Origin of the sequence: Microbispora bryophytorum, from assembly GCF_006874465.1 — a bacterium.
Classification (GTDB): Bacteria; Actinomycetota; Actinomycetes; order Streptosporangiales; family Streptosporangiaceae; genus Microbispora; species Microbispora bryophytorum.
Genome location: NZ_VIRL01000015.1, coordinates 115,344 through 172,100 on the forward strand (window position 1 = coordinate 115,344; position 56,757 = coordinate 172,100).

The 56,757-nt window shown below is 71.3% G+C and carries 51 protein-coding genes, 2 tRNA genes and 1 pseudogene (1 of these 54 cut by a window edge); 25 read left to right on the forward strand and 29 right to left on the reverse strand.

Translation table 11 applies throughout. The features are described 5' to 3' along the window. Positions 1–10: 10 nt before the first annotated feature. The gene (locus tag FLX07_RS38890; RefSeq protein WP_142573878.1) at positions 11–349 is read left to right on the forward strand and encodes a helix-turn-helix domain-containing protein; all 339 of its coding nucleotides are present in this window, start codon (positions 11–13) and stop codon (positions 347–349) included. Here the strand turns inward: FLX07_RS38890 and lat are convergent. Together lat and FLX07_RS24765 are read right to left on the reverse strand one after the other, a co-directional pair. Next, the gene (gene lat, locus FLX07_RS24760; RefSeq protein ID WP_142573880.1) at positions 245–1,543 is read right to left on the reverse strand and encodes an L-lysine 6-transaminase; all 1,299 of its coding nucleotides are present in this window, start codon (positions 1,541–1,543) and stop codon (positions 245–247) included. The two genes, FLX07_RS38890 and lat, sit on opposite strands and share 105 nt — an antisense overlap. 148 nt (positions 1,544–1,691) lie before the next feature. After that, positions 1,692–3,347: a penicillin-binding transpeptidase domain-containing protein gene (locus FLX07_RS24765; RefSeq protein ID WP_142573882.1), complete on the reverse strand. Its 1,656-nt coding sequence runs from the start codon at positions 3,345–3,347 to the stop codon at positions 1,692–1,694. Positions 3,348–3,379: 32 nt separating this feature from the next. Here FLX07_RS24765 and FLX07_RS24770 point away from each other — a divergent pair, with 32 nt between their 5' ends. Next, positions 3,380–4,222, forward strand: a complete 843-nt coding sequence (locus tag FLX07_RS24770) for a spermidine synthase (RefSeq protein WP_229689714.1) — start codon at positions 3,380–3,382, stop codon at positions 4,220–4,222. 270 nt (positions 4,223–4,492) lie between these two features. On the opposite strand, the gene FLX07_RS24775 is transcribed toward FLX07_RS24770, so the two are convergent. Together FLX07_RS24775 and FLX07_RS24780 are read right to left on the reverse strand one after the other, a co-directional pair. Then, on the reverse strand, positions 4,493–7,402 hold the full coding sequence (locus FLX07_RS24775) for an HNH endonuclease signature motif containing protein (protein WP_142573884.1): 2,910 nt from the start codon (positions 7,400–7,402) through the stop codon (positions 4,493–4,495). A gap of 41 nt (positions 7,403–7,443) precedes the next feature. Beyond that, complete coding sequence (locus tag FLX07_RS24780) at positions 7,444–7,977, reverse strand: MarR family winged helix-turn-helix transcriptional regulator (RefSeq protein ID WP_142573886.1); 534 nt, start codon at positions 7,975–7,977, stop codon at positions 7,444–7,446. A gap of 66 nt (positions 7,978–8,043) precedes the next feature. Here FLX07_RS24780 and FLX07_RS24785 point away from each other — a divergent pair, with 66 nt between their 5' ends. Then, complete coding sequence (locus FLX07_RS24785) at positions 8,044–8,457, forward strand: nitroreductase family deazaflavin-dependent oxidoreductase (RefSeq protein ID WP_142573888.1); 414 nt, start codon at positions 8,044–8,046, stop codon at positions 8,455–8,457. A gap of 114 nt (positions 8,458–8,571) precedes the next feature. On the opposite strand, the gene FLX07_RS24790 is transcribed toward FLX07_RS24785, so the two are convergent. Further along, positions 8,572–8,844, reverse strand: coding sequence for a 4a-hydroxytetrahydrobiopterin dehydratase (locus FLX07_RS24790; RefSeq protein ID WP_142573890.1), 273 nt, complete (start codon positions 8,842–8,844; stop codon positions 8,572–8,574). A 47-nt stretch (positions 8,845–8,891) separates the two neighbouring features. Here FLX07_RS24790 and FLX07_RS24795 point away from each other — a divergent pair, with 47 nt between their 5' ends. Continuing rightward, positions 8,892–9,545, forward strand: coding sequence for a class II aldolase/adducin family protein (locus FLX07_RS24795; protein ID WP_229689713.1), 654 nt, complete (start codon positions 8,892–8,894; stop codon positions 9,543–9,545). Here FLX07_RS24795 and FLX07_RS24800 read toward each other — a convergent pair. After that, a complete protein-coding gene (locus FLX07_RS24800) occupies positions 9,542–11,116 on the reverse strand; it encodes a DUF885 domain-containing protein (RefSeq protein ID WP_142573892.1) in 1,575 nt (524 codons plus the stop codon). The two genes, FLX07_RS24795 and FLX07_RS24800, sit on opposite strands and share 4 nt — an antisense overlap. Before the next feature lie 56 nt (positions 11,117–11,172). On the opposite strand from FLX07_RS24800, the gene FLX07_RS24805 reads away from it, so the two are divergent. Beyond that, entirely contained in the window at positions 11,173–12,399 is a 1,227-nt protein-coding gene (locus FLX07_RS24805; protein ID WP_189104972.1) for a DUF4032 domain-containing protein, read from the forward strand. On the opposite strand, the gene FLX07_RS24810 is transcribed toward FLX07_RS24805, so the two are convergent. Beyond that, positions 12,374–12,916 carry a 2-thiouracil desulfurase family protein gene (locus FLX07_RS24810; RefSeq protein WP_142573893.1) on the reverse strand — a complete coding sequence of 181 codons (543 nt, stop codon included), beginning with the start codon at positions 12,914–12,916 and terminating at the stop codon, positions 12,374–12,376. The two genes, FLX07_RS24805 and FLX07_RS24810, sit on opposite strands and share 26 nt — an antisense overlap. A 205-nt stretch (positions 12,917–13,121) precedes the next feature. Here FLX07_RS24810 and FLX07_RS24815 point away from each other — a divergent pair, with 205 nt between their 5' ends. From FLX07_RS24815 to FLX07_RS24830, 4 genes are read left to right on the forward strand one after another with little or no spacing between them, the layout of a single operon-like run. Beyond that, positions 13,122–13,493, forward strand: a complete 372-nt coding sequence (locus FLX07_RS24815) for a roadblock/LC7 domain-containing protein (protein ID WP_142573895.1) — start codon at positions 13,122–13,124, stop codon at positions 13,491–13,493. Positions 13,494–13,507: 14 nt separating this feature from the next. Continuing rightward, entirely contained in the window at positions 13,508–14,341 is an 834-nt protein-coding gene (locus tag FLX07_RS24820) for a DUF4388 domain-containing protein (RefSeq protein WP_142573896.1), read from the forward strand. Positions 14,342–14,379: 38 nt separating this feature from the next. After that, positions 14,380–14,748 (forward strand): roadblock/LC7 domain-containing protein, encoded by a 369-nt coding sequence (locus tag FLX07_RS24825; RefSeq protein ID WP_142573898.1) that lies wholly within the window; start codon positions 14,380–14,382, stop codon positions 14,746–14,748. 23 nt (positions 14,749–14,771) lie between these two features. Further along, positions 14,772–15,143 carry a hypothetical protein gene (locus tag FLX07_RS24830; RefSeq protein WP_142573901.1) on the forward strand — a complete coding sequence of 124 codons (372 nt, stop codon included), beginning with the start codon at positions 14,772–14,774 and terminating at the stop codon, positions 15,141–15,143. A 25-nt stretch (positions 15,144–15,168) separates the two neighbouring features. Here the strand turns inward: FLX07_RS24830 and FLX07_RS24835 are convergent, their stop codons facing one another. Next, the gene (locus tag FLX07_RS24835; RefSeq protein ID WP_142573903.1) at positions 15,169–16,005 is read right to left on the reverse strand and encodes an alpha/beta fold hydrolase; all 837 of its coding nucleotides are present in this window, start codon (positions 16,003–16,005) and stop codon (positions 15,169–15,171) included. A gap of 81 nt (positions 16,006–16,086) precedes the next feature. On the opposite strand from FLX07_RS24835, the gene FLX07_RS24840 reads away from it, so the two are divergent. Then, complete coding sequence (locus tag FLX07_RS24840) at positions 16,087–17,505, forward strand: MFS transporter (RefSeq protein WP_208762369.1); 1,419 nt, start codon at positions 16,087–16,089, stop codon at positions 17,503–17,505. Here FLX07_RS24840 and modA read toward each other — a convergent pair. Beyond that, on the reverse strand, positions 17,486–18,268 hold the full coding sequence (gene modA, locus FLX07_RS24845; protein ID WP_142573905.1) for a molybdate ABC transporter substrate-binding protein: 783 nt from the start codon (positions 18,266–18,268) through the stop codon (positions 17,486–17,488). The genes FLX07_RS24840 and modA overlap by 20 nt on opposite strands. A gap of 116 nt (positions 18,269–18,384) precedes the next feature. Here modA and FLX07_RS24850 point away from each other — a divergent pair, with 116 nt between their 5' ends. Beyond that, positions 18,385–18,945: a Dps family protein gene (locus tag FLX07_RS24850; RefSeq protein ID WP_142574037.1), complete on the forward strand. Its 561-nt coding sequence runs from the start codon at positions 18,385–18,387 to the stop codon at positions 18,943–18,945. A 21-nt stretch (positions 18,946–18,966) separates the two neighbouring features. Here the strand turns inward: FLX07_RS24850 and FLX07_RS24855 are convergent, their stop codons facing one another. Further along, positions 18,967–20,985, reverse strand: a complete 2,019-nt coding sequence (locus FLX07_RS24855) for a phosphocholine-specific phospholipase C (RefSeq protein ID WP_142573907.1) — start codon at positions 20,983–20,985, stop codon at positions 18,967–18,969. Between the two features lie 148 nt (positions 20,986–21,133). On the opposite strand from FLX07_RS24855, the gene FLX07_RS24860 reads away from it, so the two are divergent. Continuing rightward, positions 21,134–21,574, forward strand: coding sequence for an SRPBCC family protein (locus FLX07_RS24860; protein WP_229689711.1), 441 nt, complete (start codon positions 21,134–21,136; stop codon positions 21,572–21,574). Here the strand turns inward: FLX07_RS24860 and FLX07_RS24865 are convergent. Beyond that, on the reverse strand, positions 21,571–22,212 hold the full coding sequence (locus FLX07_RS24865) for a TenA family protein (RefSeq protein ID WP_142573911.1): 642 nt from the start codon (positions 22,210–22,212) through the stop codon (positions 21,571–21,573). The genes FLX07_RS24860 and FLX07_RS24865 overlap by 4 nt on opposite strands. 267 nt (positions 22,213–22,479) lie before the next feature. On the opposite strand from FLX07_RS24865, the gene FLX07_RS24870 reads away from it, so the two are divergent. Next, positions 22,480–24,015, forward strand: coding sequence for a pectate lyase family protein (locus FLX07_RS24870; RefSeq protein WP_223853870.1), 1,536 nt, complete (start codon positions 22,480–22,482; stop codon positions 24,013–24,015). A 55-nt stretch (positions 24,016–24,070) separates the two neighbouring features. Here the strand turns inward: FLX07_RS24870 and FLX07_RS24875 are convergent, their stop codons facing one another. From FLX07_RS24875 to adh, 4 genes are all read right to left on the reverse strand, one after another. Next, the gene (locus tag FLX07_RS24875) at positions 24,071–24,442 is read right to left on the reverse strand and encodes a type II toxin-antitoxin system PemK/MazF family toxin (protein ID WP_142573915.1); all 372 of its coding nucleotides are present in this window, start codon (positions 24,440–24,442) and stop codon (positions 24,071–24,073) included. Continuing rightward, positions 24,439–25,116: a hypothetical protein gene (locus FLX07_RS24880; RefSeq protein WP_142573917.1), complete on the reverse strand. Its 678-nt coding sequence runs from the start codon at positions 25,114–25,116 to the stop codon at positions 24,439–24,441. Before FLX07_RS24880 ends, FLX07_RS24875 begins: the two co-directional genes overlap by 4 nt. Before the next feature lie 90 nt (positions 25,117–25,206). Further along, entirely contained in the window at positions 25,207–25,578 is a 372-nt protein-coding gene (locus tag FLX07_RS24885) for a DUF779 domain-containing protein (RefSeq protein ID WP_142574040.1), read from the reverse strand. Between the two features lie 8 nt (positions 25,579–25,586). Then, positions 25,587–27,110 (reverse strand): aldehyde dehydrogenase, encoded by a 1,524-nt coding sequence (gene adh / locus FLX07_RS24890; protein ID WP_142573919.1) that lies wholly within the window; start codon positions 27,108–27,110, stop codon positions 25,587–25,589. Between the two features lie 166 nt (positions 27,111–27,276). Between adh and FLX07_RS24895 the strand changes: the two genes are divergently transcribed. Beyond that, positions 27,277–28,542 carry a serine hydrolase domain-containing protein gene (locus tag FLX07_RS24895; protein ID WP_142573921.1) on the forward strand — a complete coding sequence of 422 codons (1,266 nt, stop codon included), beginning with the start codon at positions 27,277–27,279 and terminating at the stop codon, positions 28,540–28,542. A gap of 2 nt (positions 28,543–28,544) precedes the next feature. Further along, positions 28,545–29,699: an NAD(P)/FAD-dependent oxidoreductase gene (locus FLX07_RS24900; protein WP_229689710.1), complete on the forward strand. Its 1,155-nt coding sequence runs from the start codon at positions 28,545–28,547 to the stop codon at positions 29,697–29,699. 6 nt (positions 29,700–29,705) lie between these two features. Here FLX07_RS24900 and FLX07_RS24905 read toward each other — a convergent pair whose 3' ends face one another. The 5 genes from FLX07_RS24905 to FLX07_RS24925 form a co-directional block, all read right to left on the reverse strand. Then, positions 29,706–30,995 (reverse strand): GAF domain-containing protein, encoded by a 1,290-nt coding sequence (locus tag FLX07_RS24905; protein ID WP_142573923.1) that lies wholly within the window; start codon positions 30,993–30,995, stop codon positions 29,706–29,708. Between the two features lie 67 nt (positions 30,996–31,062). Further along, positions 31,063–31,806 carry an FAD-dependent monooxygenase gene (locus FLX07_RS38540; RefSeq protein WP_142573924.1) on the reverse strand — a complete coding sequence of 248 codons (744 nt, stop codon included), beginning with the start codon at positions 31,804–31,806 and terminating at the stop codon, positions 31,063–31,065. A gap of 190 nt (positions 31,807–31,996) precedes the next feature. Beyond that, the gene (locus tag FLX07_RS24915; RefSeq protein ID WP_142573926.1) at positions 31,997–33,292 is read right to left on the reverse strand and encodes a glycosyltransferase; all 1,296 of its coding nucleotides are present in this window, start codon (positions 33,290–33,292) and stop codon (positions 31,997–31,999) included. 5 nt (positions 33,293–33,297) lie between these two features. Then, positions 33,298–35,385 carry an HAD-IIIC family phosphatase gene (locus FLX07_RS24920; RefSeq protein ID WP_142573928.1) on the reverse strand — a complete coding sequence of 696 codons (2,088 nt, stop codon included), beginning with the start codon at positions 35,383–35,385 and terminating at the stop codon, positions 33,298–33,300. A 25-nt stretch (positions 35,386–35,410) separates the two neighbouring features. Beyond that, positions 35,411–36,337 (reverse strand): TauD/TfdA family dioxygenase, encoded by a 927-nt coding sequence (locus tag FLX07_RS24925; protein ID WP_142573931.1) that lies wholly within the window; start codon positions 36,335–36,337, stop codon positions 35,411–35,413. Between the two features lie 677 nt (positions 36,338–37,014). Between FLX07_RS24925 and FLX07_RS24930 the strand changes: the two genes are divergently transcribed. Both FLX07_RS24930 and FLX07_RS24935 read left to right on the forward strand, forming a co-directional pair. Next, entirely contained in the window at positions 37,015–42,375 is a 5,361-nt protein-coding gene (locus tag FLX07_RS24930; protein ID WP_142573933.1) for a non-ribosomal peptide synthetase/MFS transporter, read from the forward strand. A 50-nt stretch (positions 42,376–42,425) separates the two neighbouring features. Next, complete coding sequence (locus FLX07_RS24935; RefSeq protein ID WP_142573935.1) at positions 42,426–42,728, forward strand: hypothetical protein; 303 nt, start codon at positions 42,426–42,428, stop codon at positions 42,726–42,728. Between the two features lie 97 nt (positions 42,729–42,825). On the opposite strand, the gene FLX07_RS24940 is transcribed toward FLX07_RS24935, so the two are convergent. The 6 genes and pseudogenes from FLX07_RS24940 to FLX07_RS24960 all read right to left on the reverse strand — a co-directional run bounded on the left by FLX07_RS24940 (position 42,826) and on the right by FLX07_RS24960 (position 46,320). Next, positions 42,826–43,410: an Rv1733c family protein gene (locus tag FLX07_RS24940; protein WP_142573937.1), complete on the reverse strand. Its 585-nt coding sequence runs from the start codon at positions 43,408–43,410 to the stop codon at positions 42,826–42,828. A 4-nt stretch (positions 43,411–43,414) separates the two neighbouring features. Next, entirely contained in the window at positions 43,415–43,579 is a 165-nt protein-coding gene (locus FLX07_RS36625; protein ID WP_167748380.1) for a hypothetical protein, read from the reverse strand. 90 nt (positions 43,580–43,669) lie between these two features. Further along, positions 43,670–44,182, reverse strand: a pseudogene (locus FLX07_RS24945) (methyltransferase domain-containing protein); the annotation flags it as partial. A gap of 90 nt (positions 44,183–44,272) precedes the next feature. Further along, the gene (locus FLX07_RS24950; RefSeq protein WP_142573941.1) at positions 44,273–45,229 is read right to left on the reverse strand and encodes a DUF2332 domain-containing protein; all 957 of its coding nucleotides are present in this window, start codon (positions 45,227–45,229) and stop codon (positions 44,273–44,275) included. Positions 45,230–45,320: 91 nt separating this feature from the next. After that, entirely contained in the window at positions 45,321–45,773 is a 453-nt protein-coding gene (locus FLX07_RS24955; RefSeq protein ID WP_142573943.1) for a hypothetical protein, read from the reverse strand. Positions 45,774–45,819: 46 nt separating this feature from the next. Next, the gene (locus FLX07_RS24960) at positions 45,820–46,320 is read right to left on the reverse strand and encodes a GNAT family N-acetyltransferase (protein WP_142573945.1); all 501 of its coding nucleotides are present in this window, start codon (positions 46,318–46,320) and stop codon (positions 45,820–45,822) included. A 104-nt stretch (positions 46,321–46,424) separates the two neighbouring features. Between FLX07_RS24960 and FLX07_RS24965 the strand changes: the two genes are divergently transcribed. The 6 genes from FLX07_RS24965 (at position 46,425) to FLX07_RS24990 (ending at position 53,785) form a co-directional block, all read left to right on the forward strand. Next, positions 46,425–47,855, forward strand: coding sequence for a hypothetical protein (locus tag FLX07_RS24965; RefSeq protein ID WP_189104971.1), 1,431 nt, complete (start codon positions 46,425–46,427; stop codon positions 47,853–47,855). 43 nt (positions 47,856–47,898) lie between these two features. Next, a tRNA-Pro gene (locus FLX07_RS24970) sits at positions 47,899–47,970 on the forward strand. 61 nt (positions 47,971–48,031) lie between these two features. Continuing rightward, the gene (locus tag FLX07_RS24975; RefSeq protein WP_142573946.1) at positions 48,032–49,645 is read left to right on the forward strand and encodes an SMI1/KNR4 family protein; all 1,614 of its coding nucleotides are present in this window, start codon (positions 48,032–48,034) and stop codon (positions 49,643–49,645) included. A gap of 246 nt (positions 49,646–49,891) precedes the next feature. Next, positions 49,892–50,314 (forward strand): hypothetical protein, encoded by a 423-nt coding sequence (locus FLX07_RS24980; protein WP_142573948.1) that lies wholly within the window; start codon positions 49,892–49,894, stop codon positions 50,312–50,314. Positions 50,315–50,467: 153 nt separating this feature from the next. Further along, entirely contained in the window at positions 50,468–52,393 is a 1,926-nt protein-coding gene (locus tag FLX07_RS24985; protein ID WP_142573950.1) for a Xaa-Pro dipeptidyl-peptidase, read from the forward strand. 150 nt (positions 52,394–52,543) lie between these two features. Continuing rightward, complete coding sequence (locus FLX07_RS24990; protein WP_142573952.1) at positions 52,544–53,785, forward strand: endonuclease Q family protein; 1,242 nt, start codon at positions 52,544–52,546, stop codon at positions 53,783–53,785. A 21-nt stretch (positions 53,786–53,806) separates the two neighbouring features. Here FLX07_RS24990 and FLX07_RS37960 read toward each other — a convergent pair whose 3' ends face one another. Then, positions 53,807–54,307, reverse strand: a complete 501-nt coding sequence (locus tag FLX07_RS37960; protein ID WP_229689709.1) for a helix-turn-helix domain-containing protein — start codon at positions 54,305–54,307, stop codon at positions 53,807–53,809. A gap of 181 nt (positions 54,308–54,488) precedes the next feature. After that, positions 54,489–55,409, reverse strand: a complete 921-nt coding sequence (locus FLX07_RS25000) for an oxidoreductase (protein ID WP_142573954.1) — start codon at positions 55,407–55,409, stop codon at positions 54,489–54,491. A 101-nt stretch (positions 55,410–55,510) separates the two neighbouring features. Between FLX07_RS25000 and FLX07_RS25005 the strand changes: the two genes are divergently transcribed. Continuing rightward, on the forward strand, positions 55,511–56,440 hold the full coding sequence (locus FLX07_RS25005) for a helix-turn-helix transcriptional regulator (protein WP_142573957.1): 930 nt from the start codon (positions 55,511–55,513) through the stop codon (positions 56,438–56,440). Here FLX07_RS25005 and FLX07_RS25010 read toward each other — a convergent pair. Beyond that, positions 56,403–56,479 (reverse strand) — tRNA-Lys (locus tag FLX07_RS25010). The two genes, FLX07_RS25005 and FLX07_RS25010, sit on opposite strands and share 38 nt — an antisense overlap. 103 nt (positions 56,480–56,582) lie before the next feature. Here FLX07_RS25010 and FLX07_RS25015 point away from each other — a divergent pair. Beyond that, a protein-coding gene (locus tag FLX07_RS25015; protein WP_142573959.1) for an AAA family ATPase crosses the window boundary here: on the forward strand, positions 56,583–56,757 show its beginning. The gene runs 674 nt beyond the window's last position; only the first 175 of its 849 coding nucleotides appear in the window; the start codon lies at positions 56,583–56,585; the stop codon falls past the right edge of the window.

The window sequence follows — 56,757 nt, forward strand, 5'->3', positions numbered from 1 at the left end:
CGGAGGCCGGATGAGAATCGACGACCGCACCACGCCGGGACACGACCTGGGACTGAGTAAGCGGGAAGCCGAGGTCATGGAGCTGATCGCGACCGGTCACTCCAATGGCGAGATCGCGCGCCTGCTGTTCCTCAGCGAGAAGACCGTGAAGAACCACGTCAACCGCATCTACGCCAAGCTGGGCGTGGATTCGAGGATGACGGCCATCTGCCGCTGGCGCGGCGAACCCGCGCCACCGGCGCCGTCAGCCCCCGGCCAGATCCCCGGCCAGATTCCCGGTGAGGACGGCGCGCAGGCCGGCCAGGCCGTACTCAAGCTCGTCCGGCTGGACGGACAGGGCAGGGCGTAGCCGTACGGACCGCTCTCCGCAGCGCAGGACCAGGATCGCCCGTTCCTCCCGGAGCCGGGCGACCAGCCCGGCGGGGTCGGGAACGTCGAAGGCGCACATCAGCCCGCGGCCGCGGGCGTTGGCGACCAGGCCCTCGGCCTCCAGACCCTGGAGGGCGCCGAGCAGCTTCTCGCCCAGGATGGCCGCTCTCGGGATCAGGGCGTCCCGCTCGACGATCTCCAGCATCCGGCGGGAGCGCAGCATGTCGACCAGGCCGCCGCCCCAGGTGGAGTTGATCCTGCCGCTGACCTGGAACACGTTGTCGGGCACGAGGTCCACCCTGCGGCCCGCCATGATGCCCCCCACCTGGACCTTCTTCGCGAAGGCCACGATGTCGGGGGCCAAGCCGAGCTGCTGGTACGCCCAGGGGGTGCCGGTCAGTCCGACGCCGGTCTGCACCTCGTCCATGACGAACAGGGCCTCGTACTCGTGGCAGAGCGCCTGCATCGCCTGGAGGAACTCGGGGCGCATGTGGTTGTCGCCGCCCTCGCCCTGGATCGGTTCGGCGATGAAACAGGCGATGTCGTGGCGGAACCGCTCGAACGCCTCCCTGGCCTGCGCCAGCGCCCGTTCCTCCGCCCTCTCGACGTCCCCGAAGTGGATGGCGGGGACGTCGACGCGCGGCCAGCAGAACCGGGGGAACCGTTCGGTCTTGACGGGGTCGGTGTTGGTGAGCGAAAGCGTGTAGCCGCCGCGGCCGTGGAAGGCCCGGGTGAGGTGGAGGACGCGGGTGCCGAGGCCGGGGTGGCGGCCGTGGGCCTCATTCCAGCGGCTCTTCCAGTCGAAGGCACACTTGAGCGCGTTCTCCACGGCCGCCGACCCGCCCTCGACGAAGAACAGGTGCGGCAGTTCGGGGTCGCCGAGCACCCGCCGGAACGTCTCCACGAACTCGGCGAGGTGGACGGTGTACATGTCGGAGTTGGCCGGCTTGTTGGCGGCCACCCGGCCGAGCAGCGCGACGAACTCCGGGTCGTCGGCGAAGGGGTTCACCCCGAGTGGCGACGACGCGAAGAACGTGTAGAAGTCGAGATACCTCCGGCCGTCCCGGGCGTCGACCAGCCAGGAGCCCGCACTCCTGTCCAGGTCGAGCACGAGACGGTAGCCGTCGACGAGCAGGTGCCGTGCGAGGGCGTCGTGCACGGTGGTGGGGTCCATTTCGCCTCCGCGTCATGCTGGGAAACGAGATGATTCCCTCACATCGGGTCATCTATGTGAAGGGTTTCCGCATAGATAGCACCTCAAGTGGACATTTTTCAGGCCGCAAGGGTAGGTTCGCCGCGGCGTGCGGCCGGCGGGTGAGGGTTCACAGGGCATTCAGGAAGCGGGCGGCGATGGGGACGGCGGCGCCACGGCCGGTGCCGCCGTGCTCGACGAACACGGCGAAGGCGAGGTCACCCTGGTAGCCGATGAACCAGGCGTGGTCCTGCCCGCCCTGCCCGTCCTCGGCGGTGCCGGTCTTGCCCGCGACCCCCTGCGGCAGGTCGGAACCCGCGGCGGTCCCGTCGATCGTGACCGCACTCATCAGCGAGCGCAGTCCCTCCGCCACGTTGGACGGCAGGGGCACGCTCTGCGGCAGTTCCCCCTGCGACGCCTCGTCCGCCAGCGGGCGGGCCGGCCGCCACTCGCCGCTCTCCACCGCGGCGGCGACCAGCGCCATGCACAGCGGGGTCGCCTCGACCGTGCCCTGTCCGAAGGAGTCCTCGGCGAGCGCGTCCTGGTTCTCCGGCCGCCGCATGCTGCCGCACGTGCTCGCGCCGGCGCTCTCCCCCGGCACGCCGAAGCCGAACGCCCTGGCCTGGTCGACCAGGGTGTCACCGTTCAGCCGCTCGATCGTCAGCCTGGCGAACGAGGTGTTGCACGACAGGGCGAACGCCTGCCGCAGGGTGACGGTCCCGTGGTTCTCGTCCTTGTAGTTGTGGATCGGCCGGTTGAAGGGGATCTGGTAGACCGCCGCGCAGTCCACCGTGCTGTCGGGAGACAGCCCGTTGTTGAGCAGCGCCGCCGCCGTGACCGTCTTGAACGTCGAACCGGGGGGGTACTTGCGCTCGAACGCCGCCCGGTCGCCCAACCGGTCGGCGACCGCGAGGATCTCCCCCGTGGACGCCCGTACGGCCACGATGGCGGCCCGCTGCACGCCGTCCAGCGCCCGGGCCGCCGCGGCCTGCACCGCGTAGTCGATCGTGGTCCGTACGCCGACCGGCCGCTTTTCCGGCTTGTAGGACAGGACGGTCTTCGCCGGCATGCCCGGGTTGTCGACCTCCAGCGCCCATCCCACGGCCACACCCGTCGTGGGCGCCACCCCCTGGTTCATCAGGTTGTCGAGGTAGGCGTCGGCGCCCGAGTTCTGCGGGAGCTCCCGCCCCGTCCTCGTCACCGGCCGCAGCGGCCCCGCCTCCGGCTCGGTCCTGACGAGGCTGCCGCCGGGCTGGATCTCCGGATGCAGGACGGACGGCGTCCAGACGACCTTCCACGTGAGGTCGCGCACCGCCAGGCGCAGGCTGGAGTCGAAGCGCCAGGTGCCGGCGTCCTGCTCGTCCCGCTCCTGCGTGAAGGGGATCTCGGCCGTCTCGTCTCCCGTGCGCACGAGGTTGCCGACCGTGATCCGCAGCGACTTGGAGAGGGCGGCGTCCTCGAACTCGCGGTGCTCGTCCGCGAAGTCGTCCGGGGGATCGTCGACCAGATCGCGCATGGCGTCGTAGTCGCTCTTGACCCAGGCCTGGAAGTAGGCGGCGGCCGTCTCGTCCGGAGAGCCTTCCGGGGAACTCACCGGGGACGGTTCCGGAGACGAGCCGGGGCGGAGCTGCAGCGTCTGCGGGCCGCCGGGTGCGGGTGTCCCCCGCGGCGCGGCGACGAAGTCCGCGTCCGACGATTGCCTGCCGGACACAATGAGTCCGGCAACGCCGAAGACGAAGATGGCCGCGGCGACCACGACGAGGGCGAGCAGGGCCCTGTTCCGCATACGGTTCTCATATCACGCGAAAGGAGTCATAGGTGGCAAGGAGCAGAGAACCGTTGCCAGGCCGCTATCCGGTGACCTTCGGCGAGGTGGAGCTCCTGCGCGACCTCGACCGGCCCGACGGGTGGATGGTGATCAGGGACGGCGTTCCCCAGTCGTACGTGGACCTGACCGATCCCACCTATCTCGACTTCTCGTACACGCAGCTCATGGCGAGCGTGATCGACTGCCTGCCCGAAGGCCCGCTCGACGCCGTCCACATCGGCGGCGGAGCATGCACGGTCCCGCGCTACATCTCCGCGCGACGGGCCGGCTCCCGGCACATCGTCGTCGAGCCGGACGCCGGGCTGGTCCAGCTCGTACGCGACCAGCTCAACCTCAAGTCGGTGCCCCGGCTGAAGGTGCGGGTGATGGACGGCCGTGCGGCGACGACGGACCTCAGGGACGACTCGGCCGACCTGTTCGTGCTCGACGCGTTCTCGGGCGCGACGATGCCGGTCGAGCTGGCGACCGTCCAGTACATGACGGAGATCGCCCGCGTCCTGCGCGCCTCCGGCGTGGCGCTGATCAACGTGGCGGACGGAAAGGGCCTGCCCTTCGTGAAGCGGGTCGCCTCCACGGTGAGCCGAGTCTTCCCGCACGCCGCGCTGCTGGCCGAGCCCGGCATCCTGCGCGGGCGCAGGTTCGGCAACGTCGTACTGACGGCCTCGTCCGGTGACCTGCCGATCGAGGCACTCACCAGGAAGGCGGCGGGCGGCCTCACCCAGGCGCGATGCTTGGCGGACGAGGACCTGAGCCGCCTGGTCGCCGGTGCCGCTCCCATCCACGATGGGGACGCCGTCCTCGCCCCCGTCCCTCCGCCAGGACTGTTCGACTAGCTTGATGTTCATGGGCCTTGGCCGGGTCGGTCACTGCGCCGGAAGGAACCTCCGGTCCTCGCGAAGCCCGCTCCGCCGGGCCCTCGCTCCGGTCCTCGCTCCCTCCCGCTCCGTTCCCTCGCCGCCTCCCACTCTGCTCCGTTCCTTCGCTGTCTCGCTCCCTCCCGCTCCGTTCCCTCGCTGCCTCCCACTCCGCTCCTTCGGTCCTTCCGCTCCGGCGGCCCGATGAGCTTTGTGGACAGCGCACCAGCGACCCTCGTGCCCTGGTCGTCATTCCCGTAGCCGGTTGATGCGGGTGGGCTGGTAGGTGAAGGCCCAGCGGTCGGTGCCGGTCTTGTGGCGGGTGTAGCGGTCGGGGTGCTGGTAGCGGTCGCGGTTGTGGAACTGGCAGGCCGGGCCGAGGAGTTTCAGGTCGGTCAGGCCGCCGGTGCTCCAGTTGTCGGCGTGGTCGATCTGGCACATGGTGGCGGGCAGCGGGCAGCCGTCGATCCAGCAGGTGGCGTAGCGGGCGTAAACGGCCCGTCGCTGGGCGGGGGTGGCCAGGCGGACCTTGCGGCCCATGTCCAGCACCTGCCCCTCGGCATCCGTCACCATCCGCACCAGGCTGCTGGTGCGGGCCAGGCGATGCACGCTGGCGAGGGGCAGCATCTGCCCGGTCGCCAGCAACAACCCCGGCGCGGTGCCCAGCAAAGCTCCCGGCCCCGGCTCGCCCGGCGCTGCCCCCGGCAGCGTTCGTGACGCTGTTCCCGATGGCGTCCCCGCTTGTCTCCCCGGCGCTGCTCCCAGTGGCGTTCCCGCTGCCCCCGGCTCCGGCTCGCCCGGCGGTGCTTCCGGCACTGCGCCCGGTGCTGTTCCCGTTGTCCCCGACGTGCAGGAGCACCGGACCTCGCCGCCGCACCCGCACGCCCTCTGGCCATCTGCCGCGTCCTGCTGATCCCGGCCCTGCTCATCACTGCCTGGCTCATCGAAGCCGGGCTCACAACGGCGGTCCGGCTCGTGGCGGCGCTGCTCACAGCGCATGTCGCTCTGGTTCTCAGGCGTGCCCAGCGCATGCCTGCAGTCCCCCGCAGGCCGATGCCCGGCGTGGGCGTGATGCGCAGCGGCGTCCTCAGGGGGAGGGTCCGGCCATTGCGCTGCGCGGGGAGGCGCTGCGCTGGGAGGCGCTGCGTGTGGAGGTGCTGCGTGTGGAGGTGCTGCGTGTGCAGGCGCGCTACCGCCGTAGGCAGGCCATGCTGGTGCAGGCTCGGGGTCTGTTTCAGCTTGGGCTGCGGCATGGTCGCGGTCTGCGGCCTTAGGCGGTGCGGTGTCGTCGCCCTCGGTAGACGCGAGGTCAAGGTCGGTGCTCCCGGCGGCGGCGTCCGCGGCTGCCCCGGCATCGGCATCGGCATCGGATGCCGGACCGGCTGCCGCCTCGGCATCGGCGGTGCCGGGGTCATCTGGCCGGTGGGGGCCCTCACCCTGAGCAGGTGCGGCAGCACCGGTCATGCCCACGTCACCCACATCACCGGGGTCGGCGTCGCCGAGGTTGCGGCGATCGTCGTCGCCGGGGATGGCGTCGTCGACGTCGCCGCCTTCCACCGGGCAGGGCCCGTCAACGCTTCCGGTGTCGCCGGAGAGGCCGGTGTCCTCGCCGTCCCAGCCATCCTCGGCACTGGCCGCGCCCTCGGCTGCATCCTGAGCGTCCTGGCCGTCGCCGGCACCCTCACCGCCCTGCTGCGCGCCCTCGGTGCCCTCGCCGTTCTCGGCGTTCTCGGCGTTCTCGGCGTTCTCGCTGTCCCGGCCGCCCTCGGCGTCCTCGGTGCCCGGCGTGTCCTTAGCGTTCTCGCTCCCCCAGCCATCCTCGGCGTAGTCCACAGCCTGGCCGTCCTCGGTGTCCTCGGTGCCCTGCGTGTCCTTAGCGTTCTCGCCGCCCTTGGTGTCTTCGGCGCTCTGGGCGTCCTGGGTGGCTTCGGTGGTTTCGGGGTGGTCGGGGGCGGGGTCTTCGGGGTGGTCGGGTTGGTCAGGTTCGGGGTCGGTGGGGAGGGATTCGGCGTTGACCAGGACCAGGAGCTCGGCGACGATCTTCTGCTCCATCAACGCGATGAACGCATCCGCCTGGCGGACCCGCAGCGGCCGATCATCGCCCTCCGCACGCGGCTTGGCATAAGCATCCAGCAGCGCCCGCAACCGGGCCGCCGCCTCACGCGGCAGATAGAACTCCCCCTCCAAGCCCCCACCCGCAGTGGGGCGGACCCGCAGAAACCGCCGCCCGTAATCGGCCCGCTCGTCGCGGTCTTCACCGTCGGGGTCCAGCACCGCCCGCAAGTAGCGGCCGGCCTTGGCCACCTCCGCCGGCCCCGCCTTACCCGCCAACTCCAGCAGAATCGGCTCGGCCAGCCCCGCATGCTCATCACTCAACCGCGCGGTGGCCGTGCAAATCGCCTCCACCACCCCCGCCGACAACACCCCGGCGGCGAACTTCTCCCGCACCCTCGGCAGACGCGCCAACTCCACCGCCAAAGTCAGCAGACGGCCCGCCCCCGCCACGCTCATCCCGGCAGCGGTGCGCAACCAACTACGAGTCGAGGCATGCCCATGCTGCTTGGCCTGCCCCGCCCGATGCACCCGCCCCACCCGATCAGCAAGAGCGCACGTGATCCGATCCCGCGCGAACAGCAAATCCTCAGCCTCGGCCACGCAGATGTCCCCATCGCCCGGCAACGCCGCCAGCGCCAACGCCTGCGCCGACTCACGCAACGAACCCACCAAAACCCACGACGACCGGCCCCCAGCAGCACCAGTAGCAGCATCGCGGGCACCGGCACCACGTGCGCTCCCGGCACCGGCACCACCGGTGCTCCCAGCGTCGGCACCACCAGCGCTGTCGGCACTCGAACCATGGGCACTCGAACCATGGGCACCGCCACCGGCGGCGGCAGCAGCGGCAGCGGCAGCGGCGCTCGCAGCACTGGTCGCGTCGTCGCCGGTGTCCTCACCACCCGTGAGCCCACTGCTGGCGCTGCTGTCAGCCTCGGTGCGGCTCGCGTGCCGCGCCGGCTGGGGATCGGCGATCGGGAAGTGCTCGCGGGCGAGCGAACCTTCCGACGACCACAGAGGGGAATCGGCGGTCAGCCGATCCCACCACTCTCCAGAGCTATTCGAACGACGAGAGCGCTCAGGATCGAGGTCGAACAGATCCATCACGCCCTCCTCAAGAAATTCGAAAACCTGTGTGAATTCTTTCACTCTCCGTGAGCATGCGGCAAGCCCGTCAGCCGATAAGCTGGGATCACAGGCGAGACGGGATTCAGACCTGTCACACCGTCACCGGTGACGGCTCGCTCGTACGACCGGAGCGTCTCGACGAACACGCGCCGCTGCTCACTCGTCAGCGGCTCCAGCGCACTGCGCCAGGCACAGGCGCCGCGAGCGAGCCAGGCGTCGACCGCCTCCCGATTGGCCTCGGCGATGCTCACGATCGTGCGGCGGCGGTCCGCCTCGTCCTCGCGCCGGTTCACGACACCCTTGCGGCTGAGGTCGCCCACCATCAGACTCACGGTGGCCGGGGCGACCTCCAGCCGGGCGGCGAGTTCGTTCACCGTGAGTGGACCGTCGAACAGCAGATAGGACAGCAGCGACAGATGCCGTGGCGCCAGGTCGAGCGTCCGGAGCGGCTCAGGGACCGGCATGCGCTTGGCGCGGCCCACCAGACGCGGCATCAGCAGCAGGAGGGTTCGGACCCCCTCATCCAGACTCAGCCCCTCATCCGTTGACATACGTTGATCTCCAAAATACCTTTGCTGCCAAAGCAAATACTTATGAGGCTCGGGAGCCATCGTCGCATGTCCGAATGGAACGACAAGATCATCCAAGAGTTCCGCGCGAACGCCGGCATGGTCGGCGGACCGTTCGAGGGGTCACCTCTGATCCTGCTGACGACCACCGGCGCAAGAACGGGCGCCGCCCGGACGAACCCGGTCGCCTGCCTGCGTGACGGGGACAGAATCCTCGTGTTCGCCTCCTACGCGGGCGCGCCACGCCACCCGGACTGGTATCACAACCTGCTCGCCAATCCCACGGTGACCGTCGAGGCGGGCGACGGCACGGCGATCGAGACGTTCACCGCCACGGCCGTACCGCTGACGGGCGAGGAACGCGACCGCATGTACGCCCGGCAGGCCGAGCTGAGGCCGATCTTCGCCGACTACCAGGCCCGTACCTCCCGCGTGATCCCGGTCGTCGCCCTTTACCGGTAAGACCGCGAACGTGGCCGGGCGATCGGCGACGAGCCGCTGCGGTTCCACGACGGGCTGCGGGCGGAGAACGAGCGGAGCTTCCCCCTGCTGGAGCAGGCCTCCCCCGGGACTGCCCTACGACTGCGGCGATCCGGCCTCGTGGTCCGCCGCGATGGCGTCGATGCGTGCGGCGAGCTTGTAGTCGAGGTCGGTCAGGCCGCCGGCGTCGTGGGTGGTCAGCGCCAGGTGGAGGGTGCGCCATCGGATGTCGATGTCGGGATGATGGTTCAGGGCCTCGGCCTGCTCGGCGATGTCGTTCACGATCGCGATGGCCGTACGGAAATCTCGGGCGACCACGGTCCTGCGGATCGTGTCTCCCTCGCGGCGCCACTCGGAAGCCTCGTACATGGCATCAGGACATCACGAAACACGGCCGATTGTGTAGATTCGCCCGCGTGAACGAGCAGGTGAACGAGCAACCCGGCGAGCAACTGGACGAGCTGCGGCGTGAGCTGTGCGACTACGGCCGGCGGGCGGCGGCCCTCGGCCTGGTGATCGGGACCTCGGGCAACCTGAGCGTCCGGGAGGGCGACCTGGTCGTCGTCACACCCTCGGGCGTGGCCCTCGACCGGCTGCGCCCGGAGGACTGCCCCGTTGTCGACCTCGGAGGACGGGTGGTGGAAGGGGAGCGCACGCCCTCCTCGGAGACGCCGATGCATCTCGCGCTGTACGAGGCGACCGGAGCCCGGGCGGTGGTGCACACCCACTCGGTCTTCGCGACCGTGGTCGCCTCGACCATGACCGAGCTGCCGCCGATCCACTACAACGCCCTGCTGCTCGGCGGCGCCGTCCGCGTGGCCCCGTACGCGACGTACGGCACGCCGGAGCTGGCGCGCAACGTCATCGCCGCGATCGGGGGCAGGCAGGCCGCCCTGATGGCCAGCCACGGCGCGGTGACGATCGGCGCCGGCCTGGAGCAGGCGTTCGAGGCGACCCGCCTGCTGGAGTGGCTGTGCGAGGTCTACGTCCGCGCTCTCGGCGTGGGCCGGCCCGCGGTGCTCACCGAGGACCAGCTCACCGCCGTCATCGAACGCGCCCTCAACGGCTAACCCAGCACGACCTTCCGGGCGAGGCCGAGCGGAAGCCCGCCCGAACCCGCGATCGTGTCGTGGAAGGTCCGCAGATCGCCCGTGTAGTCCGCCCTGATGCGCTCGATCTCCAGCGCGCCGGTGAGGTAGGAGGGCGCCTGCGTGGGCCAGGCGCAGTAGCGGCTGACCTCTCCGGCCGCGGTGCCCGGCGACAGCGACGCCTTCGTGGTCAGGAACTCCTCCGCCTGCTCGATGGTCATGTCGTCGCAGTGCAGCGCGGTGTCCACCACGATCCGGGCGGCCCGCCAGATGCGGCAGTCGAGGTGGGCGAGCTCGGTCTGGGGCGTGTCGAAGTAGCCCTGCTCGTGCATGAGCTTCTCGACGTAGAGCCCCCAGCCCTCCACGAAGTAGGGCGTACGGAAGATCTTGCGGGCGCGGTGCGGGTTGCCGGCCATCCAGGACAGGTGCCAGTGGTGGCCGGGGTACCCCTCGTGCACGCTGATCGAGGGCATCTGCGGGCGCGAGTTGGTCCGCAGCCGCTGCCGCACCTGCTCCTCGGTGAAGCCGTCCGGCGTGTACGGCACGAAGAAGACGCCGTCCCGCGAGGACGACAGCGGCGGCGGGGCGAGGTAGCTGGCCACGGCGATGATGGGCCGCTGGAACTCCGGCGAGGGCTCGACCCGGCACACCTCCCCCTCGGGGAAGGTCACCAGCCCGCGGTCGCGGACGAACTCGCGTGCCCGCAGCGTCTCGGCCTCGTACTCGGCCCGCATGGCCTCCAGGGTCGGCGGGTGGTCGTCCATGAGCGACTCCATCGCCGCCCGCCAGCTGCCGGAGCCGAGGCGCGCGGCGACCTCCGTCATCCGCGTGTCCATCTCGGCCCAGGCCTGACGGCCCTTCTCGTGCAGCTCGGCGGCGCCGTATCCGAGCATCTCCTGCTCGCGCAGCAGCGCGGAATAGAGCTCCTCCCCCATCCGCCAGCTACCACGGGGCTCGAACCCCTCCAGGAAGCGGACCAGCCCGTCGAAGGCGTCGGCGGCGGGCTCCGCGGCCCGCGCCAGCCGCGCCCGCAGGTCCGGGTCGCCGACCAGCGCGGGCAGCGTCTCGGTCAGGAAGCGGCGACCCGTACGGGCCTGGTCGAGGCCGCGCGTGACGAGCAGGTCGGCGGCGAGCTCGGGGTCCAGGTTGGCCTGGCAGGCGGCGAGCACGGCGGGCACCTCGGCCAGCCGCGCGACGGCGGCGTCGACCAGCTCGGCCTCCGGCTTGAGGCGCTGCTGGAACGGCGTGAACATCGATCCGAAGATCACCCCGAGATAGGCGGCCGGTTCGCGCCGCCACTCCGGCCATCGGGCCAGCGCGATCTGCCCGCGCAGATGGGCGGCGACCAGGTCTCTGTCGATCTCGTCTTCCGGGCTTTCAGGTGTCGACTCCGAGAGCTTGCGCAGCCATTCCTCGGCCGCCCGCTCCCGCGCCGTGAAGGCGCTCGCGCTGAGATCGCCCAGCGTTCGGTCGTATCCGTCGGCCCCCAGGAGGGCCGCCCTGACCGGGTTCTCGGCCAGGTACCAGTCGATGAACTCGTCCACCAGCGTCATAGCGCCCGACTCTATCCGCGACACTTGGGTGGAAGCCCCTAGATAAGGAGCGATTGGTGCCCCTGCAGATCACCGGCGCCCCCAGCGACCCCGACCTGATCCGCCTGCCGTGGGACGTGCCCCTCGAAGAGTGGCCCGTCCACCACCTGGTGACGCTGCCGCGCGGCATCTCCCGCCATGTGGTGCGCTTCGCCCGGCTCAGCGGCCGGGTGTACGCGATCAAGGAGATCAGCACCAGGTATGCCAAGCGGGAGTATCAGCTGCTGTGGGACCTGGCGCGGCACGACGCCCCCTCCGTCGAGCCGGTCGCCATCGTCACCGGCAGGACCGCACCGGACGGCTCCGAGCTGGACTCCGCCCTGATCACGCGGCACCTGCAGTTCTCGCTGCCCTACCGCGCCGTGCTGTCGGGCTCGGTGCGGCCCGACACGCTGACCCGCCTGCTCGACGCGCTCGCGGTCCTGCTCGTACGGCTCCACCTGACCGGCTTTTACTGGGGCGACTGCTCGCTGTCGAACACGTTGTTCCGCCGGGACGCCGGGGCCTTCGCGGCCTACCTGGTGGACGCCGAGACCGGCGAGCTCCATCCGGCGATCAGCGAGGGCCAGCGGTCGCACGACATCGACGTGGCACACGTCAACATCTACGGCGAGATGCTCGACCTGGAGGCGGGCGGCCTGCTGCACCCGACCATCGACCCGCTGGCCTTCGCCGAACAGCTCGTCGAGCGCTACCAACGGCTGTGGGACGAGCTGACCGAGGACGAGATCATCGAGGAGGTCGACTGGCACCGTGTGGACCAGCGGGTGCGCCGCCTCAACTCGCTCGGCTTCGACGTCGCGGAGATGATGGTGCGCCGTAAGGCCGGCACCTCCCGCCTGATCGTCCGCCCGAAGGTGGTGGACTCCGGGCACCACCAGCGCCGCCTGCTGCGCCTGACCGGCCTCGACGTGGAGGAGAACCAGGCCAGGCGGCTGCTGAACGACCTCGACTCGTTCCGGGTGTCCATGGGGCTGCGGCACGAGGACGAGGCGATCGTGGCCCACCGCTGGCTGGCCGAGGTGTTCCAGCCCGTGGTGAACGCGATCCCGGCCGACCTGCGGCGCAAGCTGGAGCCGGCCCAGCTCTTCCACGAGGTGCTCGACCACCGCTGGTACATGTCGGAGGCCGCGGACAAGGACGTCGGCCTGGAGGCGGCGGTGCGGTCCTACGTGGACAACGTCCTGGTGCACAAGCCCGACGAGAAGGCCGTCATCGTCACGTCCGATCCTCTGTCTCCGTAGAAGCTGTCTCCGTAGAACCTGTCTCCGTGACGAGGCCCGCCAGGTAGGCCGCGGCGTCCGGGATCCGGTCCTCGCCGAAGACCCGTACGCCGTTCAGCTCCAGCAGCGCCGTCGTCACTCCCTGCCCTGGGGTGGTCCTCCCCCGGTGGCCGCCGTCGTAGATCCGCAGCGACCCGCACGACGGGCTGCCCTCCTTGAGGATCGCGACCCGTACGCCAAGGGACCGGGCGACGGCGAGGGCCCGCCGCGCGCCGGACAGGAACGCGGCGGTCACGTCGTCGCCCTCCGGCGTCAGGATCCGCGCCGCTCCCGCCAGGACGGCCGCGCCGCCCGCGCCGCCCTCGATCTCGGCGGGCGGCCGGGGGACGGGCAGCCCGCCCTCGACCTCGGGGCAGAACCGCACCAGCCGCCCCTCCGCGCGCCAGCGGGCGAGCAGGTCGTCGTCGCTGGTCTTGGCTCCGCCGTCGTACCTCACCCGGCTGCCGAGCAGGCAGGCGCTGACGAGAATCCGCTCCACGCCTCCCATTCTGGCCGCCGTACGTCGGTGCACGCGCCATCCCGATACGAAGAAATTTCATGAAATCGGGATTACCATTCCGGGAGGAACAATTCTTATTCCTCGGGACTAATCCGTTTATCCCCGCCGTTTCCGGCTCGCGTAATCCGTCCACCTGCTCCTCTAGTGTTGGCCGCGCTATACCGGCGAGGCGAGGAGTGACGAGTTGATCGGGATAGAGGACTGCCTCTCCGAGGCCATGTCGATCCCGGGCGCGCTCGGCGCCATTCTCGTGGACCACACCAGCGGCATGGCCGTCGCGGGAAAGGGGATTCCCGATCCCGGAAGGGCCGCCGCGGGTCTCAGCGAGGCGTACCGCGCCACGCTCGACGGGATCGCGATGGCCTCCGAGGAAAGGGGTTTCCGAATCGAAGATGTGATCGTCACCACGGGCTCGGCCTATCACCTGGTGCGGCCCATGGAAATGATGTTCGACGGCCCGCTGCTGCTGTGCGTGCAGTTGGACGTGGAGCGGTCGAACCTCGCCCTGGCGCGGCGGCGGCTGCGCACCATCACAGACGAGCTGGTCGCCTCCTGATGGGAGCCTGACCGATGGCCGCCCCTACTCTCGACGTCGTGCTCACCGGCCTCGCCCACGACGAGGCCACCGGCTCACTGCGGGTGGGCAAGGAGGGCACGGTCTACTTCTCCCGCGGCCGGGTGTCGTACGTGGAGTGCACGGCCACGCCCGGTGTGGAAGGCCTGCTCGGCGCGTCGGGCCGGATCAGCGTGACCGGGGTCCGCCACACGCGGCAGGAGGCCGGGCCCGGCGGCGACGGCGGCGCCCTGCTCGTGGACAGAGGGGTGCTCAGCCGGGGCGAGCTGGAGTTCTGCATGTTGTCCGCCACGCTCGACGCGGCGTTCTTCCTGCTCACGTCGAGAACGGTCCGGACCAGGTTCAGGGAGAACGGCGCCCACTGGCTCGGAATCCACTGGTTCTTCGACGTGCCAGGGCTGCTGCGCGAGTGCGCGAGGCGCCGGGCCCGGCTGGAGCGCGCCTGGCCCTCGGCGGAGCTGGACGCGCGGCCGGTGACGCCCCTGCGGCAGATCCCGGGCACGCGGGCGCTGCTCACCCCGCTGCAGTGGGAGCTGCTGCTCGCCGCGGACTCGGCCGCCACACCGGTCGAGCTGGCCCGCCGCCTCGGGCGTCCGGCCTATTCCACACTGCTGGCCGTACGGGAGCTCGGGGCGGCCGGCCTGGTGGTGACGGGCGAGACGGCGGCGCTGCCCAAGCGCACGCCGAAGGCACCCGCACCGCCGCCCGCACCGCCGCTCGCACCGTCGGGGAAGCCCGGGGCTGCCGGCTCGGGGCCACCGCAGGTGAACGGCGACGCGACCGACGTGAACCTGCTGCTCAGACTGCGTGACGCGCTGGAGGCGCTGTAGTGATCGGGTGGCTCAAGCGGGCCGGAAGGGGTGTCTCGGTGGATCTGCGCCACGACATACATGAGGAACTGGTCGTCCTGCGGCAACGGGCGCCCGAGATCACGGGAGCACTCACCTGCACGATCGACGGCATGCTCGTGACGACGGACCTGGCCGCCGACACCGAGCAGACCGCGGCGCTCACGTCGGCGCTGCTGTCGTTGAGCCGGAAGATGACCGACCTCGCCAGGATCGGGCGGTTGGAGGAGACGCTGATCTCCGGCGCCCAGGGACACACCGCGTGCTACGCCGCGGGCCCCACGCTCGTCCTCACCGTTCTCGCAGGTCAGGGAGCCAATCTCGGCCTGCTCCGGATCGAGGGACGCAGGGCGGCGGACAAGATCGCCGCCATCGTCGAACGCGGATGACAAACCAGAACAGGAGAAGAGACATGGCGAACATGGACGTCTCACTGAAGGAGATGCTCACCATCGACGGCGCGGTCGGCGCTGCGGTGGCCGACTACGGGAGCGGAATGGCGCTGGGCACGCTCGGCGGCTCCAAGGACCTCGACCTCCAGGTGGCCGCCGCGGCCAACACCGAGGTGGTCAAGGCCAAGCTCCGCGCGATCGACGCGCTCAAGCTCAACGACGGGATCGAGGACATCCTCATCACGCTGGGCACGCAGTATCACATCATCCGGCCGCTGACCGGACGCGGCGGCAAGGGCCTGTTCCTCTACCTCGCCCTCGACCGCAACCGGGCCAACCTCGCCATGGCCCGGCACCAGCTCCGCACGATCGAGGACAAGCTCGAAATCTGAACCCCGTCCGATCAGCCCCGTCCGGTCAGCCCCGTCCGGTCAGCTCTGCGATCGCCTCCGCGATGACCGGCCAGAGCGGGCGGGGCAGGTCGTGGCCCATCCCCGGGATGGTCAGCAGCTTCGCGCCGGGGATGGCGTCCGCGGTCGCGGTCCCGCCTTCGAGAGTGACCAGCGGATCGTCCTCACCGTGGATCACCAGCGCGGGCACCGAGAGCCCGCGCAGCCCCTCCGTACGGTCGCCGGAGATCCGGATGGCGGTGAACTGCCGGGCGGTGCCCGCGGGGTCGAACGCCCGGTCGTAGGCCTCCGCGGCCATCCTGGTGACGCGCTCGACGTCCATCTCGTAGCCGGGAGACCCGATGACCCGCGCGGTCGCGACGGCGCGGGCGATCGCCTCGTCGCGGTCCTGCGCGGGGGGCGCCATCAGCACGGTCGCGGCCTCCTCGGTCGCCCGCCCCACGCGGGGCCCGGGTGTGGACATGATCGAGGTCAGCGTACGGACCCGGGCGGGGTGGCGGATGGCGAGGGCCTGGGCGATCATCCCGCCCATCGACGCGCCCACCACGTGGGCGCTCTCCCAGCCCAGCACGTCCATCAGGCCGGCCGTGTCGTCGGCCATGTCGTCCAGCCTGTACGCCGGGGCGGGCGCGAGGCCGTCCGCCGGGGTGAAGTGGGTGGACAGGCCCACGTCCCGGTTGTCGAACCGGACGACCTGGTGGCCGGACTCCACCAGAAACTCGATGAGCCCCTCCGGCCAGCCGATCATCTGTGCTCCGAGCCCCATGATGAGGAGGACCGGACGCCCCCCGGGCTCGCCGAACACCTCGTAGCAGATCTCGATGCCGTTCGCCGTCGCACGCATGCGAGCAGATTTTCATTCGGTTTGCCCTGCCGCAAGCGGCACATGGCCAGATCTGTACGGTTAAGTGGTGTGGTGTCGGAAATGACCCGCCGACGGCGGATACTCGTTCTTCTCATCTGCTGCATGAGCCTGCTGATCGTGTCTCTCGACAACACGATCGTCAACGTCGCCCTGCCGTCGCTCGGACACGACCTGCGCGCGCCGGTCTCCGGCCTCCAGTGGACGGTGGACGCCTACACGCTGACACTCGCGAGCCTGCTGATGCTGGCCGGCTCGACGGCCGACCGGATGGGCCGCCGCCGCACGTTCCAGATCGGCCTGGTGGTCTTCACGGCCGGGTCGCTGCTGTGCAGCCTCGCCCCGAGCCTGGGCTGGCTGGTGGCCGCCCGGATCCTCCAGGCCATAGGCGGATCGATGCTCAACCCGGTGGCCATGTCGATCATCACGAACACGTTCACCGACCGCAGGGAGCGCGCTCAGGCGATCGGCGTGTGGGGCGGCGTGGTCGGCGTCAGCATGGCCCTCGGACCGGTCGTCGGCGGCCTGCTCACCGACACGGTGAACTGGCGGGCCATCTTCTGGATCAACGTGCCCATCGGCCTGCTCGCGCTGTTCCTGACCTGGCGCTTCGTCCCGGAGTCCAAGGCGCCCTCGGCACGCAGGACCGACCCGGTCGGGCAGGTGCTGGTCATCGTCCTGCTCGGCACGCTCACATACGGAATCATCGAGGGACCGGCCGCGGGCGCCGCCGTGAGCGCGGCCTGCTTCGCCGTCGCGGCGGCGGCCCTGGCCGCGCTGGTCGTTTGGGAGCTGCGCAGGCCCCAGCCCCTCATCGACATGCGGTTCTTCCGCAGCGCGCCGTTCTCGGGCGCGGCCGTCATGGCGGTGTCGGGCTTCGGCGGCCTGGGCGCCTTCCTGTTCCTCAACACGCTCTACCTGCAGAGCCACCGCGGGCTGTCCGCCCTCGCCGCGGGGCTGTGCACGCTGCCGGTCGCCTTGATCACGGCGATCGTGGGGCCGCTGTCGGGACGGCTCGTCGGCACCCGCGGCCCCCGTCTGCCGTCCGTCGTCGCGGGCGTGTGCCTGGCCATCGCCGGGGCGCTGATGTCCCAGGTGACGCTCACCACGCCGCTCCCCCTGCTGCTCGGGATCTACGCGGTCTTCGGTGTCGGGTTCGCCATGCTCAACCCTCCGATCACCAACACCGCGGTCTCCGGGATGCCGCTCGCGCAGGCGGGAGTGGCCGCCGCGGTCGCCTCGACCAGCAGGCAGGTCGGCCAGTCCCTCGGCGTGGCCATCGCGGGGTCCGTGGTCTCGGGCGCCGGGGCCGGCGCGGCGTTCGTCCCGGCCGCGCACGCGGCCTACCGCGTCAACGCCCTGTACGGGCTGATCGTGCTGGCGGTCGCCCTCCTGACCACCGGCCGCTGGGCCAGGGCCACCGCCGAGCGTACGGCGGCGCGGCTCGCCGAAAGCCCGCAGGTCACCCTGTCACGGGGGTGAAGCCGGCCGCCGCGAGGACCTTGCGGCCCTCGTTGGACAGGACGAGGTCGACGAACTCCCGGGTCAGGGCGAGGCGCTCGGTCCCGGGGACGGTCGCGATGAGGTAGTCCTCGACCGCGCCGGCCGTCCCGGCGAGATCCACGGCCTCCAGCGCTCCATCCGCCGCTCCCGCCGCTCTGATGTCCGTACGGTAGACCAGCGCCGCGTCCGCCTCGCCGAGCCGCACCTTGGCCAGCGCCTTCGCGCCGTCCCGCTCCCCCCCGTTCTGATCGGGGCCGTTCCGATCGGGGCCGACCGGCGTGACGGTGACTCCGGCCGCGGCGAGTGCCGTGCGGGCGCCCGCCCCGCACGGCGCCGACTCTGCGCACAGGGCCACCCTGACGCCGGGAGCGGTGAGGTCCTTCAGGTTCGTGACGTGGGCCGGGTTGCCCTTCGGCACGGCGATCTGAAGGCTGTCACGCGCGAAGACCCGCGGGCTGGGCGCCCCCGACTCGCGCATGGCCGCCGTGCCGGCCGCGGCGAACAGGTCGGTCGGCGCGCCCCGGACGATCCGCCGCGCCAGCGCGCCGCTGCCGCCGAAGTCGAACCGGACGGCGACGCCGGGGTGGGCGGCCTCGAACGTCTTGCCGAGCGAGCCGAACGTCCCGGTGAGCGAGGCGTCGGCGAACACGGTGAGCGTCTGCGTTCCGCCGCCCCCGCAGCCGATCGCCGCGAGCAGCACCAACGCGAGCGCCACGCAGGCCGGCGGTGTGACATGGTTCACCTTGGGATATATGCCCCAAGAAGGCGTTTAGAGGTCATCTCTGGCGAAAGACTCTCTATTGGACATAAACCGACTGAGCGAGGAGAGACACCTTGAGCGTCAACCCTTCCTCCAGAATGCGTGAGAGCAGCCAGCCCTGGCTCCACCAGAGGGGCACCGAGATACAGGCGTTCGGGACGGTACGGGACTTCCCGGTCGGACTGCCGCGGGACACCCGCGAATACTCCTGTCAGCGGCTCAACCAGATCCTGGCCGACACGCAGATTCTCTACAACCTGTACAAGAAGCACCACTGGCTCATGCGGGGGCCGACCTTCTACCAGCTTCACCTGCTGCTCGACAAGCATGCGAGCGAGCAGCTGCCGATCATCGACGACATCGCCGAACGCATCCAGACCCTCGGCGGCGTCGCGGTCGGCGATCCGCGCCAGGTGGCGGAGATGACCGTGATCCCGCGTCCGCCGGACGGCGTGGAGGAGGTGCCCGCCATGCTCTCCCGGCTCCTGGAGGCGCACGAGATGATCCTGGTCGCGGCGCACGACGCCGCCTCCCGGGCGGACGAGATGGGCGACGACGGCACCAACGACGTGCTCGTCTCCGAGGTCATCCGCACAGGGGAGCTGCAGGCGTGGTTCCTCGCCGAGCACCTCGTGGACACGCCGCTGGTCCGCACCTGACCCGCGTTCACCGCCCGGGCGTCACCCCGTGATGCTCGGGCGGCCGTTTTCGATGTGTCCCATCAGCCGCCTGGCGAAGCCGTCGTGCCCCGCCACGCCGATCATCAGGTCGTACCACCCGGTGGGTGCGTGCCAGTCGACGCGGGCGGTGTCTCCCGGCGCGATCCGGACCGTGCGCGCCGCGCCTCCGTACGCCAGCGGGGTGACCGACACCTCGACGGGGAAGGCGCCCGGGTCGGTGCCCGGGTTGGTGTCCAGGTTGGTCACGGCGATCACGAGGGCGCGGGCGGCGGCGTCGATCGTGCCGGTCACCTCCACCGGGTCGGCCGTCCCGCCGCGGAACTCCCGGCGGAACCCGTTCGGCCCGACGAGCACCAGGTCGTACGACGGGCACGGGAAGTAGACCACCTCCTCCGCCGCACCGAGCACGTCGAAGTGCATCGGCTTGGCGACTTCGCCGAGGTGGCCGTACAGGATGAAGTGGGCGGAGGCCGCGCCGGAGTTGCGCATCGCGATCTCGACGGATCGCCCGCGCACCACCGCCTCGGCGTCCGGCTGGTAGGGCAGGGCGCGGGCGGGCTTGACCCCCGGTTCCTGGACCGGCATCCGCTGCTCGGCCGGCACCTGGGGATACCACCGATCCCCCGCCGGAGACGGCCGGGGGCCGGCGGCGGTCTCCACGGGAGGCGGGGCGGTGGGCATGGCGGTGGGTGTGGTGAAGTCGAACGCAGAGGTGAGGTCGCCCGCCACCCGGCGGCGCCACTCCCCGATGGGCGCCGTGATCCCGAAGCGGCGCTCCAGGAACCGTACGGTCGAGGTGTGATCGAACGTCTCCGAGCAGACGTTGCCGCCCACACTCCACGGCGACACGACGATCATGGGCACGCGGACGCCGAGGCCCATCGGACGCCCGCCGACGAACTCCTCCGGGGTGCCGTCGGGCGGCACCGGCGGCGGCACGTGATCGAAGAATCCATCGTTCTCGTCATAGGTGACGAACAGGGCGGTACGCGCCCAGACCTCGGGGTGGGACCCCAGCGCGTCGAGCAGCTGGTGGACCACCCGTCCGCCCTCCACGGCCGACGACCCCTCGGGGTGCTCGGAGTCGGCGAGCGAGGGCACGACGTACGACACCTCGGGCAGGCGCCCGGCGGCCACGTCGGCGGCGAACCACTCCCCCAGGCCACCCGTGGGAGCACGGCGCAGCGCCCGGTCGTAGAGGTCCCGGTCGGCCGGGTCCAGTGCGGCCACCCGCTCCGCCAGCTCCGCGAGCAACGGCGCGGGGTCATCCGCCGCCCGGACCTTCCCGTAGAACGAGCGCATGCTGCCCAGCCCGATCCGGTCCATCACCGCCGCGAACGGCCGGAAGAACTCCAGGTTGTTGCACTCGTAGTTGTCCCACTCCTGGTACACCTGCCAGGTGTGCCCGGCGCGCGTCAGCAGCTCGGGCACGGTGACCCAGTCGTAGCCCGGATGCCCCTCCGCCCCCTCGGACGCGACGTTGTCCAGCGCGCGCTGCCGGGTGCCCGGCTCGTAGCCCGTGTAACCGGACACGTGGTAGTTGCGGTTGGGGGTCGTCGAGGTCAGCAACGAACAGTGGTAGGCGTCGCAGATCGTGAACGTGTCGGCCAGCTCGTAGTGGAAGGGCAGGTCGCGCCGGTCGTAGTAGGCCATCGAGCCGGGCCCCTTGCCGGGCACCCAGGCGTCGTTCCAGCCCATGGCCCAGGCGTTCTGGGTGCCGAGCCAGGTGTGGTCGTGCGTGTCGAGCAGCATCGGGTCCGCCCCCGCCCGCTCGGCCGCCTCCCGTACGGAGAAGGGCAGCACGCCGTCCTGCTCGAAGATCGGCCGCCAGGCCCGGGTGGACACCGCGTTGCGGTCACCGAACCCCCGCACCCCGCGCATCCGGCCGAAGTAGTGGTCGAACGAGCGGTTCTCCAGCATCACGAAGACGACGTGCTCGACGTCGGCCAGGCTCCCCGGCGGGACCGGCCGGGCCAGCGCCCGGAGCAGGGAAGGCGGCAGCGAGGATCCGGCCGGCATGGACGCCCCTTCAGGAGGAATCAGACGAAACGCCCACAACCTAACAAGGCCTCCGCTGGTTGCGCACAGCCGGCGCCTCGATGCGGCCCGCAGGCGGCCGGGGCCGCCCGCCTGTCGTGAAGGGCCTCGTCTGGGTAGGACCTACGGGGTGGAGACCCTGACGGTCGCGGTGGACGCGCAGGCGAGCCCGGAGCGGGTCTTCGCCGTACTGACCGACTGGCCCCGGCAGCAGGAGTGGATGCTGCTGACCCGCGCCTGGGTGGTGGCCGGTGACGGGCACAGCAGGGGCAGCAGGCTCGCGGCGGCCACCGGGGTCGGCCCGCTGTCGTTCGTGGACACGATGGACGTCACCGGCTGGCGTCCGCCACACGAGGTGGAGGTCCGCCACACCGGCCGTGTCGTACGCGGCGTCGGGCGATTCCACGTGCTGCCCCGTCCGGACGGCGGGAGCAGGATCGTCTGGGAGGAGAACCTCCACGTGCCCCTCGGCCTGGCCGGGCGGATCGGCTGGCGGGTCGCCGGCCCGGTGAGCGCGGTCTTCCTGCGGGTGTCCCTGCGCCGCCTCGCCGCCCTCGCCCTGCGTGCCTAACCGAGCGCCATGTCGAAGAACCGGCGCTCCAGGGTGGTCGCCCGCCGGAAGACGTCGAGCACCCGGGCCCGACCGTCCTCGTCGAGGCCGGGGCCGAGCCGGTCGAGCTCGCCGCGCAGGAAGCCCACCCACGCCTCGAACTCCGGCCCGCTGTGCAGTTCGATCCACTCCCGGTGGACGAAACCCTGAGGCGGCTCGGTGGTCCGCGAGGCCCAGCCGAGGTAGGTCCATTCGGCCACGCACAGCACCGCCAGGATCAGCGGATAGTCCTGGCTGAGGCGCACCTCGTCCATCAGGGCCCGGAACTCGCCCGTCACCGGCTGTGCGGGCGGGGCCGGCTCGCCGCCGAGCTCGGCGAGCGCGCGGTGGAAGTAGCTGTGCTCGGTGTCGGCGACGGTCTGCCCCAGGAAGCGGCCCACGGCCACCCGCGCCTCCAAGGTGTCGGCCGCGGCGACCGCGGCGCCGAGCAGCGCCGTGAAGGCGTCCACGAACTGGAAGTCCTGCTCCAGGTAGCGGCGCATGTCGGCGGTGCCGCTCCCGATCGCCTCCGCGAAGGGGTGTGTGACCACCGACGCCCAGTCGGGCTCGCTCCGCGACCGCAGCCATTCACTGAACGGCGTCCTCGATTCCTCGGTCATCCGGCATCTCTCCCCGTGTCCCGGCGTGAACGTTTCACGATGATCTCAAAGCGCCGCCGTCCGTCTCCACCTGCCCCAGCCGGGGCGGCCGACGGGGCGGGCGGAAACCCGCGCGGGCGAACCGTTGACCGGTGCCGAACACGTCCGTACTTTGATGCGTGTTGTTCCTCCTCATGAATGCTGTTCGCATTCATGAACGCCTCTCTGTGGGACCAGGAGTTCGCCCCCTCGGTCAGGGGTCCTGCACAACCTGCAAGGAGCTCGGCTTTGACAACCAGAACAAGAACCAGAACCGGAGTCGGGGTGATCGGCACCCTTGCCGGGGTCGCCGCCCTGGTCGGCGGCGTCTTCGCCGGCGTCTCCAACGCGGCCCCGAGCTCGGGCGCCTACCGGATCGTGAACGGCGCCAGCGGCCTGTGCCTCACCGTTCCCGGCGGCAGCACCTCCGACGGCGTGCAACTCACGGTTTCCAGCTGCAACGGCGCGAGCAACCAGACCTGGAACCTGTCGGCCCAGGGCAGCGGCTTCCGCCTGGCCGCGGGCAACAGCGGCAAGTGCGCCGGCGTGAAGGACGCCTCCACCTCCGCCGGCAAGGCCGTCCAGCAGGAGCCCTGCACCGGCGCCTCCTCCCAGACCTGGGAGCCGACCGCCTCAGGCTCGAACTACCGCCTCGTCAACGCCAACAGCGACAAGTGCCTCAACACCACGGACAACTCCACCTCCTCCGGCGCGCTCGCGCAGCAGAACTCCTGCGACTCGGTGTCCACCAAGCAATGGTCGCTCCAGCCCGCCGGATCCCAGCCGTCCTCCACCCCCACCGTCACACCGACGAGGAGCCCGTCGCCCACGCCGTCGCCCACGCCCAGCACCACGCCCACGGGCGGCCCGACCACCCCGCCCACCACCGGGCTGATCGGCTGGGCGACCCAGGGCGGCGGCACCACAGGCGGCGCGGGCGGCGGCACGACGACGGTCACCTCCCTGACCGCGCTCACCACCGCCGTGAAGGGCGACGCCGCGAAGGTCGTCCAGGTGAACGGCACCTTCAGCTGCTCGGAGGACGTGCGGGTGGGCAGCAACACCACCATCGTCGGCGTCGGCGCGAACTCCGGACTGACCGGCTGCGGCCTGAACATCCGTGACGTCGGCAACGTCATCGTGCGCAACATGAAGATCTCGAAGGTCCGGGCCGGGAACGGCAACGGCGACGCGATCCACCTCGACAACGCCAAGCGCGTGTGGCTCGACCACAACGACCTGTCGAGCGACACCGGCCACGGCACCGACTACTACGACGGACTGCTGGACATCACGCACGGCTCCGACTACGTCACCGTCTCCTGGAGCATGCTGCACGACCACGTCAAGTGCTCGCTCGTGGGCCACAGCGACAACAACAGCTCCGAGGACACCGGACATCTACGCGTGACGTACCACCACAACGCGTTCCAGACCTGCGCCCAGCGCAACCCGCGGGTGCGCTTCGGCAATCCGGTGCACGTGTTCAACAACTACTACTACAAGGACCCGTCCTTCACCGACTACAGCTACGGCATCGCCTCCACCTGCGGCGCGGGGGTTCTCGTCGAGGGCAACTACTTCGAGAACATCGCCGAGCCCACCCACACCGCCGAAGGCTCCTCGCCGGGCGGGTCGATCGTCGCCCGCAACAACTACTTCGTGAACTCGGGCACGCCGCAGACCTCCGGCAGCGTCGCCTCCATCCCGTACTCGTACACGGTGGACAACCCAAGCGGCGTCAAGGCGAACGTCCTCGCCAACGCCGGCACCGGCAAGATCTGAGTCCAGGAGAAGCCCCAGAGGCCGCGGCACCCCCGCCGCGGCCTCCGTTCGCCTGTCAGTCCACCAGACCGAGGTACGCGAACAGATTGTCCTCGATCAGGGCCACCAACTGCGGTGGAAGTTGCCCCAGGTAGTCGCCGAGTTCTTCCTTGAGAAAGGGCTGCGCGCAGACAGTGCGCACCCAGCATTTGCTGGGCAGATTGGCCGTCCCCTGCGCGAGCTTGACGCAATACTCCGTTTTGAGCGTCGTTGCGGTCGACAAGGGCGCGACGTAGAGCAGATCCCAGTCCAGCTGCTGATTCTTCGCATCGCCGCTCAGGACGACGACCGGTCGCCGGGGGTGAAGATTGCGCTGGTCGTTGGGCGGCATCGTCAGCGATCGGTCGGAGACGTAGTAGACGCCGCCCTTGCGAATGAACGCTTTCACCGATCGTCCAAGGCTTTCGCGTTAGCGCGCCGCAGAGCCTCTCTCGCCTGCAGAAACTCCTGCTTGAGGATCGCACCGACACCGTCGTCGTCGCGCTCGGGAGGCACGGACGCACGCCTCGCCTTCGCTCGCGTGAGCAGCGCCGCGGCCTGCCTGCGCCGCCGTGCCCGGCTGAGGTCGAGCAAAACGCCGGACTCTCCGCCCGCCTGCGCCTCGACCATGGGGACGGTGCCGTCCACCATGCTCCGAAGAACGACTGTGTCCTTTCCGCCATGCAGAGCCACGACAGTACGGACGAAGTTCATGGCCTCTGGGTCGAGAGGATCGTCCACATCCATGGTCAAGGACAGAACTCCCACCTCCGCGTCGGACGACTCGTCGTCGCCGCGCTCCGCGAGTTCGCTGTCCACCACATAGTCCTGGGCCCGCGTGAGGGCGGGGTCGTAGGGGCCGCGGCGCCCGAGGCGCCACGTGGCCCCTGTGATCGGCGGGTGTCCCGCCTCGACGGCGGCGACGTCGGTGAGATAAAGGAGCCCCACCAGGTGGGTCTCGGTCACTGACAGGCTCAGCTCCCGCGCCGCCACGAGTATGGACAGCACGGACCCTGCCAGAGGATTTGGCGTATCGACGGGCATGCTGATGACCGCTCCTCCCCGGATCAGCCGCATGCTCACCGTACCCCTCCCGGTCCGTCCGCCACCGCACACAACCACAGCGGAGACATTACTTACCGTCACATTGTCACGTCAATGAGTAACGACCGTTCAGCCGTCGAGGGCGGCGCGTTCGGCGTCGGTGAGCAGGCGGGAACGGATCAGGAAGCGCACGCCCTCGGGCGCCTCCAGGGAGAAGCCGCTGCCCCGGCCGGGGACGACGTCCACGGTCAGATGCGTGTGCCGCCAGCGCTCGAACTGGCTCGCCGACATCCAGAACGTGACCGGCTCGTCGACGCCCTCGACGGTCAGCGAGGCGAGCAGCACGTCCGAGGAGCCGGTGCGGAACTCGCCCTCCGGGTAGCACATCGGGGCGCTGCCGTCGCAGCAGCCGCCGGACTGGTGGAACATCAGCGGGCCGTGGGCCGCCCGCAGCCGCCGGATGAGGCCGGCGGCCGCGGGGGTGAGGTCCACGCGGGACATCTCGGGCATCAGAAGAAGCCGAGCTTCGAGGGCGAGTAGCTGACCAGCAGGTTCTTGGTCTGCTGGTAGTGGTCGAGCATCATCTTGTGCGTCTCCCTGCCGATGCCCGACTGCTTGTAGCCGCCGAAGGCGGCGTGGGCGGGATAGGCGTGGTAGCAGTTCGTCCAGACCCGCCCGGCCTGGATGGCGCGGCCGGCCCGGTACGCCTTGTTGACGTCCCTGGTCCACACGCCCGCCCCGAGGCCGTACAACGTGTCGTTGGCGATCTTTATGGCGTCGTCGAAGTCGGTGAACGAGGTCACCGAGACGACCGGCCCGAAGATCTCCTCCTGGAACACCCGCATGTCGTTGGCGCCCTCGAAGATCGTCGGCTCGACGTAGTAGCCGCCCGACAGCTCGCCGCCGAGGTCGGCGCGGTGCCCGCCGGTGAGCACCGTGGCGCCCTCCTGCCGGCCGATGTCGAGGTAGGAAAGGATCTTCTCCAGCTGGTCGTTGGACGCCTGGGCGCCGACCATGGTGGCCAGGTCGAGCGGGTGACCACGGACGATCTTCTCCGTACGCTCGACCGCGGCCTCCAGGAAGCGCCGGTAGTGGCCCTGCTGGATGAGCCCCCGGGAGGGGCAGGTGCACACCTCTCCCTGGTTGAGCGCGAACATCGTGAAGCCCTCCAGCGCCTTGTCGAAGAACTCGTCGTCGGCGGAGGACACGTCGTCGAAGAAGATGTTGGGGCTCTTGCCGCCCAGCTCCAGCGTGACCGGCTTGATGTTCTCGCTGGCGTACTGCATGATCAGCCGCCCGGTGGTGGTCTCCCCGGTGAACGCCACCTTCGCGACCCGCGCGCTGGAGGCCAGCGGCTTGCCCGCCTCGACGCCGAACCCGTTGACGATGTTGAGGACGCCCGGTGGGAGAAGGTCGGCGACCAGGCTCATCCAGTAGTGGATCGACGCCGGGGTCTGCTCGGCCGGCTTGAGGACCACGGCGTTGCCGGCGGCCAGCGCCGGCGCGAGCTTCCAGGTGGCCATCAGGATCGGGAAGTTCCACGGGATGATCTGCGCGACGACGCCGAGCGGCTCGTGGAAGTGGTAGGCGACGGTGTCGGCGTCGATCTCCGACAGGCTGCCCTCCTGGGCCCTGATCGCCCCCGCGAAGTAGCGGAAGTGGTCGATGGCCAGCGGGATGTCGGCGGCCAGCGTCTCCCGGATCGGCTTGCCGTTCTCCCAGGTCTCCGCGACGGCGAGCCGCTCCAGGTTCTGCTCCATGCGGTCGGCGATCCGGTTGAGGATGTTCGCCCGCTCGGCCGCGGACGTACGCCCCCAGGCGGGCGCGGCGCCGTGCGCGGCGTCCAGCGCGCGCTCGACGTCCTCGGCCGTGCCGCGCGCGACCTCGGTGAAGGTCTGACCGGTCACCGGCGTGGGATTCTCGAAGTACCGCCCCCGCTGCGGCGGGACGTACTCGCCGCCGATCCAGTGGTCGTAACGCTGCTCGTACGCCATGACGGCGTCCGGCTGTCCCGGCGCGGCGTAACGGGTCATGAGATGGACCTCCCGGACAGGGTGTGGGTCTGACGCCCCGGACGTTAGCCGCGGGCACGTTGCCAACACGTTGCGTCCTTCCGCGCGTCCTTCCGCACACAGCCTCCGGTCGGCTTGGTCAGAAACTCGGTTATGGACGGTCAAATCTCCCCTAAGATCAGCCGTCATGATTTCGGAAACGTTTTCCGTCTCCCGGAGGAACGCCCTGCGCCTGCTGGCGGGCGGCGCCGCGGCGGGGCTGGCCGGCGGGCTCCCCACGTCACCGGCGAGCGCGGCGGCCCGCGCCTGGAGCGTCACCGGCCGTAGCGCGACGTCGCTCAAGCCGTTCGACGACACGCTGAAGCGCTTCATGACGGACCGGGCGATCCCCTACGCGTCCCTGGCCGTGGTCCGCAAGGGCAAGCTCGTGCTCGCCCGGGGCTACAACTGGACGGCGGACACCTCGTTCTCGGCGGGGCCCACCTCGCTGTTCCGCATCGCGAGCCTGAGCAAGCCGATCACCGCCGCCGCGGTGCTGAAGCTGGCGCAGGACGGCAAGCTCAGCCTCTCGGCCAAGGTCGCGCCGCTGCTGGGGCTGAGCACGACCGCCGACCCGCGCCTCGCCAACGTCACCGTGACCCACCTGCTGCAGCACCTCGGCGGGTGGGATTCCGGAGTCTCGGGCGACCCGATGTTCAGGGACCAGGTCATCGCCTCGGCGCTCGGCGTCTCGCTGCCGATCACACAGGCGCACATCGTCAAGCACACGTCCGGCCTCAAGCTCGACCACGCGCCGGGCACGACATACGCGTACTCGAACTACGGGTACGTTCTCCTGCAGAAGATCATCGAGAAGGCGAGCGGGGTCTCCTACGCGAGCTACGTCCAGAGCAAGGTGCTGACGCCCCTCAAGATCAGCCGGATGACGCTCGGCAGGACCGCGAAGAGCCTCCGCAAGTCGGGCGAGGCGCCGTACTTCTCGCAGTACACCGGCAAGAGCGTGATCGACACCTCCGGCTCCGTGGTGCCCTTCCCGTACGGCGGGTTCAACCTCGAGAACATGGCCGCGCACGGCGGCTGGCTCGCCACGGCCGTCGACCTGGCCAAGTTCACCACCCTCTTCGACGCGGCCGGCGTGCTGACCTCGGCGTCGATCTCCAAGGCGTTCGCCAAGCCGTCGATCGGAGTCAACCCCGACGGCTGGTACTACGGCCTCGGCTGGCAGGTCCGCCCGGTCACCGGGGGCCTCAACACCTGGCACACGGGGTCGCTGGCCGGCACCTCCACACTCATGGTGCGGCGCTACGACGGGCTGAGCTGGGTCGTGCTGTTCGACCAGCGCGACGACGCCTCGGGGCTGAACTACGGCGCCATCGACTCCCTTCTCCACACCGCCGCCAACTCGGTGAAGTCCTGGCCCACCAACAACCTGTTCTCCACGTACGGTCTGTAAATGTGGACGACGTCTGGGACCTGGTGGTGGTCGGCGCCGGGCCGGCGGGCTCGGCCGCCGCGCTGCGGGCCAGGCAGCTCGATCCCGGCTGCCGGGTGCTGCTGCTGGACCGGGCGGCCTTCCCTCGTGACAAGGCCTGCGGCGACGGCATCGCCGCCCACGCGCGGCAGGAGCTCGCGCTGCTCGGGCTGCCCGGCCTGCTCGACGACCACCGCCCGACGCCGCGCCTGTCGGTGACGTCCCCCGGCGGAGCCCATGTCTCGGCCGTCGTCGCGCGGCCCAACCACGTGGTGCCCCGCCGGGTCTTCGACGCCCGGCTGGTCGAGGCGGCGCGGGCGCGCGGCGTGGAGGTGCGCCGCCACCGGGTGCGTACGCTGACCGCCCTCGGCGGGCACATCGTGATCGACGGCCACCTGGTCGCCCGGGTGGTCGTCGCCGCCGACGGCGCCAACTCGTCCGTACGGCGGCTGATCGGCGTCCCGCCGAGCCCGGACCGGCACACGGCGATCGCGGTGCGCGGGTACGCCGACGTGCCGCCGGACGACGACGAGCAGGTCATCGTCATGCGGAGCGAGGCCTGGCCGGCCTACGCCTGGTCGTTCCCGGTGGGCGACGGCACGGCCAACGTCGGCTACGGCCTGCTGCTGCCGACGCTGAGACAGACCGGGCTGCCGGGCCGCGAGATCCTGCACGGGCGGCTGGCCCGGCTCCTGCCCCTGCTGGGGGAGATCAGCTCGCCCGTCCGCGACCTGCGGGCACATCACCTGCCGCTGTCGAGCGGGCGGCCGGTGCCGGGGGCGGGCCGGGTGCTGCTGGCCGGCGACGCGGCGAGCCTCGTCAACCCGCTGACCGGCGAGGGCATCTACTACGCGCTGCTGTCGGGGCGGCTGGCCGCCGAGGCGGCGATCGGTTCGCCGGACCACCCGCTGCGGGCCTACCGACGCGGGCTGCGCGGGGCGCTCGGGCGGCACCTGCGCACCACCGACATGCTCGCCCTGGCCGCCCGCTCCCCCGGCTTCATCGACGCGGCGATCACCGTCGCCGCCCGCCGCACCGAGGTGTTCGACCTGCTCGTCGACGTCGGGCTCGGGGCGGGCACCGTGCCGCCGCGCCTGGCGGCGGCCGTCGCCCTCCGCTGGCTTCGCGACCTCACCTGAGCCCTCTCACCGGGACGGCAGGCCGTACTCCGCGTCGAGGTCGCGCACCCGCCTGCCTGCCCGCGCCCGCGCCGGGGATCCGGCGGGCAGCGCGGCCAGCAACGCCTGCCAGGCGACGATGTCGTCCCTTCCCCACGGCGCCCGCGTCCATCGTTCGAGCAGCGCGGGGTCGCGCCGGGCCACCAGCAGGTCGCGTACGCCGTCGTCCAGCAGGCGGCGCTGCCAGACGACGCCGGGCGCGTCCGAACCGGGCAGGAGCGGCCCCCGGTAGGCCCGCAGCGCGGCGTCGGGGTTCGCGTCGGCCAGGTGCTCGGCGAGCGTCTGGAAGTCGGCCCGCACCGGCACCCGCAGCCGGTACGGACGGGAGTCGAGCAGCGGGCCGAGCCGGTGGCGCAGCCGGGACAGCTCCGCGCGGAGTGTGACGGGGTTCAGCATGCGGTCGCCGTACAGTTCCGCGCTGAGCTGGTCGCTGCTCAGCCCCCCGGGGTGGCAGGCCAGCAGCACGACGATCTCGCTGTGCCGGGGGCCGAGCCTGATGCGGCGCGGGCCCTCGGTGAGCACGGCGTCGTCCCGGCCCAGTGCCGTGAGCGTCACGGCGGACGCCGGGCCCGCAACGGGAAGCGTCGCCCCGTGGTTGGAAGCAAGGTGGGCCTCGGCGGCGCGGGCCGCCGCCTGGACGAGGGCCAGGCTGTAGGGGCTGGCCAGATTGTCGCCGCCGGTGACGTCGACCGCGCCGAGCAGGCGGCCGGTGTGCGGGTCGTGGACCGGCGCGGCGGCGCAGGTCCACGGCTGCACCGGCACGGCGAAGTGCTCGGCCGCGAAGATCTGCACCGGGTGACCGACCGTGAGCGCGACGCCGGGGGCGTTGGTGCCCGCGTGGGACTCGTCCCACCGGGCCCCGGCGACGAAGTTCATCCGCTCGGCCCGCGCCCGCGCCCCGCGATGTCCCTCGACCCACAGCAGCCGGCCGGCCGCGTCGCACACCGCGAGCAGGTGCCGCCCGTCGTCGGCGATGCCGCCCAGCAGATCGCGGAACAGCGGCAGCACCTTGGCCAGCGGGTGCGCGCTGCGATACTCCTCCAGCCCGGCGTCGGTCAGTTCGAGCGGCGCGAGCGCGTCGGGGTCGACCGCGCGGGCCGACCGCCGCCACGAGTCGGCGACCACCGCCCGCACCGGACCGTCGATCGGGCCGTCGATCGCCCCGGCCGACAGGAAGCGCTCGTGAGCGCGGCGCAGCTCACCGGCACGCTCCGTCGCGTCGGCCCCGGATTCAAGCGCGAGCCATGGGTTGGTCACGGCGCCCTCACTCTCCGCGTCTTCAGGCGCCATCGTCACCCACGCCCGGGCGCGCGACAAGGGCCCGTCAGCCGCCCGGCCCCCTGAGCCCGAGCCACGGCGTGAACGGGTCCGCGGGCGGCTCGCCCGCCCAGGCGACGTACCCGTCCGGCCGGACGGGTATGTCCGGGCCGGGGAGCACGGTGAGATGGCCGGCGAAGCCGTCGGCGCGCGCGGCGAGCCGTGGGTCGCGCGTGACGAGCAGGAAGCGTGCGGTACGGCAGTGGCCGGCGAGGTGGCTGCCGTCGTCGAGCACGAGATCGGGCGCCACGCGACCGTGCAACCGGCCGGCACCGGAGATCCGCTTCAGCACGTACGTCGCGCCGGGGACGGTGTCGATCAGGTCGGCGACCACGGCGCGCAACGCCGCGGTGCGGGCGTCGGGACGGCCGAGCGCGGTCTGCGCGTCGCTCCAGCCCTGCACCCACGCGCCGACCGGATGACGCTCCTCGGTATAGGTGTCGAGCAGCCCCTCAGGCGCCCATCCGCGGACGGTCGCGGCGAGCTTCCAGCCGAGGTTCATCGCGTCGCCGACGCCGAGGTTGAGGCCCTGTCCACCGGCCGGCGAATGGATGTGCGCGGCGTCGCCCGCCAGCAGGACCCGGCCCGCCCGATAGGTGGCGGCCTGCCGGGTGGCGTCGGTGTACCTGGTGCCCGCGCTCACCGAGACGACGCCGGGATCGATCCCGGCGACCCGGCGCAGGCACCCGGCGATCTCCTCCGTGGTGACCGGCGCATTCCTGTCGGCGGGCGGAGGGCCGGAGTTCGACAATGTGGAGCCGCCCCGGCACCGGGCCGTGCGCGTACGAGCCCCGGCCGGTGCGCACCCAGCCGCTCAGCGGAAGCAGGTCCGGCTCCGTCATCTCGACCCAGATGTCCTTGTCGATGTCGCCGGCGGCCTGCGGGCCCATCGGTCCGAGCTCGTCGATCGCGGCACCTCAACGTACCCGGGAGACCCTCCTTCACACGCTCCGGCGGGCGCGTGCCATGGCGGCCAGGCGCGTGCGCTGCTCCGGGGTGAGACGCGCCAGCCGCTCGCGCGGATCCGGCCGCGTCATGACCGCGTCGGTCCCGATGAGCGCCTCGGCGTGCTCGGCCGCGACACGCACGGAGTCCTCCGACGCGGCGTCGGCCGCGAGCGGCGCGATCCGCTCCCGGTATCCGCCGCCGGCCGCGCCGGGGGCCGCGGAGTCCAGGGCCCGGGCCAGCAGGTCGGCCGTCCGGTCCTCGGTCCAGTGCGTCACGGGCAGCCAGGTCGCCACCCCCGCGCGCTCCAGCCGCTCGGCGTTGTCCGGACGGTCGACGCCGTGCGCGAGCAGCACCTGCGGGGTCGCCGACGACAGCGCACGGGCGAGTGTGCCGATCCCGCCGTGATGGACGACCGCGGCGACATGGGGCATGACCGTCGCGAACGGCGCCGAGGGCACCCATTCCACCCCGTCGGGCAGCGACTCGGGCTGGAACGACGGGTGCCGGTTCACCAGCAGGGCCTTCCTCCCGATCCGCCGGCACGCCCGCGCCGCCACGTCGTAGAACCGATCGTGCAGCACCTGCCCGGTGCCACCGGTGATCAGCACCGGTGGCTCGGCCCAGTCCGGGACCGTCCCCTCCGCCGTGTCGCCGAGCACGAACCCGCAGCGGACGACGCCCGCCGGCGCCGGGAGGCCCGCCGCGTCGAACCATTCCGGCCACAGCGCGAGCTGGGTCTTGGCGCTCGTCAGGTAGGCGACCCAGTCGCGCACCGGCCGCAGGCCGAACTCCTGGAAGACGTCGTCGTACCCCTGCCCGAGCACGCGTCTGAAGAGGTTCCCGAGCACCGGCAACGAGACGTACTGGTGGGGTGTGACGGACACCAGCGCGACCGGCACCCCGCGACGCTCGGCGGCCATCAGCGCGGCGATGCCCGAGGTGTGCCGGGCGACCACCACGGTCTCCCCCGGCCGGTAGTGCGCCTCGATCATGCGGACCTCGTCGGCCAGCAGCTCGAACAGGCCGTTGCGCCGGTAGAGCGCGAGCACGCCTTCGGGGTCTTTCAGGGGATCGAGCATGTAGCGCCGGGCGTCGTCCAGGTGCCGGTCGTAGCCCTCCGCCGTGTCGATCGGCAGGTGCCGCAGGCCCGCGGCCGCGATCCGGTCGGCGAACCAGGAGTGCGTCATCACGACGACGTCGTGGCCGCGCGCGGCCAGCTCGCGCCCGATCCGTACGAACGGGAGCACGTCGCCGTTGGTGCCGTGGGTGCTCAGCAGCATCGTGGCCATGCGGATCAGCCGTTCCCCGAGTCGAGCAGGGCGTCGATCTCCTCGTCCGACAGGCCCGCGAGCTCGTCGAGCAGCCCGGCCAGCTCCTCGTCGTCGGCGTCGGCCAGTTGCCGCTCCTCGATCGCCTTCGCGACCTCCGCGACGGTGAACGAGGTGGTGTAGAGCGTGTCGAAGGGCAGCTCGACGCCGAACTCGGCGCGCACCCGCGCCATGAACTGCACCAGCCGCAGCGAGTGGCCGCCCAGCTGGAAGAAGCCGTCGCTCACCGAGGTCGGCGCCACGTCGAGCAGCTCGGCCCACATCCGCATGACCGCCGCCTCGACGGGGCTCGCTCCGGCCACCTCCGTCACGGGACGGGCCGCCCGCATGGCGTCGAGGATCGCGTCGGCGCCGGTCAGCCGGGTCGCGATCCGTTCGACGGCCGCCCAGCCGGCGGAGGCGGCGGGTTCGACGGGTCCGGTGGTCCCGGCGGGCCCCGCTGCCCTCTCCTCAGCAGGGCCCGGCGTGTGGACGACGGCCGCCGCGTCCGCCGCGCCGAGGACGTACCAGGCCTCCTCCTCGCCGGACGGCTCCACCGTCGCCGGCAGGGCGGCCAGGAAGTCCCTGGCCGGTTGGTTGCGCTCGGTCGCCCGGAAGGCGAGGGCCACCCGGGCCAGCCCCCGCTCCCGCGCGAGCGCCCCCAGGTGCGCGAGCATGCGGTGCTCCACCCCGCGCCCGAGCGCCCGGCAGCTGAGCAGGAACGCGCCGGCGCGCAGCGTGTCCCCCTCCGTACGCACGTCGGTGAGGCCGACGACGCCGTAGTCCCCGAAGCGGTCGCGCACGTCCACGACGAACTTCTCCTCGCCGTCCAGGCGGCGCGCCCCCGAGAGGTTGAACTGGTTGGTCCGCTCGGCGAGCTGAACGGCCCGGGCCTCATGCTCGGGACCGGCGGGGGTGATGGTCACCCGCAGGTCGAGCGTGGCGAAGAAGTCGGCGAGGGACATCTCGCCCCTGGCCTGCTCTCGCTGCCGCTCCTCCTGGTAGCGGCGGGTGCGCTCGCGGTCGGCCTCGGTGACCGCGGTCAGGTCGAGCGGCCAGCAGTGGCGGAGGAAGGCCGCCGCCTCCGCGGCGCCGGCCGGGAGCCGGAGGGTCAGCACCTCGGGGCAGCCGGCCCGGACCTCGGCGCACTCGACCGGGCTGTCGTCGAGGAAGACGAACGAGTCGAGCCCGAGGTCGAGCTCGGCGGCGAGCGAGCGCAGCGACTGAGACTTGGCCTCCCACCCGACGCGCATCGCGGCGACGTCGTCCAGGCCGACCGGCAGCTCCGGATGCCGGGCGAACACCTCGCGGACGTCCTTCTCCTCGTTCTTGCTGCACAGGCACAGCAGCCTGCCCGCGGCGACCTGGCGGGCCAGCTCCCGCCAGATCTCCAACCGCTGCGGGCCGATGACCACGCCGTCGGGGCCGTCCTCGCCGACCACGCCGTCCCAGAGTGTGCCGTCGCAGTCCACGGCGACGACCTTGGGCCGCGGGGTGGTCATGGCGTGCAGGCGGCGGGCGGCCGCGGCGGCCAGCGCGGCGAAGTAACGGTCGGTGTAGGGGACGTTGCCGGTCCGGTCGGCGAAGGCGTCGTGGACGGCCTCCGGCTCGGGCTCGTACGGCTCGGCGGAGGTGAGCACGGAAACGGCCCGGTCGCCCTCGAACGCCCGGGCCAGTCTGGAGGCGAGGCGCGCGTGGGCCTCGGGGGAGCCGTGCTCGGGCGACGGAGGGCAGACGACGAGCACGTGGGGCGTGCCGGACGCGCGCGCCGAGGTGCGCAGCGCGGCGACGAGGTCGGTGGCCACGGCCTCCACCTGGTCGAGCCCGTCCTGCCCGGCGGTCAGATCCTCGGCGGCCGAATCCTCGGCGACCAGATCCTCCGCCCGGACCAGCACGACGGCGGCGCCGGCCCGGCCGAGCACGCTGCCCGGGTCGAGGAGCGAGGGGAAGACCTGGTCGTACGGAGCGAAGGCGACCTCCCCTTCGACGCCGATTTCGGCGAGCCAGAACCTCAGCGCGTCCCCGAGCGGCTCGGCGGTGAAGGTCGCGGCGACCCCAAGTCCGATCTTGTTCACTGCGGTTTCCCTTTCGAGAGCGCGATCAGTCGGACATGGCCACGAGGATCCGGCGGGAGCCGGTGAAGGGCCTGCGGCCGTGCCCGACCAGCACGTTGTCGATCAGCAGCAGGTCGCCGTTCCGCCAGTCGACGTCCACCGCGTTGTCCAGGCCCCTGTCACGCACCTGGATCACGTACTCACCGGGGATCGGGGCGCCGTCGGGGAACGTCACCGACTGTGGCAGCTCCTCCGGCGGCATGAGTTCGGCGAGCATGGCCGCGGCCTCGTCGCCCAGCGAGGCGGGGTGCCACTGGTCGGCCTGGTTGAACCACACCTCGGTCCCGGTCACAGGGTGCCGGGTGGTGGCGGGCCTGATCTGGGAGATCCGCACGCCGCCGTCGGGCCGCCACTGCCAGTCCGCTCCGATGCGGTCGAGGAACCCGGCCACCTCGTCGCGGTCCTCGGTCTCGAACGTCTCCTGCCAGCTCTTGCCGAGTCCCCGGCCGGCGTGCAGGTTCTGGGTGTAGCGCACGCCCTTGGCGAAGGCCTCCCTGACCTCGTCGTCGAGCGACTCCAGCCAGCGCACGCCGTCCACGACCGGGGTGGCCCCGCCGGTCGCGGCCGCCTTCTCGCAGTAGAACAGCAGCCGCGAGGGCCAGGTGGCGGAGTACGACAACTCGTTGTGCATGGAGATCGTGTACTCGGGCGGGTACTCGGTCGAGGTGTAGACGTTGCCGCCCACCTTGGTGCGGGGCGAGTTGCCGTGGACGTAGGCCAGCCGGTTGGGCAGCAGCAGGTCCATGACGGGATCGAGCGTCTCGGGCGTGACGCCGAACCCCCGGAAGACGAGCGCCTTCTCCCGGACCAGCAGGTCGCCCAGGTTCAATCCGCGCAGCCGTTCCATCAGCCCCTCGGGTGTGGCGGCGGAGCCGTCCGGGGTTATTTCCAGAGGCTTCCAGAAGTCGTCCATGCGTCCTCCTTCTGCGCGGGATCAGGCCGCGGCCGAGCACGGGGAAAAGTCGAATTAAGGAGGCAGGCGGGCCCTCGAATAGGCGGCGCCCCTGCGGAAAGAGATTCCGGCGGCCAACATAGAACCCGAATCGGGTCACGCGCAAGAAACATGTTTCATCCGTTTTCTCGACGGTGTCAGTCAAATTGTCCGACACCCATCTGTGTGCGCCGGCAATGCTGACGACCACTCATGTTCTGCACGCCACAGCCGATGACGGAAGGTCGATTTCCCAATACTCTTCGCACCTGACCGCAGGTAGAAGTGAGGCTTGCGTTACCCAGCGTGCATCACGTATCGTAAAATAATCCCTTTCGTGGGAGCGCTCCCATGCATGTCGGCCCGAAACGCGGCGAGAGACGCGGCAAGATCCCGCGGAATCGATGATCAAGCGTTTTCTGGTTCAACCACTTTTCTGCGTGGTCAGCTGGTCCTGCGCATGAATTGCGCAGAGAGGAGAACGCTCGGTGACGATATCGCCGACGACTGAAAACGAGCATCTAATAGCGTCGCTTTCCCCACGCAGGCAGGAGGCCCTGCGCCGGCTCCTCGCCGCCAGAGCCGCCAGGGCCGCCGCCGCGGACGCGATCACCCCGCGCGGCGGGGGACCCGCTCTCTGCTCCTACGAGCAGACCCAGATGTGGCTCGGCGCCCGCTTCGCCGAGGGCGCTCCGGCGCCGAACGCCACGATCGGCCTGCGGCTCACCGGCCCGCTCGACACCCGGGCCCTGACCGTCGCCCTGGACAGCCTGGTCGAACGCCACGAGATCCTGCGTACGGTCTACGAGGGCGACGGGCACGAGCCCCGCCAGATCGTCCTCGACCCCGGGCCGGCGCCGCTCGACGTCGTCGACCTGCGGGAGCTGCCGGAGGCCGAGCGGGAGGCCCGGGCCCGGGAGATCACGTCCAGAGCCGCCGTGGAACGCTTCGACCTGGAGACCGGGCCGGTCCACCGCACGACGCTGGTCCGCCTGGCCGACGAGGACCACGTGCTGATGTTCGTCTGCCACCACATCGCCTGCGACGGGTGGTCGGTCGGCATCATCGTGGACGAGCTGACCAGCGTGTACGCGTCCGCCCACGAGGGCCGGCCCGCCGAGGTGGCCACGCCGCCGCTCCAGTACGCCGACTACGCGGCCTGGTCGCGGCGTGAGCTGACCGGCGAGCAGCGTGACCGGCGGCTCGCCTACTGGCGCGACCGGCTCGACGGCGCGAGCGCGGTGGAGCTTCCCATCGCACGGGACGGCCAGACCCTCACCGAGGGCAACCGGAGCGACTGCCACCTGTTCACGCTGCCGGACGAGGTCCTGCGGGCGCTGCAGGAGGCCGGCGGCGCCGGAACCACCCCGTTCGTGGCCCTGCTCACGGTCTTCTCGATGATGCTCGCGCGCTACACCGGGCAGGGCGACCTGACGATCGCCACGGTGGACGGCGGCCGGCGCCGGGTGGAGCTGGAGCCCGTGCTGGGCTGCTTCGTCAACGCCCTGCCGCTGCGCGCCGACCTGTCGGGCGCCGCGTCGTTCCGGGAGGCGGCGGCCGGGGTGCGGCGCAGGCTCGGCGAGGCGCTCGCCAACCACCTGCCGTTCTCGGAACTGGCCGGGGCGCTGAGCGACCGGGACGCCCGCAACTTCTCGCTGTCCACCGTCGGCTTCTCGCTGCGCGTCTTCCGCGACCAGCGCGGGCGCTGGCCCGGGCTGGAGGCGTCGGTCTGGGAGCACGAGGTCGACGACTTCACCTACGACCTCGCGCTGCTCGTGCACCTGAACGGCGCCGGCGACCCCGAGCTCTACCTCACCTACCAGAAGGACCGGTTCGACGCGGACTCCGTCGTCCGGATGGCCGGGCACTACCGGGCGCTGGCCGAGCGGATCGCCGCCGCCCCGGACACCCCGCCGGCCGACCTTGAGCTGCTCACCGACGCCGAGCGCGACGTGGTGCTGGGCACCTGGAACGACACGGCCCGGCCGTACCCGGACGTGGCCCTGCCCGAGCTGCTGGAGCGCCACGCGGACTCCGACGCGGTCGCGGTCCGTTTCGAGGGCCGCACGACCACGTACGCCGAGCTGCACGCCCGCGCCAACCAGGTCGCCCACCTGCTGCGCGAGCGGGGCGTCGGCCCCGAGGACACGGTGGGCGTGCTGCTCGACCGGACCCCGGACCTCATCGCCTGCCTGATGGGCGTGTGGAAGGCGGGCGCGGCCTACCTGCCGATGGATCCCAAGTTCCCCGCGCAGCGCGTCCGCGACATGCTGTCGATCGCCGCGACCCCGCTGGTCCTGACCTCGGCGGGTTACGCGCAGCTGTTCGACGGTGTCCGCATGGACGGCGCGGACGTGGACATCGTGGACGTGGACGGCGGCCTGCTCGACGCGCAGCCGCGCGACCCGGCCGGCGTGCCGTACGACATCGACCGGCTGGCCTATGTGATCTTCACGTCGGGGTCCACCGGCAAGCCGAAGGGCGTGCAGGTCACCCATCGCGGGCTGGTGAACCACGTGTGGTGGGCGGTGGAGGACCTGGCGTCCCAGGGAGACGGCGGCGCCCCGCTGTTCGGCTCGGTGGCGTTCGACCTCGTGGTGCCCAACCTGTGGGCGCCGCTCGTCACCGGTCAGCGGGTCACCGTGCTGCCGCAGGACTTCGACATGGGCGAGCTGGGCGCGCTGCTGGCGGCGGGCGGGCCGTACGCCTTCATCAAGTGCACCCCCGGCCACCTGGAGGTGCTCGGTCACCAGATCGACGCCCGGCAGGCCGCGGCGCTCGCCGGGAAGATCGTCGTGGCGGGCGAGGCGCTGCCCGGCTCGATGGCCAACCGGTGGCTGGAGATGCTCGGCCCGGGCCGGCTGATCAACGAGTACGGCCCCACCGAGGCGTCTGTCGGGACGTGTATCTATCCGGTGCGGGACGCCCAGCTCGTGGAGGTCGTCCCCATCGGGCGCCCGCTGCCCAACATGCGGATGTACGTCCTGGACGCCAACCGGCGGCTGCAGCCGGTCGGCGTGCCGGGCGAGCTGTACGTCGGCGGCGTGGGCGTCACCCGCGGCTACATGAACCGGCCGGACCTCACCGAGGAGCGGTTCCTTCCCGACCCCTTCCATCCCGCTTCCGGGGATGGGGGCGGGCGGATGTACCGCACCGGCGACCGGGTGGCCTGGACGCGCGACGGGAACGTGGCCTTCCTCGGCCGGTTCGACGACCAGGTGAAGATCCGCGGCTACCGCATCGAGCTGGACGAGGTGCGCGCGGCCGTCCTCGACCACCCCGGCGTGCGCGACGCGGTCGTCACCGTGCACGCGTTCACGCCGGAGGACAAGCGGCTCGTCGCCTACTACGTCCCCACAGGTCCGGAGTTGTCCGAGCTGGCGGAGCACTGCGCGACGCGGCTGCCGGAATACATGGTCCCGTCGGTGTTCGTGCCGCTGGAGACCATCCCGCTCAACGCCAACGGCAAGGTGGACCGCAAGGCGCTGCCCGATCCGGTGGTCCGGGTGGGCGACGACCTGGCCGAGCCGACGACCGAGACCGAGATCGTGGTGGCCGGCGTCTGGCGGGAGGTCCTCGGCATCGAGGCCGTCTCGATCGACAGCGACTTCAACGCGCTCGGCGGCCACTCGCTGCTGCTCATCCGCATGGTCGCCAAGCTGCGCCAGGCGCTGCCCGCCGACGGCTACCAGGTGACCGTGCTCGACGCGATCGCCAACCGCACCGTGCGGGACCTGGCCGCGCTGATCGACGCCGCCCGGCAGGCGCCGGAAGACACCGAGGACGGCCCGCGCGGCCTGCTGGTCGAGCTCACCCGGCCGGTCAAGGCGCCGACGCTGTCCCTGGTCTGCATCCCGTACGGCGGGGCCAGCGCGATGGTCTACCAGCCGCTGGCCGACGCGCTGCCGGAGGGCCACTCGCTGTTCGCGGTCGCCCTGCCCGGCCACGAGCTGGGCGTCGAGGAGAGCACCATCCCGTTCCACGAGGCCGCCCAGCGGGTCTGCGACGAGGTGGTCGACCGCGTGCGCGGCCCCGTCGCGCTGTACGGCCACTGCGTCGGCAGCGCGCTGACCGCCGAGATCGCGCGGCGGCTCGAGGCGGCCGGGCGGCGCGTCGAGGCCGTCTACACGGGCGGCAGCTTCCCGTTCGCCACCCCGAGCAAGGGCTTCAACGGCCTGCTCGGGCGGATCTTCCGCAGCAAGGCGCTGGACAACGCCAACGCGCACGCCAACTGGCTGCGTGCGATGGGCGCCGACCTGCAGGATCTCGATCCCGAGCAGGTCGACCACATCATCCGCACGATGCGGGTGGACGCGCGGGCCGGTGAGGACTACTTCAGCGAGCTCGTGGAGCAGCAGAGCCCGCAGCTGCGCGCCCCGGTGATCTCGATCGTCGGCGACCGCGACGCGCTGACCGACTTCTACCAGGAGCGCTACCGCGACTGGCACTGCGTCTCCGAGACCACCGCGCTGGTCGTGATGGCCGAGGCCGGCCACTACTTCCTCCGATACCGCGCCGAAGAGCTGGCCGCGATCGTCACGACCGCCCACACCACGGTGGATCGTCCGCAGGAGTGGCACGTCCCCGAGCCCGGCGCGCCGGCGACCTGGTGGCGGCAGGCCGTGTCCGACGACCGGCGGGCCGACGTCGCCGGGCCGCAGCCCAGCCTGGGCCGGTTCTTCACGGTGGCGACCGGTCAGATCGTCTCCATGATCGGCGCTGTGATGACCGAGTTCGCCGTGCCGATCTGGGCGTACCTGAAGAGCGGCTCGCTGGTGCAGTTCGGGCTGTTCGCCATCATCGGGCTGGTGCCGGGTCTCGTCCTCGCGCCGCTGATCGGCGCGCTCGTCGACCGGTACGACCGCAAGCGGGCGATGCTGGCGGCCGACGGCATCTCCCTGGCCGTGCAGGCCGCGCTGCTCGCGCTGATGACCGCCGACGTGCTGAACATGCCCCTGCTGTACGGCCTGCTCGTGCTGCTGTCGATATCGGTGACCCTGCAACGGGTGGCCTGGCAGTCGGCGGGCCCGCAACTCGCGCCCAAGCACTACCTGCATCACGTCGGCGGCGTCGTCCAGCTCGGCAACGCCGTGGCCCAGCTCATGGTCCCGTTGTTCTCCGTCGCCGTGCTGGCGTTGATCGGCATCGAGGGCATCCTGACCGCCAACGTGATCTGCTACGCGATCGCGTTCGGCGTGACCCTGCTCGTGCGCTTCCCGGCCACGATGGCCTGGCAGCGCAGGGAGACGGTCTCCGCCGAGATCCGCGCCGGCTTCCGCTACCTGCTGCGGCGGCGGGGCCTGCGGGCCATGGCCTTCACGATGTTCATCGTGAACTTCTTCCTGTTCACCGGGTTCATCATGATCTCGCCGCTGGTGCTGTCGGTCGGCGAGCTGGCCGACACCGGGCGGGTGGCGCTGCTCGCCGGGATCGGGGCGGTCTGCGGCGGCGTGATCATCACGCTCTGGGGCGGCCCGCGCGACCGCCGGATGTTCGGCATGCTGGCGGCCGCCGGCGTGCTCGGGATCTTCTGCGCGATCGCCGGTCTGCGCCCGTCGCTCATCCTCATCACGGTCGGCGCCTTCGGCATGTCGCTGATGATGACGATCAGCGACGGCATCTGGCTGACGATCATCCACTCGAAGGTGCCCCAGCGCTATCACGCCCGGGTCATCTCGATCAACCGGATGCTCGCGCTGTCGACCCAGCCGGTCGGCCTGGCCGTACAGGCCTGGCTGGTGGGTCTGGTCTTCGAGCCGCTGATGCGGCCGGACGGCCCGCTGGCCGGCACGGTCGGCACGGTGATCGGGGTCGGCGAGGGCCGCGGCATCGGCCTGCTGTACGTGGTGTGCGGCCTGGCCATCGCGCTCACGATCACGCTGGCCCTGCGTCACCCGGCCCTGGCGAGGTTCGACCAGGAGACCCCGGACGCCGAGCCGGACGACCTGGTCGGCCTGGAGACGCTGCGCAGCCGCCAGGAGGCGAGCGTTCCGGCGCAGCGGGTCCCGGCCGAGCTCTGAGGTGCGCTGACGGAGGAATGCCATACGGGCCGCCGGGTACGGCGGCCCGTATGGACGAGAAGAAGATGAACCCGAAGCAGCTCGCCGAGGAGCTGGCCACCAACGCGCAGGACGACCCGCGGTTCAAGAACCGGACGCCCGGCATCCGGGCCACTCGGCAGGGGTCGGTGGAGCAGGCGGACCAGGACGCCGCCGGCATTGTCGGCGGCAAGGGGATCTCGGGCGGCGGAGCCTCCGGAGGAGGAACGTTCGGGCAGCCGCCGACCGGACGGCTCGACGACGACCAGCTCGCCGACACGGTGGCGGGCACCGGCCTGCCGCCCGACGAGGAGGAGGACGAGGGCGACCGGTGACCGGCCGGGCACGGCCGGCCTGTTTCACGGCATCCCGAGCGGCCTCACGGAATGGCTGGCGGCCTCACGGCATCGCGAGCGCGAGACCGGTGCCCGCTCACGCGTCCTCGGGCTTACGCCGCCGGTTCATCGCGAGCCATCCGGCGTCCCAGGCGGCGTACCTGCGGTGATCCAGACGGCGGCGGACGAGGGCGAGGCACGCCAGCAGGGCCGTCAGCGACAACGCCGCCGTGGCCGTTCCCGACGCGACGCCGTCCGCGACCGTGTCGATCCGGCTCCGCGGGCCGTCGCCCGGCCGGCCCTCGCGATCCAGCCAGATCCGCACGGGCGTGCCGGCCTTGGCCGCCGAGGAAACCGGCGCCTGGCCGGTCACCGTACGGCCGTCGGCGGCCGTCCAGGCGACGCCCGTACGCAGCCGCGCGGCGGTGCCCTCCACCGCGACCCAGGTGGCCGCCGGCGCGTCCCGCGTGACGGTGGCCGTCACCCACCGCCCGGAATGCTCCTCGGCCACGCCGCTGCGATAGACGGCGGCGCCCACGGCGAACGCCGCGACCGCGCTCAGCACGGCCAGGATGAGGAAGGCCAGGACGGCCACGAACTCGACGCGGTCGGTTCCGCGCCGTAACGGATTCCCGTCGGGCAGGTAGCGCCGCATCCGCATCGTCACCGGGCCGGATCGCATCGCGTCACCCCTCCTCCTTCTCGTGCGCAGGGCCGGAAGGCCAGGGTCTCGGCCGGCACGTGGATGTCCGCGGCGGCGGAGTGGAGTCGCGGCGCGTCACACGAAGGCGGCCGTGGACCACCTCGTCCACGACCTGGCGCAGCCGCTCCGTCTCCGCAGACTCGGGCATGCCTTCTCCTTCCGGTCTGTCCTTACCCCCCGCGGTGCGGATCCCATGCCCGACCAACAGATCGGCTCGCGGATCGGCTCACGGATCGGCTCACAGATCGGCGACGAGAAGCCGATATCCGGCGTCGTACTCCTCCATGCCGAGCAGGTCGCGGTGGCGCTCGTGCCAGCGGCCCGACTCCAGGTCGGCCGCGAGCCGGTCCAGGGCCGGCCGTACGATCGACTGATCGAGCTGGGCGAGCACGGACATGCCGGCCTGGACCATGGGATCGAGATAGCCCTCGGGCCTGCGCCAATAGGCGGCGCCGAACCCGTCGGTGCAGTCGTGCGGGATGGGGACCGGCTCGACCCGCGCGCCGCCGAGCAGCCGGACGAGATCGGCGATCGGGACGGCGCGGGCGTCGTCCAGCGCCGCGCCCTCGGGCAGATACTCGCTGAGGAACCAGAAGTCACGGGTGAGCTCCTGGTCCCAGGTGAGGATCACCACGCGGCGCCGCGCGACCCTGCGCAACTCGGCGATCCCGGCCGCGAGGTCCGTCCAGTGGTGGACGGTCAGGATCGCCATCGCGGCGTCGGCCACGCCGTCGGCGAGGGGAAGGGCCTCGGATCGGGCCTGCGGGCGGCGCGGTAGGTCCTGCCGATCTGGTCGTAAACGGTCATGCCGCCAGTATCCGCCGCGCCGGGTGGGGGCTCCTCAGGCGAGCCAGTCCAGCCACTCGCCGTGCGGCCCGGCCATCGCGAGCGGCTCCCCGTCGAGGGCGGGCAGGAACGCCAGCCGCCTCTCCGGCAGGTCGGCCGTCAGCTTCGGAAGAAGGAAGGGCAGCCGGGGCGAGCCCTCGTTGGAGATCCACCGCACCGGCAGGTTGCGTACGAGCGCGACGAAGCGGTCCCTCGCCTCGGCGTCCAGGTAGGGCATGACCGCGCTGTGGAAGACGACGACCGTCGCCCCTGCGGGCGCGGCGGCGACGAGATCGGGCAGGGCCGCCGCGGCGTCCCCGCGCACCAGGCGCGGCGGGTCCTGCCGCGCCATCCGCACCGCCCCGCGCAGCCGCGCGAGCCGGTCGGTCTGTTCCGGCCACACCAGGCACTCCAGCCAGCGCACCGCCTCGTCGTCGCGTACGTCGATGGGGTCGAGGTCCAGCCCGGCCCGCCACACGACCTCGGGGAGGCGCTGCGGCACCGGCACCTTCCCGTTCGTCCGGCAGGTGAGCAGGACCGGGCTTCCGGCCGGCCCGATCTCGGGGCCGTCGTCGTAGCGGTAGCGGTAGCGGTCGGGGTAGAGGCACAGCCCCGCCGAGGCGCCCACCTCCACCAGGGCCAGCGGCTGCGGCAGCCTCGCCAGCACCGGCAGCAGGCTCGCGCACCGGCCCGCCTCGTTGGTCTGCGTCCTCCGGGCGAGCATCGTCTCCCGCACCTCGGCCCAGTGGCTCGCGGTCCACTCCCGGAAGCGGCCGAACTCGTCGTACGGCCCGCCGAGGAAGCGCACGGCGGCCAGCAGCAGGTTCGGCTGCCGCTTCGGCTCCGGCAGACCGTCGATCAGTTCGAGCAGCCGGGGGTCGGCGGCGATTCCGAGGGCGAGCGCCTCGTAGGCCGGGCTGTGTCCCCTGACCTCGCGCTCCGCGAAGTACCGGTACCACTCCGCCGTCTCCATGCCCGCCTCCCCGAGGAACGCCGAAGACCCCATCAAATCAGCCCGAAACCGGCCGACACCGAGGGGAACCGATCCCGGTGGCATTCCGACGCTACTCGCCGAACGATCGCCCGGTCCCCTCGCCCGACTGGGCGACCGGGATCTTTTGTCCGCTTTCTTTCTCGATGACAGTTCGCCCGTTCAAGGGTGCACGAAGATGCAGCTGCACATCGAAGCTGCGTCCATTGTCCGGCATGCTTATCGTCCCCCAGGACAGCAGGGGCGCGCACGGATTGCCCACCTGGACGCCGATTGTCACCTGAGAGGGCGACTCCCACACGTCCGTGTCCGTCACTTCCCAGCAGAAGCGGCCGTCGTCAACCTCGGGCTTGTAGACCGTGAACGTCGCGGTCAGCGTCCGCCCATCGTGCGACGGCGTTACCCAGGCGATCGTGTGCCAGTCCGCTGTGCGGACATTCGCCGTCATGGCAAGCGCCGCGAATAACAGCAAAGCAGCAGACATGGCCATGACACCGGGCTTCTTGAGGATGTTCGAGGACGCCATAGGCCTACATTCGTGGTTCAACAGGCAACAGTGCCATCGTCGTAAGTCAGGCCGGTCGGTCCCAGACCCACAGGCGCTCGCCGTCCTCGATGTGGTCGGTGGGCAGCAGGCCGATCCGGCCGGCCACCGTCATGGACGCGTGGTGATCGGGATGGATGTGGGCCTCGATACGGGCGACACCGCGCGCACGCAACCATCCGGCGAGTGCCGCCGCCGCCTCCGAGGCGTACCCCCGACCCTGCCAGGCGGTCCCCACGACCCATGCGACCTCGGCCCGCCGCCCCTCGTCCTCCACCGTCGCCTGCACGTAGCCGACCGCGCGCCCGTCGGCGTCGCGGCGGACGATCCAGTTGAGCCACTCCTGCCGCCCGTCCGGAGACCGGCGGGCTTCGAGCGCGGCATACCGGGCGCGGAGTTCCGGCAGGGTGGGCGCGGCTCCGCCGATGAAGGCGTACAGCTCCTCCCCCGCCAGCACCTCCGCCATCTCGTCCGCGTCCTGCGCGGTCAGCGGCCGGAGTGTGAGCCGCGCCGCCGAGATGGTCTCCATATGCCGAAGTCTCCCCCGTCCCGGCCCGTACGCCCAACGGCTTTTCCCCGGCGGCCGGATAAACCGATCGATTCCCGGCGGGCACGGCGGACATCATGGCGGGCATGAAGCACCGCACGGGTTCCGAGCGTGCCCGCCGGGACGCGCTCGTCGAGCTGCACGGCTCACTGGACCGCCGCTACCGGCCGGAGGACGTCGCCGAACTGGTCCTCCAGGCGCTGGCCGGACGGCTGTCGGGCCGTGAGCGCCTCGTGCTGGGCCGTGCGGCACAGCACTCCTCGCGCGGCTCCGCGTGGTTCACCTCGATGTCGAGCGACTACGCGCGTCCCGTCGGCGGAGCGCGTCAGGTGGCGGCGGCAGCCCGGCTGTTCGGCGTCCCGGCGGAGGTGGACCCCGACGACCCCGAGTCGCTGCTGGCGTACGCGAGCACGGCCGGCCGCACGATCGCATGGGCGCCCGACCGGACCGACTTCCTGGCCGACCGGCTCAACCGCGAGGCCAGGGAGGCCTCCGGGATGGACCTGTCGAAGCGGCAGTACAACCGCCGGTTCCGCATGCTGCGCCGCATCGCCGCGAAGGCGGGGACGCTCGAGGCCGAGTGGGACAAGCGGCGGCTGCTGCTGATCGGTGTCACCGGCTTCGGCGCGAGCATCCCGCTGGAGAGGTTCGTCGCGGACCCGGACGCCGCGTGCTTCGTCGCGTACTCCACCGCGCGCCGCAAGCTGCGCCGCGAGTTCAGCCTCTCCGGGCGGGACAACCCCTTCGACGAGATCGCGGAGGTCCTGCTCCGCCGGTGCGGAGACGACGCGGACTGGTGGATGATCGCGCAGGTCCGGCCCAGACCCGACGTGCTCGGCCGCCTCACCGACGGAGAGCGGGGGCTGCTGCTCGGTCAGTGGTCCGCGGTCATGCGGCACAGCGCCCGGCTCCTGGGCTCTCGCTGGCGGCCGGCCACCGACCGGGCGACGATGGTCGTCCGGCGCGGCGACGACTCCAGCACGTGGAACGCTCTGGCGAGCGCTTACAACGCGGCCCGTGCCGGGTGGCTCGCGTGCCTCGCCTCGCTGGACGCCCTGGAGTTGCTGGACGCGTCCTGCCCCGGCAAGGCGATGCGGCTGATGGCCGCCGATCTGGCGGCCTGGCACCGCTCGACCGGCGGCGACGTCGATCCCGGCACCCGGGTCTGGGCCGCGCTGCCGCCGCCCTGGGAGGTGCTGGACGGCACGGCGTCCTGCACCCGCGCGGACGTCGAGGCGGCCTGCCGTACGGCGGGGCTCGATCCGGAGAAGTCGGGCTGGACCGCGCCCGCGCCCAAGCACCGTGTCGCGGTGTTCCGGCCCACCCCCGAGCTGGTGCACGGAGTCGCCGTGGCCGATCCGGTCTGGGCGGCCCTGCTGCGCCGCGCCGGGGTGTTCAGCGGCCGGACCGTCCGGCCCGACCTGGCTCCGGAGGCCCTGCACGGGCTTCAGGGCGGCGTCGTGACCGGCGACCTGCCCTCCGCCGTGGGGCCGGATCAAGCCGTGGGGCCGGATTAATCCCTGGCGCGGCCGGGGACCGTCCAGCAGACTGGAACCCGGCCTCGTCGTAGCTCAGCGGTAGAGCGCCCGGCTCGGGGCCGGGTGGACGCCGGTTCGAGCCCGGCCGGCGAGGACCTCCATGAACGGATCATCTGGCACCTGCGAATGACCAGCAAGATCGATACAGTGCGCCGGTGATCAGATCACGGTGGGCACGTGTCTTATGGCCGGCGCTCGTGGCCGCGCTCCTGATGGCCGGGCTCGCGGGCGAACCGGACCTCATGGAGGAGACGGTGATGTGCTCCTCCATGTCCATGGGCGGCACCGTGTCGCTGTCCTGTGACGATCCCGAGTTCGAAGCCGAGATGAAGGCCAACGCCCTCACTCCCGAGGAGGCGAAGAGCATCGGGTGCCCGCCGGTGCAGTGGGACGACGAGGCGAAGCTCAGCCCCGATCTGGGGCAGGACCCGAGCCTCGTGAGCGCCGAACCCACGTACACCCCGCGTACACCCGATCCGGCGATCGCCGCGCGGGTGAACCAGGCGTGGGACCGGATCGAACGCTGGCTGGGCGCGCACGCCTCGGCCACGCTGCGCAAGCTCAAGTTCGGCGCCGACCCGCAGAACCTCGCCGGATGGGAGACGAACCACAGCCGCCGCCTTCCCGACGACCTGTACGTCTCCTATCTCCGGCATGACGGCGCCGACGGCAACCTGGGCGCGGGGTTCCAGTTCCCACCCTCGTACGGCCTGCTCGGTCTTTTCGAGATCGACTACATCAACTGGGGGAACTGCCAGGGCCTGGTGATGGAGGGCGACCTGGACGCGGCCGACCCCGAGAACGGGACATGGCACGGCAGCTTCCTGGCCGTCGGCAGCGACAGCAACGGGCGGGAGCTGTTCGTCGAGCCGCGGACGGGCCGGGTGGGCGAGGCCAGGGCTCAGGAGAAGGTGGAGTATGACGGCCCGATGGGCTGGCCGTCGCATGTCGCGATGCTGGAGGCGCTGGCCGGCGCGCTGGAGCGGGGCGAGGCGCTGCGGGACTGGCACCCGGTCGTCACCGCGGGCTGCGAGTTGCGCTGGGCCGAGGACCCCGCGCCCGTGCGGCCGGGCTGCGCCGGCGGTCCCCGGCCGTCCCCCACCCCGACGCCCACCGTGGAGCCGACCCCGGAGAAGCCGACGGCCGAGGAGTTGCGGGCCGGCGGGTGCCTGCCGTCCCGTCGTACGCCCGGCCGTACGACCCGGGCGCGCGTGCCGGGGCCGCGCGTCACCGCCGAGGTGAATGCGGTGTGGCGGCGCATCGAGCGGTGGCTGGCCCGGAAGGCGCCCGTCACATACCAAAGTCTGCTGCCACCGGCCCGCCCCCTGGACATCGCCAGGTCGGAAGCGGCGATGGGGCTGCGCTTCCCCGGCGACCTGCGCGCCTCGCTGCTGCGGCACGACGGCGCCGGCTCATGGGGGTTCGGCCCCGCCCCCTTCTACGAGCTGATGTCCGCCAAGCACATCCGCAGCGAGTGGAAGATGCTCTGCGACATCGGTGGCGACTCGCTCGGCTACTGGTGGGACGGCCATCTGATCCCCTTCGCCTACGCGAACGACGGTGGGAACCTCTTCGTCGACACCCGCACCGGGAAGACGGGCGAGTTCTTCAACGAGGAGGGCCTCACCCAGGAGGGCGACGTCGTGTGGCCGTCCTACCTGGCGCTGCTGAAGGCGACCGCGAGATCGCTGGAGACCGGCAGGCCGATCCGCGGCTGGCGGCCGAAGGTCGTCAAGGGCGAACTGGACTGGGAGAGCACACGGGGTTGAGCGCCCCCGAACTTGAGCTACCGGCCGGCGGCGATCAGGCCAGCCGGGCGGCGATGCCGTCGAGGACGAAATCGAGCCCGATCGCGGAGCGTTCCTCCGGGGTTGGACCGGCCGGATGGGTGAGCCATTCCGTGAGGTGGGGCAGGCCGCCGTCGGCGGCGGCCAGTTCGCGCAGCGTCGCGATGGCGGCGTAGAGCCGGGCGTCGTCGTCCAGGGGCCGAGCATGGCGAGCTTGCCGAACATCAGATGCATGATCTGCAACGGATCGGCCGGGCCGGGGACCTCGGGCCCGAGGTGCTCGCCGTCCGGCATCCGGCGGCGGACACCTTCGCCCTGCTCGCCGCGCAGCTCGCCGGGGCCCGCCGGGTGACCCGCGTCCGGTCCGCCGACGCGCCCGGCCTGTACGCGTTCGAGGTCGAGCGCGCCGGACAGGGGCCGCTGCTCGTGCTGTGGAACCGGTGCGACACGGCGGGTGACACGGCCGACAACACGGCCGGTGACACGGCCGGCGGGGAGGACCGGCCGCCCGTCGCCGTCTCCTGGCCCTGGCCGGCGTCCGCCGCGACCGCCGTGGACGCCTTCGGCGAGCCGCACGTCGTCGAGGTCCGCGACGGGATGCTGCGCCTGGCCGTCTCGGACACGCCGGTGTTCGTCAGCCCGGAGAGCTGAGCACAGCTTCACAACGCTCTTCGACCCCTCGTGAACCACTTCTGTCACACAGCAGGATCAAGGTGATGTCGATCACATAAAGGGATCTTGTCGGCATACAGGCATGCATGGAACTTTGCGGAGGATTTCCACACCCCCTTCTGGAGGCTCTCCGTGCTGTTACGAGCAGCCATCGCCGCGGTCGCCCTGACCGCCATCGCCGCGGTCCCGGCCCACGCGGCCAACGGCCCGGCCATCACCGTCGACCAGGGACGCACCCAACCGGTCTTCTCCTACGCCGACGCCGTTCGCGAGCACGTCTATGTCGAGTCGAGCGTCGACAGCGACTCCGACGGCCGCCTCGACCGGGTCAGGGTCGACATCATCAGGCCAAAGGAGTCGGGGCCCGGGCTCAAGGTGCCGACGATCATCGACGAGAGCCCCTACTACGACAACTCCGGGCGCGGCAACGAGTCCGAGCGCAAGACGTACGACGCGGCGGGCGAGCCCGCCAAGTTCCCGCTGTTCTACGACAACTACTTCGTGCCGCGCGGCTACGCCGTCCTCAACGTCGACATGGTCGGCACCACGAAGTCCGACGGCTGCCCCGACGTCGGCGGCAGGGCCGACGTGCTGGGCGGCAAGGCGGTCGTCGACTGGCTGAACGGCCGCGCCCCCGCCTACCACGACGACGGCTCCCCCGCGGTGGCCGACTGGAGCACCGGCAAGGCCGGCATGATCGGCAAGTCGTATGACGGCACGCTGGCCAACGCGGTCGCGGCGACCGGGGTCGAGGGCCTGGAGACGATCGTCCCCATCTCCGCCATCAGCTCCTGGTACAAGTACCAGCGCTCCAACGGCGTCATCTACAACTACAACTACATGTCGTACCTGTCCCGGGCCGTCGACACCGACCCGGCCGCCAAGTGCGCGGCGAAGCGGGCTCAGCTGGACGTCGACGCCGACGACACCACGGGGAACTACAACGACTTCTGGGCCGAGCGCGACTACGTCGCCGGGTCGCTCGGCGACGCGTCGAAGGTGCACGCCAGCGTCTTCGTCGTGCACACGGTCAACGACCTGAACGTCAAGCCCGACAACTTCTCGGTGTGGTGGCAGGCGCTCGCCGACCGGAACGTGCCGCGCAAGATCTGGGTCGGCCAGTATCAGCACGTGGACCCCTTCGACTTCGAGGGGCGCCGTGACCTGTGGGTCGACACGCTGCACCGCTGGTTCGACCGCTGGCTGCTCGGCGTGGACAACGGGATCATGCAGGAGCCGCGCGCCGACGTGCAGGTCGGCCCGGCCGAGTGGGTCACCCAGAAGGACTGGCCGACGCCTGCCGCCTCGACCCACTTCTTCCGTCCGTCCGCCGACGGTTCGCTGAACCTCAACCCCGGCAAGAACGGCGAGACCGCGAGCTTCACCGACATCCGCCAGTCGGAGGACGCGATGGTCGCCGACGTCGGCACGGCCAAGCCCGGACGGGTCTCCTTCACCACCGGTGAGCTGCCGCGCGACCTGCGCATGTCGGGCACGCCCGAGGTGGACCTGCGGGTCTCGCTCGACAAGCCGACCTCGAACCTGACCGCGCTTCTCGTCGACTTCGGCGAGGACACCCGGGTCGACTGGCGCCGTGGACAGGGTGTCACCACCCTCGCCGAGGAGGACTGCCACGGCGACAGCACCGCCGACGACGACGCCTGCTACCGGAAGGTCGTCACCAACCTGGCCACGCGTCCGCTGGAGGTCGTGGCCCGCGGCTGGATCGACGCGCAGAACCGCGACTCGCTCTCCGCGTCGTCGCCACTGACCCCCGGCACGTACGCACAGGTCAAGTGGAAGACGCTGCCGCAGGAGTACGTCTTCAAGAAGGGCCACAGGATCGGGCTGGTGATCGCCGGCACCGACTCGAACTACAGCGGCGAGCGGGCCACCGGCACGACCGTCACCGTCGACCTGCACAAGAGCCGGGTGGAGATTCCGCTCGTGCTCGGCGTCGGCCACGCGCTGAACGGCGGCGACATCGTCAAGGACAAGGGCGCCTGGCACGGTCCCCAGCAGATCGACCTGCCGGTGCCGGACAACAAGCTCTACTGATCCCCTGACCGCCTTCTGACTCGGCGCCGGGACCCTCGTCCCGGCGCCGCGTCCGAGCGGTCCGGCACTCCCCGCCTTCGCCGTGGTGTTTGGACCCCTCCTGATCGGCAAGCGGGGAGATCCAGGGTCAAGCCGACGGGAGAGGTCACCGTGCGTTTCCACGCCGACCTGCACATGCACTCCAGGTACGCCTACGCGTGCAGCAAGAACAGCGACCTGGAGCAGTTGACCTGGTGGGCCCGGCGCAAGGGCGTCACGCTCATGGGCACGGGCGACTTCACCCACCCGGCCTGGCTGCGCCGGCTGCGTACCGCTCTCGTGCCGGCCGAGCCGGGGCTGTTCCGGTTGCGCGACGACCTCGACCGCGAGGTCGCGGCGACGCTGCCGGGCAGCGTGGCCGCCGCACCCGTGCGGTACATGCTGTCGGTGGAGATCTCCACCGTCTACTCCCAGGGCGGCCGCTCCCGGAAGATCCACCACCTCGTCTACCTGCCCGGATTCGACCAGGTCGAGGAGTTCGGCCGAGGGCTCGCCAAGGTCGCCGACCTCGGCGTGGACGGCCGGCCCACCGTGCGCATGAGCTCGCGCGACCTGCTGGAGGCCGTGCTTGCCTGCGGCGAAGGCGCCTACCTGGTGCCGGCGCACGTCTGGACGCCGTGGTTCGGCGTGCTCGGCTCGAAATCGGGATTCGACAGCATCGAGGAGTGCTTCGGCGACCTCACCGAGCACGTCTTCGCGCTGGAGACCGGGCTGTCCGCCGACCCCGCGATGATGTGGCAGGTCTCCGGCCTCGACGGATATCGGCTGGTCAGCTACTCGGACGCCCACTCGCCGCCCATCGTCGGCCGCGAGACCACGGTCTTCGAGACCGATCTGGACTACTTCGCGATCGAACGCACCCTGCGCACCGGAGCCGGCGTGTGCGGCACGACCGAGTTCTTCCCCGAGGCGGGCAAGTACCACGTCGACGGCCACCGCAAGTGCGGCGTGCGGCTCGACCCGGAGGAGACGCGCAAGCTCGGTGGCCTCTGCCCGGTGTGCGGCAGGAAGCTCACGGTCGGCGTGCTGAGCAGGGTCGAGGACCTCGCGGACCGCCCGGCGGGCAGAAGCCCGCGCGGCGCGGCGGGCTTCCGCAACCTCGTCCCGCTCCCGGATCTCGTGGCCGAGACCCTGGGGGTGGGCCCGAAGAGCAAGAAGGTGAGCGCGGAGACTGACAGACTCGTGGCCGCGCTCGGGCCCGAGCTCGCGATCCTCGGCGACCTTCCCCTCGACGCCATCGCCGGCTGCTCACCGCCGCTCGCCAAGGCGATCGGCCGCCTGCGGAACGGCGACGTCACCAAGGACCCCGGCTACGACGGCGAGTTCGGCCGGATCCGCACCCTCGATCCGTAAGGCGGCCGGCCCGACGCACTATTAGGCGGCGTGCGCCTCGAACCACAGCGACCCCACGTCATGGCCGGGGGTCAGGCGGACGTCGGCGTCGAGAGCGGCGGCCAGAAGCCGGAGCAACGGCACCGTCGGCGCCGTACCGCCCTCTTCGATGCACTCGACGTCGTCCTCCGTCATTCCGGCGCGTTCGGCCAGTTGCGCCACGCTCAGGCCGAGTGCGGTACGCCTGTCATACAAGGCCTTGCCGAAGGCCAGCGCCTCGCGGATGGCGATGCGCTCCGGATCCTCAGCCGGCGCCTCCGGTCGCACCCAGCGGGTGTGGTACCCGACCATCACACCTGCCTCTCGTAGGTCTCCGACACCGATCCATGGTGGTCTCGTTCGCAAACCTTCTGCGCCCGGACCGCCCGATCGATCTGCCGCTGATCGTGCTGCCTCGTCTACTCGCTTGAAGTCACTGTCGCTGAGGTCGTCGAGCCACTTCCGGACTTCTGGTTCGATCTCGAAGCCATACAGCTCACGCACCCCTGGAGACCTCCTCTTCAGCCGGTGCCGAGCCTAGCCAGGCCGCTTATGTAGATTCCTGGGTTCGACTTCTTCGACCCCACGAACGCGAGAGTTGCGATGACCTTGTCGCGTACTCGGCGGCAGCCTCCTACAGCGCACCGACAATCACGGGCGACACCGAAGAGAGCCCGGGCCGGTGTCAGAGGTAGGTGACGCCGGTCAGTGCCTCGGCGGCGGTCCACAGGCGCCGCCCGACACCCGGGTCGGCCGCCTCCATGCTGGGGCGGACCTCCACGACCGGGCCGCTCGTCTCCCAGAGGCGGCCCGGTCCGAAGAACTGACCGCCGCGCACGCCGGGCGCGGTCGCGGCGAAGAGCTGGGGCAGCGCCCCGCGCTCGGGCGGCTGCGTCACCAGCAGCCCGAGCCGGGCGAAGATCCGCCCGGTCCGAGGGCGGTACTCCCAGGCCCGGGGGGTGAGATTGCTTCTGGACAGCCCGGGGTGGGCGACGACGCTGACGACCGGTGCGCCCGCGGCGCGCAGGCGGCGGTCGAGTTCGAGGCCGAAGACGGTGGTGGCGAGCTTGGACCGGCCGTACGCGCGACTCGCGTTGAAGTCCCGCCGCGACATCAGGTCGTCGAAGTCGAGGTGGGCGTTCTTGTGGGTGATCGAGCTCAGACTGACGACCCGTGCCGCCTCCGCCCGGCCGAGGCTGTCGAGCAGCAGGCCGGTGAGGGCGAAGTGCCCGAGCATGTTGGTGCCCAGCTGAAGCTCGAACCCGTCGGCCGTCGTGCGGGCGGGGCCGAGGAGGACCACGCCGGCGTTGTTGACCAGCAGGTCGATCGCCGGGAAGGCGGCGGCCAGGTCCTTCGCGAACGCGTGCACCGACGCGAGCGAGGCCAGGTCGAGCTCACGCACCTCGATCTCGGCCCCCGGCGCGGAGCGCCGGATCGTCCCGGCCTCCCGCTCGGCGGCGACGGTGTCACGTACGGCCATCACGACGTGTGCCCCGTGCCGGGCGAGCTCGGTCGCGGTAACCAGGCCGAGCCCCGAGTTCGCGCCGGTGACGACGGCAACCCGGCCGTGCTGGCCGGGGATGTGACTGGCGTTCCAATCGCTCATGGCGGCGACGCTAGGACGAGATCGCCGGGATTCGGTCGTACGCGTCTGCCTGGGAACCGCAGACCTACCTTCGGCGCGGACCGCGGCGGCAGACTGTCGGCATGGCTGTCGACCACCCGTACGCCCGTGAGCTCGGCGACTTCCTGCGTGCCCGGCGCGGCCGGTTGCGCCCGCAGGACGTCGGCCTGGAGCCGGGACCCCGGCGCAAGGTGGCCGGCCTGCGGCGCGAGGAGGTCGCGCTGCTGGCCGGGCTGAGCACCGATTACTACCAGCGCATGGAGCAGGGCCGTGAGGTGCGGCCCTCCGACGAGGTGCTCGACGCCATCGCCTCCGCGCTGGACCTCGGCGACGAGGAACGCCGCCACCTGTTCACCCTCGCGAGGGCGGCACGGCGTCCGGCGGCCGTCCGCACGCGCCGCACCCCGGAACGCGTGCCGGACAGCACGCGACGCCTGCTGCACGTCATGAACACTCCCGCGCTCGTGCTCGGCCGACACCTCGACGTGCTCGCCTGGAACACGCTCGCCGAGGCGCTGCTCGGCGATCCGGACACCCTGCCGCCGGGGCGGCGGAACATGCTCATGGCGCTGTTCGAGGATCCCGGGACCCGGGCGCGCTGCCCCGACTGGGAGACCACCGCACTGCAGTACATCGGCATGCTGCGGGCCGCCGTCGCGACGGACCCGAGTCACCCGCGCGCCACGACGATCATCGGCGAGCTGAGCATCCGCAGCGCGGACTTCCGCCGGCTCTGGGCCCGGCACGAGGTGCGTGAGACGGTCCACGGGACGAAGCTGTTCCGGCACCCGCAGGCCGGCGACATCACCCTCGACTGGGACGTCTATCCCCTGCCCGGCAATCCCGGACCGGTCCTGCTCGTCTACACGGCCGAGCCCGGCACCGCGGACGTTGAACGCCTCCAACTGCTCGCGTCCCTGCACGCCACCCGGGTAACGCGGAAAGCCCAGGCCGAACGGCCTGGGCTTTCCGAGGTGGTGCGCCGCCAGGGACTCGAACCCCGGACCCGCTGATTAAGAGTCAGCTGCTCTAACCAACTGAGCTAGCGGCGCAAAGCCCTTAGAGGTTATCGCACGCCCCAGGACAGTCCAAATCAGAGCGGTCGAAATCGGGCTAGAGTAGAACAACATTCGGTATCAGCGGTTGGGAGCGCACATGTGGTTCGCCTCGCCTGACGAGGTCCGGGGGCGGCTGACGGCCGTCGACTACCTTGCCGACGACGGCATCGCGACATCGGTGTTCCTGGCCGGGGCACTGGGCAAGCCGCTGCTGGCCGAGGGACCGGCGGGGGGGGGCAAGACCCAGCTCGCCAAGGCCGTGGCGGAGGCCA

Bases quoted from the DNA above. Each gene is read 5' to 3' on its own strand.
- FLX07_RS38890 (WP_142573878.1), top strand. From the start codon at position 11: ATGAGAATCGACGACCGCACCACGCCGGGACACGACCTGGGACTGAGT.
- FLX07_RS36625 (WP_167748380.1), bottom strand. From the start codon at position 43,579: ATGCCCGAGTCTGCGGAGACGGAGCGGCTGCGCCAGGTCGTGGACGAG.
- FLX07_RS24800 (WP_142573892.1), bottom strand. From the start codon at position 11,116: ATGACGCTGGTGGACGAGTTCATCGACTGGTACCTGGCCGAGAACCCG.
- FLX07_RS24915 (WP_142573926.1), bottom strand. From the start codon at position 33,292: ATGGCCACGATGCTGCTGAGCACCCACGGCACCAACGGCGACGTGCTC.
- FLX07_RS24960 (WP_142573945.1), bottom strand. From the start codon at position 46,320: ATGGAGACCATCTCGGCGGCGCGGCTCACACTCCGGCCGCTGACCGCG.
- FLX07_RS24835 (WP_142573903.1), bottom strand. From the start codon at position 16,005: ATGCGTGCGACGGCGAACGGCATCGAGATCTGCTACGAGGTGTTCGGC.
- FLX07_RS24785 (WP_142573888.1), top strand. From the start codon at position 8,044: ATGTCCGAATGGAACGACAAGATCATCCAAGAGTTCCGCGCGAACGCC.
- FLX07_RS24855 (WP_142573907.1), bottom strand. From the start codon at position 20,985: ATGCCGGCCGGATCCTCGCTGCCGCCTTCCCTGCTCCGGGCGCTGGCC.
- FLX07_RS24950 (WP_142573941.1), bottom strand. From the start codon at position 45,229: ATGGAGACGGCGGAGTGGTACCGGTACTTCGCGGAGCGCGAGGTCAGG.
- FLX07_RS24925 (WP_142573931.1), bottom strand. From the start codon at position 36,337: ATGGACGACTTCTGGAAGCCTCTGGAAATAACCCCGGACGGCTCCGCC.
- FLX07_RS24940 (WP_142573937.1), bottom strand. From the start codon at position 43,410: ATGCGATCCGGCCCGGTGACGATGCGGATGCGGCGCTACCTGCCCGAC.
- FLX07_RS24980 (WP_142573948.1), top strand. From the start codon at position 49,892: ATGCATGATCTGCAACGGATCGGCCGGGCCGGGGACCTCGGGCCCGAG.
- FLX07_RS24820 (WP_142573896.1), top strand. From the start codon at position 13,508: ATGGCCGCCCCTACTCTCGACGTCGTGCTCACCGGCCTCGCCCACGAC.
- FLX07_RS24775 (WP_142573884.1), bottom strand. From the start codon at position 7,402: ATGGATCTGTTCGACCTCGATCCTGAGCGCTCTCGTCGTTCGAATAGC.
- adh (WP_142573919.1), bottom strand. From the start codon at position 27,110: ATGACCCGTTACGCCGCGCCGGGACAGCCGGACGCCGTCATGGCGTAC.
- FLX07_RS24930 (WP_142573933.1), top strand. From the start codon at position 37,015: ATGTGGCTCGGCGCCCGCTTCGCCGAGGGCGCTCCGGCGCCGAACGCC.
- FLX07_RS24965 (WP_189104971.1), top strand. From the start codon at position 46,425: ATGAAGCACCGCACGGGTTCCGAGCGTGCCCGCCGGGACGCGCTCGTC.
- FLX07_RS24830 (WP_142573901.1), top strand. From the start codon at position 14,772: ATGGCGAACATGGACGTCTCACTGAAGGAGATGCTCACCATCGACGGC.
- FLX07_RS24935 (WP_142573935.1), top strand. From the start codon at position 42,426: ATGGACGAGAAGAAGATGAACCCGAAGCAGCTCGCCGAGGAGCTGGCC.
- FLX07_RS24780 (WP_142573886.1), bottom strand. From the start codon at position 7,977: ATGTCAACGGATGAGGGGCTGAGTCTGGATGAGGGGGTCCGAACCCTC.
- FLX07_RS24850 (WP_142574037.1), top strand. From the start codon at position 18,385: ATGCGTGAGAGCAGCCAGCCCTGGCTCCACCAGAGGGGCACCGAGATA.
- FLX07_RS24955 (WP_142573943.1), bottom strand. From the start codon at position 45,773: ATGGCGTCCTCGAACATCCTCAAGAAGCCCGGTGTCATGGCCATGTCT.
- FLX07_RS24840 (WP_208762369.1), top strand. From the start codon at position 16,087: ATGACCCGCCGACGGCGGATACTCGTTCTTCTCATCTGCTGCATGAGC.
- FLX07_RS24790 (WP_142573890.1), bottom strand. From the start codon at position 8,844: ATGTACGAGGCTTCCGAGTGGCGCCGCGAGGGAGACACGATCCGCAGG.
- FLX07_RS24895 (WP_142573921.1), top strand. From the start codon at position 27,277: ATGATTTCGGAAACGTTTTCCGTCTCCCGGAGGAACGCCCTGCGCCTG.
- FLX07_RS24765 (WP_142573882.1), bottom strand. From the start codon at position 3,347: ATGCGGAACAGGGCCCTGCTCGCCCTCGTCGTGGTCGCCGCGGCCATC.
- FLX07_RS25000 (WP_142573954.1), bottom strand. From the start codon at position 55,409: ATGAGCGATTGGAACGCCAGTCACATCCCCGGCCAGCACGGCCGGGTT.
- FLX07_RS24865 (WP_142573911.1), bottom strand. From the start codon at position 22,212: ATGACCGAGGAATCGAGGACGCCGTTCAGTGAATGGCTGCGGTCGCGG.
- lat (WP_142573880.1), bottom strand. From the start codon at position 1,543: ATGGACCCCACCACCGTGCACGACGCCCTCGCACGGCACCTGCTCGTC.
- FLX07_RS25005 (WP_142573957.1), top strand. From the start codon at position 55,511: ATGGCTGTCGACCACCCGTACGCCCGTGAGCTCGGCGACTTCCTGCGT.
- FLX07_RS24885 (WP_142574040.1), bottom strand. From the start codon at position 25,578: ATGTCCCGCGTGGACCTCACCCCCGCGGCCGCCGGCCTCATCCGGCGG.